The sequence below is a fragment of the Geodermatophilus sp. SYSU D00814 genome, from assembly GCF_054050055.1.
Map to the genome: position 1 here is coordinate 1 of NZ_JBJGYP010000032.1, position 54593 is coordinate 54593.

Consider the following 54593-nt stretch of genomic DNA (forward strand, 5'->3'; position numbering starts at 1 on the left):
GGGGGGGGGGGGGGGGGGGGGGGGGGGGGGGGGGGGGGGGGGGGGGGGGGGGGGGGGGGGGGGGGGGGGGGGGGGGGGGGGGCGGGGCGGGGCCCGCCCCCCCCCCCCGCGGCGGGTCAGCGCGCCGTCCATCACGTCGTCGTGGACCAGCGCGCTGACGTGCACGAACTCCAGGGCGGCGACGGCGCGCAGCACCGCGGCGTCGTCCTCGGCCGGGCCGGTGACGTCCTCGGCCACGCCGCGCCAGCCCCAGTAGGCGAAGGCCGGGCGCAGCCGCTTGCCGCCGTCGGCCAGGGCGCAGACCTCGTCGACGACGGGGGTGAGGGAGCGGTCCATCCCGGCCAGCGTGGCCCGCTGCTCCTCGAGGAACCCGGTGAGCGCGGCGGACACCGCGCCCCGGATCCGGTCGAGGTCGGCGGCCGCCAGGGAGGGCGGCAGCGGCCGGACCACGGACCCTCGCTGCTCCGCAGCGCCGCTGATCACCCGGCTAGTATCGCCCCACCGAGTCGCACGCGTCCTGTTCGGGTCTCGACCCACGGGGACCTCCTGCCCTTCGCTGCCGGTACCGGTGCTCTTCTCCCCGGACGGCACGGGCGGATGCAGGGCGGCGGGCGGGGACGGCCGTACCCTCGGACCCCGTGACCGCCAGCGTCCGCGAGCTGCTCGCGACCTCCCGGCCGACCTGGTCCTTCGAGTTCTTCCCCGCGAAGACGCCCGAGGGCGAGGCCCAGCTGTGGACGGCGCTGCGCCGGCTGGAGTCGCTGCGGCCGTCGTTCGTGTCGGTCACCTACGGGGCCGGCGGCTCGACGCGGGAGGGCACCGTCGCGGTCACCGAGCGGATCGCCGCGGAGACGACGATGACCCCGCTGGCGCACCTGACCGCCGTCGACCACTCGGTCGCCGAGCTGCGGCACGTGGTCAGCCGGCTGGCCGCCGCCGGGGTGCGCAACCTCCTGGCGCTGCGCGGGGACCCGCCGGGTGCCGACCCGCAGGCCGAGTGGGTGCGCCACCCGCAGGGGCTGGAGTACGCCTCGGAGCTGGTGGAGCTCATCCGCTCGATGGGCGACTTCTCCGTCGGCGTGGCGGCCTTCCCCGAGCGGCACCCGCGGTCGCCGGACTTCGACACCGACGTCGAGATGTTCGTGCGCAAGTGCCGCGCCGGGGCGGACTTCGCCATCACGCAGATGTTCTTCCGCGTCGAGGACTACCTGCGGCTGCGCGACCGGGTGGCCGCCCGCGGCTGCGACGTCCCGGTGATCGCCGGGGTGATGCCGGTGACCAACGTCCGGCAGATCACCCGCATCGTGCAGCTGTCGGGCCAGGCGTTCCCCGAGGACCTCGCCGCCCGCTTCGCCGAGCTCGACGGCGACGCACCCGAGGACAAGGCGGCGGTGCGCGCCTTCGGCGTCGAGGTGGCGACGGCGATGTGCCGGCGGCTGCTCGACGAGGGCGTGCCGGGCATCCACTTCATCACCATGAACCGGTCGACGGCGACGCGTGAGGTGCACGCCAACCTCACCGACCCCGGCACCGGCACCGCGGTGCCCTCGACGCTGGCCGCGAGCACCTGAGACCGGTCGGTCAGACCGACACGGGGCGGCCGGGCTCGAGGAGGTCCGCCGTCATCCGCGCCGCGCGCCGCAGGGCCACCCGCTCGGCCGCGTAGCCGCCGACGACGCCGACGACGGGCAGCTGGGCCAGCGCCCGGGCACCGAGGCCGCCCTTCGGGCGGGCGTCGAGCGCCTCGTCGATGCGGGACAGCAGCCGCGACGCCCGCCAGATGGTGCGCACGGCCCCGGACAGCCCCGAGCGCTCCTCGCGGGCGCCGATGGCGGCCTCGGTGTAGGCGCCGCGCACCCGCTCCAGCAGCGGCCGGACCCGGTCGGGCGGCAGGTCGCGGCCGAGCAGCACCTTCGACAGCAGCGACACCCGCTCGGCCGGGTCGGTGACCCCGTGCTCACCGGCGACACCCAGCACCACCAGCGACTGCACCGCCGTCCCGACGGTGTTCTGCAGCGGGAGCAGGTCGGCCAGCCGCCCGGTCAGCCGCGGCAGCCCGCCGGCGGCCGCGGCCACCCGCGACGCCCGGTCGGCCCACCAGTCGTCCCGCTCGGCGGGCGGCAGCTCGGGCGGGCGGCCCAGCCGCTGCACGAGGGGCGCGGTGAGCCGGTCGAGCCGGCGCAGGACGTCGACGACGACGGCGTCGCTGAGGGGAGGGGCCATGCGGGAGGGGTACCCGGTCGGGCGGTCGGCCCATGCGTGGTCCGGCGGCCGCGCACACCGTCGCGCGACGTCGCCGGTTGTGGGCCGCTCGTAGCGTGGCCGGCATGTCGGGGTACGGCCGCGGCCGCCGGTGGGCGGTGCTCGCCGCGCTGGTCGCCGGCCTGTGCGCCCTGCCCGCCGTCGTCGCCGCGCTCCCGGCCGACGACGCCGACGTCTCCGCGCCCGACCTGCGCGACGCCGTGCTGGCCAGCGCCGGCGTCGGGTTCTCCGGCTACGCCGTCTCGGCCGGTGGGCTGAGCCTCCCGGTCAGCGACCAGCTGCCCGCCGTCGCCGACCTGCTCAGCGACCGGGTGCAGCTGCGGGTGTGGTGGCGCGGGGAGGACGAGCACCGGGTCGACGTCGTCACCGCGGCAGGGGAGACCGGCGTGCACGTCGACCCCGCCGGCACCTGGACGTGGGAGTTCGAGTCGGCCACCGCCGAGCGGACCGGCCCCGCACCGCTCGCGCTGCCCGCCCCGCCGGACCTGGTCCCCGCCGCGCTCGGCCGGCGGCTGCTGTCGGAGGCCGACGACGGCGAGCTGTCGCGCACCGGCGCCCGCCGGGTCGCCGGCCGCGACGCGCTCGGCCTGCGGCTGGTGCCCGCCGCGCCGGCGGCGTCGGTGGCGCGGGTCGACGTGTGGGCCGACGCGGCCACCGGCCTGCCGCTCGCGGTGCAGGTGCTGGCCGACGGCGCCTCGGTCCCCGCGCTCGACACCCGCTTCCTCGACCTCGACCTCACCGCGCCCCCGGCCGACGTCGTGGCGTTCAGCCCGCCGGACGGCGCGCGGGTGCGGCCCGGGCGCGACGCCGAGGAGCTGCTCGCCGAGGCCGACCGCCGGCTCGCCGAGGTGCCGCTGCCCGCCGAGCTCGCGGGGCTGCCGCACCGCACGCTCGCGGGCGCGCCGTCGTCGGTCGGGGTGTACGGCCGCGGGGTCACGCTGCTCGCCGTCGCTCCCGTCCCGGCCCGGCTGGCCCGCGGGCTGCAGGCGGCCGTGCGGGCGAGCCCCGACGCCGTCGTCGACCGCCGGGGCGTGCGCGTGGCGGCCGGGCCGCTGGGCCTGATGCTCGTCGAGCGGCCCGGCCGGGGCACCTACGTCCTCACCGGCACGGTGACCCTCGACGCGCTCGCCGAGGCCGCCGGGCAGGTGCCCGGCGGGGCGCCGTGACCGCGGTGATCAGCACCCGGGGGCTGGTCAAGCAGTTCGGCCGGGTGCGCGCCGTCGACGGGATCGACCTCGACGTCCGCGCCGGCGACGTCTACGGCTTCCTCGGCGCCAACGGCTCGGGCAAGACGACGACGGTGCGGATGCTGCTCGGGCTGGTGCTGCCCACCCGCGGCGAGGTCGAGCTGCTCGGCGGGCGCATGCCGCGCGCCGGGCGGCGGGTGCTGCCGCGCGTGGGCGCGCTGATCGAGGGTCCGGCGCACCACCGGCACCTGTCCGGCGCGGCCAACCTGGCGCTGCTCGACGCCGCCGGCCCGGGCGGGCGCCGGCGCGACCGCTGGCGGCGGATCGCCGACGCGCTCGACCAGGTCGGCCTCGGCGGGGTGGGCCGGCGGCCGGTGGGCGCCTACTCCCTCGGCATGCGGCAGCGGCTGGGCCTGGCCGGTGCGCTGCTGCGCCGCCCGGAGCTGCTGGTGCTCGACGAGCCGACCAACGGCCTGGACCCGCAGGGCATCGCCGAGGTGCGCGCGCTGCTGCTGGACCTGCACCGCGGCGGGACGACGGTGTTCCTCTCCAGCCACCTGCTCGCCGAGGTCGAGCAGCTGTGCACCCGGGTCGGCGTGCTCGACCGGGGCAGGCTGGTGCTGCAGGACGAGCTGGCCCGGCTCACCGCGCCCACCGGCGCCACCGTCGTCGACACCCCGGCGCCGGAGCGGGTGCGCGCGGTGCTCGACGGGCGGGTGCTCGCCGCTGACGGCGGCCGCGTCGTGGTGCGCGGGCCGGACCCGGCGGAGGTCAACGCGCTGCTGGTGGGCGCCGGCGTCCCGGTGCGCGGGCTGTCGCTGCAGCGGCCGACGCTGGAGGAGGTCGTGCTCGCCGCGGCGGGCACCAGCGCCGACCGGGTGGCGCGGCCGTGATCGGCCGGGAGCTGGTGTGATCGGCACGGAGCTGCGCAAGACCTTCGGCCGGCCCCGCACCTGGGTCACCATCGCCGTCCTCAACGCGCTGCCGGTGCTGGTGGCCGTGCTGCTGCGGCTGACCGACCTGGCGCCGCGGCCGGGGGAGGGGCCGCCGTTCCTCTCGGCGGTGCTGACCAACGGGGCGCTGTTCCCGCTGGCGGCGCTGGCGATCGTGCTGCCGCTGTTCCTGCCGATCGCCGTCGCGGTGGTGAGCGGGGACGCCGTCGCCGGGGAGGCGCAGGCCGGGACGCTGCGCTACCTGCTCGCCCGCCCGGTCGGCCGCACGCGGCTGCTGGTCGCCAAGCTCGTCGCGGTGATGGCCTTCGTCCTCGTCACCGTCGTCGTCGTGGCGCTCGTCGGGTACGTCGTCGGCTCGGTGCTGTTCGAGGCGCGGCCGGCGGCCGGGACGTCGGTGTCGGGGACGTCGCTGAGCACCGAGGAGCTGGCCGGCCGGACGCTGCTGGCCATCGGGTACGTCGCGGTGTCGATGCTCGGCGTCGCCGCGTTCGGGCTGTTCTTCTCCACGCTCACCGACTCGCCGCTGGCCGCCGCGCTCGGTGCGCTGGCGGTGCTGGTCACCTCGTCGCTGCTGTTCACCCTCGACGCCGCCTCGCCGATCGCGCCCTACCTGCCCACGCGCTACTGGCTGGCCTTCGTCGACCTCTTCCGCGACCCCGTGCTGTGGCGCGACGTCGTCCGCGGGCTGGCGCTGCAGGGGGTCTACGTCGGCGTGCTGCTCACCGCGGCGTGGGCCAACTTCACCACCAAGGACGTCACGAGCTGAGGCCCGCGGCGGCCAGTCCGGCCCGGACCTCGGCGACCTCGGCGTCCCGTGTCGGCGACCAGCCGGGTGGCGGCCGGGACGTCGCCGGTGGCGTCCTTGACCGCCACCACCCGCGGGTGCGCGGCGAGCCGGTGGTAGGAGGAAGGCGTCAGCCGCACGCCGGTGCGGGCCGGCACGTCGTAGAGCAGCACGGGCAGGTCGGTGGCGTCGGCGACGGCGGTGAGGTGCGCGACGACGCCGTCCTGCGAGGGGCGGGAGTAGTACGCCGTGACCGCCAGCAGCCCGGTGGCGCCGGCGTCGGCGGCCCGCCGGGCCGTGGCGACGGCGTGCCGGGTGTCGTTCGAGCCGGCCCCGGCGACGACCGCGGCACGGCCTCCGACCGCGTCGGCGACCACCCGCACGAGGTCGGCCTTCTCGTCGTCGGTGGTGGTCGGGGCCTCGCCGGTGGTGCCGTTGACGACCAGGCCGTCGTGACCGTGGCCGACCAGGTGGACGGCGAGCGCGGCGGCGGCGTCGAGGTCGACCGCGCCGTCGTCGGTCATGGGCGTGACCATCGCGGTCAGGAGGGTCCCGAACGGGCGGTGGGAGTCGGCGGGCGGCACGGTCGGCAACCTGGCGACGGCGACCCGCGGCGCCGTCCTCCCTCGCCGCAGCGCGTCCTCCCGCACGTCCCACCGCGAGGGAGGACGCCGCACGATCAGGTCACCTGATCGTGCGCCGACCCCCCTCAGCCGCCCAGGCGGGCGCAATCGGCGGGACCGAGCGGCACGGGGTCGCCCGGCGCGAGCTCGGCCAGCACCATCGCCTGCACCAGCGGGTCGCGGGGCAGGTCGCCGTGCCCCACCTGCGCGCCGCTGCACACCGACTGCACCGGGAGCCCGAGCGCGCCCTCGAGGCGGGCGGACTCCGGCGGGGTGACCGTCTCGTCCTGCGCCGTCCAGATCGACACCCAGGTGGGCCCGTCCGGCGTCTCGTCGCCGTCGTTGAGCCCGGCCAGCAGCTCGCTGTCGGTGGCCAGCTGCCGGCAGGCGTCGGGGCACTGGCCGGGGGCGAGGGTGAGGGCGAGGTCGGCGAGCGTGGTGCCGTGGTGCGGCGAGCCGAGGGTGACCACCCGCCGGGCGACGTCGGCGCCGCCGTCGGCGGCCCACAGCCGGGCGACCACCCCGCCGGCGGAGTAGCCGACGACGTCGACGCTGCCCGCCCCGGTGCGCGCCAGCGCCGCGTCGACGGCCTGGCCCAGAGCGTCGGCCGCCGCGGCGAGGTCACCGGTGCCGTCGCCGGGCAGCGCGACGACGGTGGCGTCGCGGCCCTCGGCGGTCAGCCGTTCGGCCAGCGACGACAGCGACCCGGTACCGCCCCCGTAGCCCGGCACGAGCAGCACCGGGCCGGGCTCCTCCTGCGACACGGGAGCCGCCGCCGCGCCGTCCTCGCCCCGGCCGGCGACCAGCAGGCCCGTGGCGGCGACGGCAGCCGCGACGACGAGCGCGAGCAGGACGAGCAGCAGGCGGCGGCGGGCGGGGGCGAGGCCGGCGAGCACGGCTCCACTGTCCCCGGTCCGGCCGGCCGGCGGCGGCGCTGGGGGAGACTGCGCCCGTGCTGAGCCGCGACGAGTACCTCGCCGAGTGGTCGCGGTGGCACGGCGGCACCGATCCCGCGGCCAGCCGCCTGGTGCGCGGCTGGCTGGTGCTGGCCTACACGCTCGCCCGCGCGCTGTCCTGGCTGCCGCCGATCGCCGCGACCGCGCTGGGCCTGCTCGTGGCGCTGTCGGCGATCGGCCCGGCGCTGGCCGGCGGCGGGTGGCTGGTGGCAGTGGGCCTGCTGGTCGGGCTGTCCGGCCTGCTCGACTCCCTCGACGGCGCGCTCGCACTGGCCGGCGGGCGGGCCTCGCGCCGCGGCTACGTCCTCGACTCCGCCGTCGACCGGCTGACCGAGGCCGGCTACGCCGTCGCCCTGTGGGTGGCCGGGGCGCCGGGCTGGCTGGCCGCCGCCTTCGGCGCGCTGTGCTGGCTGCCGGACTACCTGCGCGCCCGCGCCGGACAGGCCGGCGTCGCCGAGACCGGGTCCATCTCGGTGTGGGAGCGGCCCACCCGGGTGGCGATGACCGGCTTCACCGTCGGCGGCGCCGGGATCGTCGCCGTGACCGGGCTCGACGCGCTCGCCGGGGTCGACGGCGGGCCCGCCCTCGTGGTGACCGTCGGCACCGCCGTCGGCTGCGGACTGGGACTGGTGGGCACCGCCCAGCTCGGCGTCTCGCTGCGGCGGGCGCTGGCCGACTGACGACGCCGGGGGGCGGGCGGCCCGGCGCGCCTCTTAGGGTTGCGCTGCCCTTTGTCGGCCCGCCCCACCCCAGGAGCCCCCGTGCCCGTCCTCGTCACCGGCTCCATCGCCACCGACCACCTGATGACGTTCCCCGGCCGGTTCACCGAGCAGTTCGTCGAGGGACAGATGGAGAACGTCTCGCTGTCGTTCCTGGTCGACGACCTCATCCAGCACCGCGGCGGCGCCGGCGCCAACATGGCCTACGGCCTCGGCCTGCTCGGTCTCGCGCCGGTGCTGGTGGGCTCGGTGGGCAGCGACTTCGCCGACTACGACGCCTGGCTGACCCGCCACGGCGTGGACACCCGCGACGTGCGGTGGTCCGAGCTGAAGCACACCGCCCGCTTCGTGTGCACCACCGACGCGGTGAACAACCAGATCGCGTCGTTCTACTCGGGCGCGATGAGCGAGGCCGGCGAGATCGAGCTCGGCCCGGTGTGCGGCCGCGTGGGCGCCCCCGACCTCGTCGTCGTCGGGCCCAACGACCCCAAGGCGATGGTCCGCCACACCCAGGAGTGCCGGGACCGCGGCTACGCCTTCGCCGCCGACCCCAGCCAGCAGCTGGCCTGGGCCGACGGCGAGATGATCCGCGAGCTGGTCGACGGCGCGGACCTGCTGTTCACCAACGAGTACGAGTCGGCGCTGCTCATGCAGAAGACCGGCTGGGACGCCCCCGAGGTGCTGCGCCGGGTCGGCACCTGGGTCACCACGCGCGCCGCGCAGGGTGTGCTGGTGCGCCAGCAGGACGCCGACCCGATCGAGGTCATCGCCGTCCCCGAGACCAAGCCCGTCGAGCCCACCGGGGGCGGTGACGCGCTGCGCGCGGGCTTCATCGCCGGACGCATGTGGGGCCTGGGTCTGGAGCGGGCCACCCAGCTCGGCTCGGCGGTGGCCACCGAGGCCGTCGAGGTGGTCGGCACGCAGGAGTACGAGCTGCGCCGAGGGCCCTTCCTCGAGCGGTTCGCCGCGGCCTTCGGCGACGACGCCGCCGCCGAGGTGGCCGAGCACCTGCCGGCCTGAGCCCCGGCATAGGAAGCCATCCGCACGTCCTGGGCGCCAGGACGTGCGGATGGCTTCCTATGCCTCGCCGTTGCGGACGCGCTCGCCGATGGAGGGGTCCTCGGCCCAGGCGGTGTAGGGGATGCGCGGGATCGTGCGGACCTCGCCCACGGTGCACCACTCGTTGCCGCCGAGCCGGGCCAGCGGCCGCAGCGCCTCGATGCGGGGCCGGCCGTCGCGCACGGCCTCGCTGACCACGCTCACCCACTCCACCCGCCCGAAGACGACGGTGCTGTCGCCCAGCCGCAGCGTCGAGTGCAGCGTGCACTCCACGCTCACCGGGGACTGCGCCACCCGCATCGCGCCCACCTTCTCGCTGGGCTCGAGCCGGATGCCGGCGGCGTCGGCCTCGCTCTGGTCGGGCGGGAAGTCGGTGCCGGTGGCGTTGGCCTGCTCGAACAGGTCCTCCGGCACCAGGTTCACGGTGAACTCGCCGGTGGCCTCGACGTTGGTGAGGGAGTCCTTGCGGCCCACCGAGGTGAACTGCACGATCGGCGGCTCCACGCAGGCCACCGTGTAGAAGGAGTGCGGCGCCAGGTTGTGCACCCCCTCGGCCGAGCGGGTCAGCACCCACGCGATCGGCCGCGGCACGACGATCGAGTTCACCACCCGGTAGAAGTCCCTCGGGCGCATCGCCGCCGGGTCGAAGGACGTGCGCGGGCGGCCGGTCTCGGGGGAGGTCACACCCCATCCTCGCCCGGGCTCAGCCGACCGCGCGCCCGCGCCAGGTCAGCGTGCCCCGCCGGTGCCCCGCCACCGACCGCAGCAGCAGCACGTCGAGGGCCAGCAGCGACACCGGGTGGGCCAGCGCGTCGGGCCACACCCGCCCGCCGGTCACCGCGGCGCTCACCGCCCGGCCGGCCACCCCGGCCGCCCAGCCGGCCAGCCCGGCGCGCGAGCCGCGCAGCGCGGCCATCGGCGGGACGACGCCGACGGCGGTGAGCACCGCCGCGGCGGCCAGCGACGCCGCCGGGGAGCCGCCGACCGAGGCCCACAGCGACTTGCCGTAGCCCTCCTGCATCGCCGCCCACCCGTCGTACATGCGGCACGCGGCCAGCGCCGCGCCCGCCGCGGGGACCGCCCGCCCGCCCGAGCGCTTCACCGCGCGGGCCAGTGCGACGTCCTCCACCACCTCCTCGCGCACCGCCGCGTGCCCGCGGGCGCGCAGGTAGCCGCGGACGGGGAGCGCGAGGAACTGGCCGTTGGCCGCGGTCAGCGACGGCCGCCGGGAGCGCTCGGCGACCCGCAGCGGCAGCGTCGTGAGCCACAGCCACGGCGAGAGGGGCTGCACCAGCCGCTCGGCCGGGCTGCCGGTCACCGGCCGCGGCCACGGCGAGACCAGGTCGAGACCGTGCGCGTCGAGCAGCGCCACCGCGGCGGCGACGGCGTCGGGGGCCAGCCGCACGTCGGCGTCGACGAACACGAGGTACCCGCCGTCGCGGGGTGCGGTCTGCGCCCCGACCCAGCAGGCGTGCGGCTTGCCCAGCCAGCCCTCCGGGACGGCGCCCGCGGACACCAGCCGCACCCGCGGGTCGCCGGTGCCCCGGACGACGTCGGCGGTGCCGTCGGTGGAGCCGTCGTCGACGACGACCACCCGCAGGTCGGGCACCCCGCGCGAGGCCAGCACCGCGGCCAGGCAGCCGCCCACCTGGGCCTCCTCGTCGCGCACCGGGACGACGACGGTGACCGGGAGGCGCACCTCGGGCGGGGCGGCCGGCGGGCGGCGCAGCAGGAGCGCGTTGACCCCGGCGTGCACGGCGCCGGCGACGGCCAGGCCCGACAGCACGCGGACGACCGCCCCGCTCACCGCCGCCGGGCCTGCACCGCGAGCACCGCCAGCACCCCCGCCGACAGGGCCGCTCCCCACGCCGCCGAGCCCGGCAGGTCCAGCCACAGCGCGTGCGCCAGCGCCCCGCCGGGGACCATCCACGCGATGACCAGCAGCGGCGCGGCGACCAGCAGCGGCGCGGCGCCCACCGCGGGCTCCCCGGGCACCGCGGTCCGCGCCACGACGACCTCGAGCAGCGCCATCAGCACCAGCCCGGCCAGCAGCCAGCCGGCCAGGTTGGTCAGCGGCACGGTGTCGATGCCCGGCAGCCCCGGGGTGGGGTGCGCCCACGTCCAGTAGCCGGCCTGCACCAGCTGCGGGTCGAGGACGACGTCCCAGCCGGCGAACACCACCGCGGCGACGGCGACCCGCGCGGCCCGCCGCCGCCCCTCCCGCACCCGGCGGGTGAGCAGGCCGGCGAGCACCCGGCTCGGCCAGGCCATCATCAGCCAGGCCAGCGGCACGAGGAACGGGACGCCGAGCAGCGTCGGGCCGAGCACGTCGCTGTAGGTGTACTCGCCGTAGGGGAACCCGGTGGCCAGCCCGACCGACTCGAACACCACCGCGGTGACCGCGACCAGGGCGAGCACCGCCGCGCCGGCACGGGCGCCGTGCGCGGCGGCCGCGGCGGTGACCGACACCCCCGAGCCGAGCAGCACGATCGTCCAGGACACCGTGTCGCGGGCCGCGCCGTCGCTGAGCGGGTAGGCGATGGCGGCCAGCACCAGCAGCACCGCGAGGACCAGCGGCACCCGGGCCGGCGCGGGAGCCCGTCGCAGCGCCGCCAGCCCCGTGTACACCCCGGTGCTCACCGGCCCGCCCGCAGCAGCCGGCCGGCCACGTCCTGCACGCGGGTGCGCGCCCGGGCCAGCGGACGGCGGTCGGCGAGGACCACCCGCGCCGCCGTGCGGCCGGAGTTGCCCGACACCCCGCCGCCGGGGTGGGTGGAGGCGCCGGCCAGGTACAGCCCGTCGAGGCCGGGCACGCGGTAGTCCGCCAGCGCCGGCGTCGGCCGGAAGGCGAACATGCTGGCCAGGCCCATCTCCACGTGCATCACGTTGCCGCGCAGCAGGGACAGTTCACGCTCGAGCAGCAGCGGCGTCTGGACGTGGACGTCCTGCACGGAGCCCGCGAAGCCGGGCGCGAACCGGTCGACGGCGGCCAGCAGCCGCTGCGCCTCGCCCTCGGCGAGGGCGTCCCAGTCGCCGCCGTCGGCGAGGTCGTAGGGGTACCACTGCCCCCACACGGTGACCACGTGCCGCCCGGGCGGGGCCAGGGTGTCGTCGCTCGCGGAGAAGGACATCGCCAGCGGCACCGGCTCGCGCGGCAGCCGGCCGGCCAGCCAGTCACCGTGCGCGGCCGCCAGCTGCGCCCGGTCGGTGCACAGCAGCTGCAGGCCCTGCGCGGAGACCGCGGGGTCGACGCCGGGGTAGACCGGCAGCGCGTCGGTCAGGCAGCGCAGCACCAGGCCGAAGCCGTTGCCCACCGGCGGGGCGGCGTCGGCCAGCGCCGGTGGGGCGGCCGCGCCGGCGAGGTCGCGGGTGGCCAGGACGTGGCAGGCGGCGACGACGACCGGCGCCGCGACCCGCCGTCCGGAGACGGTCTCGACGCCGGTCACCCGGCCGCCGGCCGGGCCGCCGCCGACGAGCAGCCGCGCGGCGCCGTCGCCGAGGGTGACCCGCCCGCCGTCGGACTCCAGCCGGCGGCGCAGCGCCTCGGTGAGGCCGCCGGAGCCGCCCACCGGGTGGCCCGGCGGGGTGTCGTGCAGCAGCGCCACCCACGCGACCATCGCCGCGGTGCCCGGCTCGCTCATCGGCGGCCCGGACTGCGCGCCGAACCAGGCCAGCGCCGCCTTGAGCCGCTCGCTGGTGAACCAGCGGTCGAGCAGCGCGTCGCCGGAGCCGAGGAAGTCGACGGCGAGGTCGCCGCCGGGGGTGCGGGGACCGTCGCCGGTGGGGGCGCCCAGCGGCCAGAACGCGCGGGCCAGGCCCAGCGGGGTGGGCCGGCGGCCGAAGGAGTCGACGACGGCGCGGCTGCGCGGCCCCCAGACGCCGACGAACCGGCGGTAGGCCCGGGCGTCGTCCTCCCCGCAGGCGGCGGCGATCGAGGCGCAGGTGGCGTCGAGGTCGACGGAGAACACCAGCGGGCGGCCGTCGGGGCCGGGGTCGCCGGGCGCCGGGGCCGGCGCGAAGCCCCACGGGTCGCAGTCGAGGTAGCGCAGCCCGTGCGCGGTCAGGTCGAGCTCCTCGACGACGCCGCTGTGCCGGACGATGACGTGCGCGCTCGAGCCACGGTCGACCCGGACCCCCGGCCAGCGCTCGACGGTGGACACCGCCCCGCCGAGCACCTCGTCGCGCTCGACCACCTCGACGCGCAGCCCGGCGCGCGCGAGGTAGCAGGCCGCGACCAGGCCGTTGTGACCGGCGCCGACGACGACGGCGTCGGCGGTGGGGGGACCGGGCACGCTCAGGCGCCGCTGCCCGGCACCGGCTTCAGCGGCAGCCGGGCGCCGAGGATGGCGAAGGGCCGGGTGTCGCCGGGGAAGTGGTGGCCGCGGGCGAGGTCGACGAAGCCGTCGGCGTGGTACAGCCGGAAGGCCTTGGTGTCGGCGTCGGGCGTGGACAGCAGCGCGGCGGGTGCGTCGACGCCCTCGACCAGCGCGTGCAGCAGCCGCCGGCCCAGGCCCCGGCTCTGCGCCTCGGGGTGCACGTGCAGCTCGCACACCTCGAAGGCGCCCGGCAGCCACCGCTTGGCGGTGCGCCGGTCCAGCGCCGCGCGCACCTGGTCGTGCCACCACTGGCCCGGGGCGACGAGGTAGCCGTAGCCGAACCCGGTCAGCTGCTCGCCGTCGGGACCGGGCGCGAAGGCGCCGACGGCGCGGAAGCCGGGGCGCTCGGTGTGCTGGATCGCGTAGCCGTAGCGGCCGGCCACCACCGAGGCGTCGTAGCCCATGGCCGCGCCGTAGATGGCCAGCGCCTCGTGCATGTGGTCGCGCAGCCAGCCGGCGGGCAGCTCGGTCACCCGGGCCGCGGGCGTCGTGCCGGTCACTGTCTCTCCTCGCTCACGGACCCACCGGGGCGGCGGGGGACTGCGCGGTCACCGAGGCGACGTCGGCCGGGCCGTCGCCGACCTCGGCGGGGGTGCCCCCGGTCAGCCGGAGCAGCTCGTCGTAGGTGGTGGGGAAGACGGCCGAGGGGTGGCCGGCGGCGGCCCAGACCTGCTCGTAGCGGGCCAGCTCGACGTCGACCAGGGTGCCGATCGGCGCGGGGTGGCCGACCGGGGCGACCCCGCCGATGGGCTGGCCGGTGTGCTCGCGGACGAAGTCGGCCGGGGCGCGGCGCACCTCCGGGACGCCGAGCAGGACGGCGACCCGCCCGGTGTCGACCCGGTGCGCGCCGCTGGTGAGCACCAGCAGCGGCTGCCCGCCGACGTCGAAGACCAGGCTGTTGGCGATGGCGCCGACCGGGACGCCGAGCCCGGTGGCCGCCTCCGCGGCGGTGCGCGCGCCCGACGGGATATCGCGGACCTCCCCGCGCACGCCGGCCGCGGCGAGCAGCTCGGCGAGGGCGGCCACCCGGGGGTGGTCGGGTCGGCTCATGCGCCGATCCTGCCACCGCTGTCGGTGCCCCGCCGTACCGTCCGCCGCAGGGGACGGGGAGGGCCCGCCGGGCGCCCGGCTTGACGGGACCGGCGCGGTCGGGTCTACTCGACTCGTTCGAACACACGTTCGAACACCGCCGGCCTCCCACCGCACCCGGGTCCTTCCCCACCCGGTGCGGTGGGTCGGGCCGGTCGGTCAGCGGGCACGGGGTGGGGAGACGGGCATGAGCCGGGTGCTGGGTGACGTCGGCGAGCGGGTCGGCGAGGAGGTGCAGGTCGAGCGCGGGCCGCTCGGGCCGGCGCAGTTCTGGCGCGGGCAGTGGCGCTACGTCGTCGGCGAGCTGCTCGACTCGTGGGTCGAGACCGCGCCGTGGTGGCAGCGGCCCGCCGACGTCCCCGGCGGCGCCTCGGCCGACCTGGTCGCCCCCCGCGAGGTCTACCGGGTCGAGGCGGTGCGGGCCGGGCGCTCGCGGATGAGCTTCGCCGGGGTCTACGACCTGTGCTGGGACGCGGCGGACAACCGCTGGTCGCTCGTGCGGGTGCACGACTGATGGGTGCCGCCTCCGCCATGACCCACCACCCGGCCGACCAGCTGCCGCTGCCCCCGCCGCTGCCGGCGGCGGCGACCCAGCTGCTCGACCAGGCCACCCGCGCGCTGGCCGAGGCCCGCCGCGCCCCCGACCCCTGCCGGCGCTACGCCACCGCCCACCTGGGCGCGCTGCGCGCGGCGGCGGCGGTGCTGGCCGCCCGCACCCGGCCGGAGAGCGGCCGCCGCCGGCCGCGCAGCGCCTGGGTGCTGCTCGAGCAGGTCGCCCCGGAGCTGGGGGAGTGGGCCACCTTCTTCGCCGCCGGCGCCGCCAAGCGCGCCGCGGCCGAGGCGGGGCTGTCCCGCGCGGTCACCGAGCGCGAGGCCGACGACCTGGTCCGCGACGTCGGGGCCTTCCTCGCCGTGGTCGACAGCGTGCTCGCCAGCACCCCCGCGCCCGCGCCCCGGCCGCGCGTGGTGGGCGGCACCGCGCACCGTCCCGCCCGCGGGCGGTGAGCGGCGACCCCTTCGTCCACCTGCACGTCGCCTCCGGCTACTCCCTGCGGTACGGGGCCAACCACCCGGCCGACCTGGTGGCCCGCGCCGCCGAGCACGGCATGGGTGCCCTCGCCCTGACCGACCGCGACGGTCTCTACGGCGCGGTCAAGTTCGCGCTGGCCTGCCGGTCGGCGGGGGTCCGTCCGCTGTTCGGGGTCGACCTCGCCGTCGCCCCCGCGGTGGACACCGCCGTGCCCCCCGCGCGGGCGCACGTGCTGGGGGAGGACGACGAGCTCTCGCCGCGGCGCACCGCGGGTGGACACCCCCGGACCGCTCCCGCGCGGCGCAGCCCGGTGCGCGGCGGCGCCGCCGTCGACCCGCGGCTGCCGCGGGTCACCTTCCTCGCCCGCGACGGCGCCGGCTGGCGCGCGCTGTGCCGGCTGACCAGCGCCACCCACCTGCGCGGCACCCGCGGCGAGCCGGTGTCCTCGCTGGCGCTGGCCGCCGAGCACGCCCCGGGGCTGGTCGCGGTGCTGGGGCCGGACTCGCCGGTGGGCCGGGCGCTGGCGGCCGGGCGGGCCGACGTCGCCGCGGCGCGGCTGTCGGCCTGGCGGTCGGTGTTCGGCCCGGGCTCGCTGGTGGTCGAGCTGGTGCACCACCGCGGCCGGGGCGACCGCTCCCGCGCCCAGCGGCTGCTGCGCTTCGCCGACGAGGAGGGCGTGCCGGTGGTGCTCACCAACGCCGTCCGTTACGTCGAGGCCCTCGACGCGCCCACCGCCGACGTCCTCGACGCCTCCCGGCGGCTGGTCGCCCTCGACACCCGGCACGTCGACCGGCGCACCGCCGAGGGGTACCTGAAGTCGGGCAAGGAGATGGCCGAGGTCGCCGCGGAGATCGCCGGCCCCGACCGCGACGCGGCGCTGCGGCTGCTCGAGCGCACAGCCCGGCTGGCCGAGCAGTGCGCCGTCGACGTCCGCGACGACCTCGGCATCGGCACCGTGCGCTACCCGGAGCTCGACGTCGTCACCGCGCCCGGCGAGCAGGGGATGGACCCCTCCGAGGTGCTGCGGGCCCGCTGCGAGGCGGGGCTGGGCCGGCGCGGGATGGCGCGCACGGCGGCGGTGACCCGGCGGCTCGAGGAGGAGCTCGCCGTCATCGACTCCCTCGGCTACCCCTCCTACTTCCTCACCGTCGCCGACGTCGTCGACCTCATCAAGGGGTTGCGGGTCCGCGCCGCGGCGCGCGGGTCGGGGGCGGGCAGCCTGGTCACCTACCTGCTGGGCATCTCCGACGTCGACCCGATCCGCTACGGCCTGCTGATGGAGCGGTTCCTCTCCCCGCTGCGCCACCAGCTGCCCGACATCGACATCGACGTGGAGTCCGCCCGGCGGATGGAGGTCTACGACGCGGTGATCGCCCGCTTCGGCGCCCACCGGGTCAGCTGCATCTCGATGATGGACACCTACCGGGTGCGCCACGCCATCCGCGACGTCGGTGCCGCGCTCGGGCTGCCCCCGGCCGAGATCGACGCCGTCGCCAAGGCCTTCCCGCACATCCGGGCCAACCAGGTGCACGCCGCGCTGCGCGACCTGCCGGAGCTGCAGGCCAGCCGGCTGGGCTCCCGGCGCGGCGGCGGCACCGGCGACCTCGACCTGCTCTTCGACCTCGTCGCCCGGCTCGACGGCCTGCCCCGGCACATCGCGCTGCACCCGTGCGGGGTGCTGCTGTCCGACGCCACGCTGCTCGACCGCACCCCGGTGGAGAACAGCTACCTCGGCTACCCGATGAGCCAGTTCGACAAGGACGACGTCGAGGAGCTCGGGCTGCTCAAGCTCGACCTGCTCGGCATCCGGATGCAGTCGGCGATCGCGCACGCCCTCGACGAGGTGGCCCGGGTCGACGGCGAGCGGGTCGACATCGACGCGGTCCCGCGCGACGACCCGACCACCTTCGAGCTGATCCGCAGCACCCGCACGCTCGGCATGTTCCAGATCGAGTCGCCGGGGCAGCGCGAGCTGGTCGGCAAGTTCGGGCCGGAGTCGTTCGAGGACATCGTCATCGACATCTCGCTGTTCCGGCCCGGCCCGGTGAAGAGCGACATGGTCACCCCGTTCCTGCTGGCCCGGAACGGCTGGCGGGACCCGGTCTACCCGCACGAGGACCTCGCGCCGTACCTGCGGGAGACCGCCGGCGTCGTCGTCTTCCACGAGCAGGTGCTGCAGATCGTGGCGCAGATGACCGGCTGCGACCTCGCCCAGGCCGACGAGGCGCGCCGCGCGCTGGGCGACCGCGAGCTGCACCCGGAGGTGCGGGCGTGGTTCATGCCCGAGGCGCTGCAGCGCTACCCGGTCGAGGTGGTCGAGCGGGTGTGGGAGGTGCTGGTCGCCTTCGGCTCGTTCGGCTTCTGCAAGGCCCACGCCGCGGCGTTCGCGCTGCCCACCTACCAGTCGGCGTGGCTGAAGACCCACCACCCCGCGGCCTTCCTCGCCGGGGTGCTCACCCACGACCCCGGCATGTACCCCAAGCGGCTGATCCTCGACGACGCCCGCAACTTCGGCATCCGGGTGCTGGGCCTCGACGTCAACGCCTCGACCGGCAGCTACCGGGTGGAGCGGCTGGCGCCGGCGGACCGGCGGGCGGACTGGCGGCGGCCGGAGTGGATGCCGGCGGCGATGGCCGACCCGTCGGCCTACGGGATCCGGCTGTCGCTCACCGACGTCAAGGGCATCGGCGAGGACGAGGTCGAGCGGGTCGTCGCCGGGCAGCCCTACCGGTCGCTCACCGACTTCTGGTCGCGGGCGTCGGTGTCGCGGCCGGTGGTCGAGCGGCTGGTGCTGGCCGGCGGGTTCGACTCCCTCTACGGCTTCGGGGTCCGCGACCGCGAGGCCGGCCGGCCCACCCGCTCCCGCCGGTCGGTGACCCGCCGCGACCTGTTGCTGCAGATCGGCGAGCTGGACCGGTGGAGCCGCAGCACCGCCCGCACCGGGTCGGTGGGGCAGCTGAGCCTCGACCTGCTCGGCCTGGAGGTCGCGGGGGAGGAGCCCGGCGCCGGGGAGGACGGCGCCGGGGAGGACGGCGCCGCGCCCGGTCCCGGGTGGGCGGCCGGCTCGGGACTGCCCGAGTTCACCGACGCCGAGCTGGTGCGCGCCGAGCTGGAGGTGCTGGGGCTCGACGCCAGCCGGCACGTCGTCGACTTCTACCGGCCGTTCCTCTCCGCGGTCGGCGCGGTGCCGGCCGGGGAGCTGCTCGGCTGCCGCAGCGGCGCCGAGGTGCTGGTGGCCGGGGTCAAGGTGGCCACCCAGACGCCGCCGATCCGGTCGGGGCGCCGGGTGGTGTTCGTGACCCTCGACGACGGCACCGGCTGCACCGACTCGACCTTCTTCGAGGACGTGCAGGGTCCCTACGCGGCGACGGTGTTCCACTCGTGGCTGCTGGTCATCCGCGGGGTGCTGCGCCGCACGGGCCCGCGCGGGGTGTCGATCCGGGCCACCGGGGCGTGGGAGCTGCCGGCGCTGTACGAGGCGTGGGAGACCGGCGGGCCGGCCGCGGTGGCCGAGCACATGGCCGCGCCAGGGGAGTTCACCGAGCAGGCCATCGCCGGCGCGGCCGCCTCGCACGGCGCCCGGCCGGTGGTGGTCAGGCCGGTGCTGGTGCACCCGACCGGCTTCCGGATGTCGCCCTACGCCGACATCAAGCCGGCCGGGGACGACGCCGGCACCGCCGCCCGCCGCGCCGCCGCACAGCGCGGCCCCGCCGCGTCGGCCCCGCGCAAGCTGTGGCACTCCAGCCCCGGCAGCTCCGGCCACTGAGGAGAGCCCGCACGCCCCGCACGCTCGGCGCGGGGCCCTGCGGCGGGGCGGCCGCTGCCGCCCTCGCCCCAGGTGATGTGCGCCCGTGGCGCACGTGGCCCGCAGAACACGCCCCTCGCGCACATCGCACATCGCACATCGCACATCGCACCGCCGCACCGCCGCACCGCCGCACCGCCGCACCGCCGCACCGCCCCGCGCCGGGTGCAGACGGGGCGCCAGCTCCCCCGATGAGTTCGCGGCGCGGGGGCGGTCGGAACCGGCGAGCGCCGGTGCCCCGCCGGCCGATCCGGAGGAGGACGCCGTGCCGAAGCAGATCCCGTGCCTGTGGTTCGACACCGAGGCGGAGGAGGCCGCGCGGTTCTACACGTCGATCTGGCCGGACGCCGAGATCCTCGGCACGGTCCGCTACGGCGCCGAGGACCCCGAGCGGGAGGGGCAGGTCCTCACCGTCAGCTGGCGGCTCGGTGACACCGAGTACGTCGGCCTCAACGGCGGCCCGCAGGACTGGCACTTCAGCGAGGCCATCTCCTTCCAGGTCCTGTGCGCCGACCAGGCCGAGGTCGACCACTACTGGGACCGGCTCAGCGACGGCGGCCAGGAGGCACCGTGCGGGTGGCTCAAGGACCGCTTCGGCGTCTCCTGGCAGGTCGTGCCCACCCGCCTGCTGGAGCTGCAGGCCGACCCCGACCCCGCCCGCCGGCAGCGCGCCGTGCAGGCGATGTTCACGATGCGCAGGCTCGTCATCGCCGACCTGGAGCGGGCCGCCGACCCGGTCTCCGCCTGACCGCGGCCGGGCGGCGCGGGACCGGGCCGCGCGGGGCCGGGCCGGGGCGACGCCACTAGGGTCGGACGGGTGCCGCCGACCCCGCCCGACCCGTCCTCCGGCGAGCAGCTGCCCGTCCGGACCGCCGCGGTGTGGGCCGCGCTGGACCCCCTCGTGGGCGCCGGCACCCCGCTGCGGGTGCTCGACGTCGGCGGCGGCAGCGGCGGGTTCGCCGTCCCGCTCGCCCGCCTCGGCCACGAGGTGACCGTGGTCGACCCCAGCGCCGACGCCCTGGCCACCCTCGAGCGGCGGGCCCGCACGGCCGGCGTCGGCGGCCGGGTCCGCGGCCTGCAGGGCGACGGCGACCAGCTGCACGAGCTGCCCCTCGACGAGGGCCACGACGAGGGCTACGACCTCGGCCTGTGCCACGCCGTCCTCGAGGTCGTCGACGACCCGGCCACCACCCTCGGCGAGGTCACCCGCGCCCTGCGCCCCGGCGGCCGGGTGAGCGTGGTGACCGCCAACCGGGCCGGCGCCGTCCTCACCCGCGCCCTCGGCGGCCACCCGAAAGAGGCCCTCGCGCTGATCGAGGACCGCGACCCGGTGCCCGCCCGCACCCGCCCCGCCCGCCGCCGCTTCACCCCGGCCGACCTGCTCGCGCTCGTCGAGGGCGCCGGGCTGACCGCGGGGGAGTGGCGCGGCGTCGCCGTCGTCGCCGACCTGCTCGACACCGCCTCCGGCGCCGACCCGGCCGCGGTCCGCCGGCTCGAGCTCGCCCTGGCCGGCACCTCGCCCTACCGCGACGTCGCCGCCGGGCTGCACGTCCTGGCCACCCGCCCGTGACGCTGCCCGAGGGACTGGTCCTGCCCGCCTACGGCCGGACCACCCTCGCCGACGTCCTGCCCGGCGTGGCCACCGCGCTGGGCGTCGACGTCGACCGCGCGGGCCTGCCCGCCGACCCGCTCGGGCTCACCACCGCGCTGGCCGGGGCGCGGCGGGTCGCCGTCCTGCTCGTCGACGGCCTGGGCGCCCGGCTGCTGCGCGCGCACGCCTCCCTCGCACCCACCCTCGCCGGGCTGGCCTCGCCGGTCGGCGACCTCGACGCCCCCTGCCCGAGCACCACCCCGGTCAGCCTCGCCACCCTCGGCACCGGCGTTCCCCCGGGCGGGCACGGCGTCCTCGGCTTCGTCACCGCCGTCCCGGGCGAGGACCGGCTGCTCAACCACGTCCAGTGGGCCGACGACCCCGACCCCCGCGACTGGCAGCCCCGCCCGACCGTCTTCGAGCAGGCCGCCGCGGCCGGGCTGCCGGTCACCGCGGTCGCCCCCTACGCCTACCGGGGCTCGGGACTGTCCACCGCCGCCTACCGCGGCGCCGGCTACGCCGGGACGGTGAGCGCCGGCGACCTCGCCGCGGTGCTGCTGCAGTCCCTCGCCGCGACCCCCACCGGCCTGGTCTACGGCTACACCCCCGAGCTCGACCTCACCGGCCACGTCCGCGGCGTCGACTCCGACAGCTGGCGGCTGCAGCTGGCCCTGGTCGACCGCGTCGTCGAGCAGGTGGTCACCGGCCTGCCCGACGACGCCGCGCTCCTGGTCACCGCCGACCACGGCATGCTCGACGTCCCCGCCACCACCCGCGTCGACGTCGACGACGAGCCCGCCCTCCTCGACGGCGTCGCGCTGCTCGCCGGCGAGCCGCGGGCCCGCTACGCGCACGCCGTGCCCGGCGCCGCCGGCGACGTCCTCGACGCCTGGCGCGGCGTCCTCGGCAAGCGCGCCTGGGTCGTCAGCCGCGACGAGGCGGTCGCCAGCGGCGTCTTCGGCGACGTCGACGGCGCGCTCGCCGCCCGCATCGGCGACGTCGTCGCGCTGGCCCGCGGCCCGTGGGCGATCACCGCGTCGGCCACCGAGCCCGGCCCGAGCCGGCTGGCCGCCTACCACGGCTCGCTCACCGGCGCCGAGGTCGCCATCCCGCTGCTGCTGGCCCGCGGGCGCGCGCTCCAGCAGACCGGGAGCTAGGAGATCGACAGCACCGTCCACCCGCGGGGGTGGGCGGGGTGCACCGCCCGGCAGGTCAGCTGGGCCGCCTCCGCCGTCGGCCGGCTCTCCACCCGCACGGCGACGTCGCCGTCCGGGCCGGCGAGCACCACGTCGAACCGCTCGACGCCGGCCGCGGCCTCCGCGTCGGTGCCCGGCAGCCGGTGCGTGCCGCGCAGCGGCAGGTCGTCGACGCCGAGCAGTCCCAACCGCTCGCGGACGGCCTGCTGGGCGGCCTGCGCCGGCATGGGCAGCCCGGTCCGCCCGCGCAGCCACGGCAGCGCCACCTCGCCGCGGGCGTGCGCGGCGACGAGGTCGGCGCCGTCGCCGGGCACCTGGGCGTAGGCGAAGCCGTGCGGCAGCACGAGCACGTTGGTGGCGAACCGGCAGCCGCCGAGGTGGCTGCACTCCCACACGTCGGGCGCGGGCAGCGCGCGGGCCAGCGGCCGGCCGCGCAACGCGCAGCAGGCGTCGTGCTGGCCGTGGGTGCACACCAGGTACACCGGGTCGTCGGCGCGCTCGCCCACCGAGCCGTCCCACGGCACGTCGAGCAGGTCGGCGTCGGTGTCGCGGGTCGACCACCACAGGCCCTCGCGGCCCGGCCGGCCGTCGGCGTAGGCCCAGCGGTGCCCGGACTCGGCCAGCCGCTCCCCCGGGCGGCGCACCAGCAGCACGCGGGTGCCCTCGGCGCGGGCGCGGGCGGCCAGGCGCGGGGCGACGGCGGCGTCGAAGCGGGACTGCAGCAGCGCGTCGGGGCCCCACGGCCCCGGCTGCTCGACCAGCAGCCAGCGCTGCGCCGGCCCGGCCGTGGCGACGGGGGAGTCGCCGCGGACCAGGGCGGTGACCGAGCAGCGCGTCGGGTCCAGCCGGCCGACGCGGACCGGCCGGGACGGCGGGGAGGGATCGGGCCGCGCCGGTGCGGCACTCACCCGGGGGAGGGCGGCGGGCTCACGACCCGGTCCCGAGGGCGTCGGCACGCTCCCCATCGTCCCCGCCCGCGTCCGGGGCCGGGGCACCCGGTCCGGCCGGGCCCGGCTCGGGGGCGGTCCCACCGTCGGGGGACCCGTCGACGTGCGCGTCGGCGACCACGGCGATCGACTCGGTCACCAGCCGCCGGGCCAGGGTGAGCCGGTCGGCCGGCTCCAGGCCGGCCAGGTCGGCCACCTCCAGCTCCCCGGCGGCGAGCAGCGCGGCCAGCGCCGGGCGGGTGGCGGCGGGGAACTCGTGCGTGCGGCGCCCGCCGATCAGGGTGACGCGGTCGCCCCCGGCGTCCCGCAGGGAGACCCGCAGCCGGCGGCGCAGCCGCAGCACGGTGTCGGGGGTGAGCGCCGCGGCGGCGGTCGCCTGCGCCAGCGGCGCCACCGGCTCCGGCCGCACCTGCGCCCACGTGCGGCCGCGCACCCGGTCGGCGACCCGGTCGGGGTCGACCCGGCCCAGCCAGCCCTGCAGCGCACCCACCACGGCGGCGACGTCGTCGCGCAGGGCCGCGGGGTCGGCGAGGTCCACGCCCAGCGGCAGCGCCCGGCGCAGCTCGGGGTCGTCGGCGGCGAGCACCCGCACCAGGTCCAGCGCCGCCTCGACGGCCGACCAGCGGGTGACCGGGTGGACGCCGACGGTCAGGTGGGCGCTGGTCTGCCCCAGGGCGACCGCCGAGTGCAGGTAGCCGCGCGGCAGGTAGAGCGCGTCGCCGGGGCGCAGCACCGCGTCGATGACCGGCTCGCGCTCCGCGGCCGCGGCGACCTCGGCGGCGCGGTCGTTCCACGGCTGGCTGCGCAGCGGCTCGGGGAGCACCGGTTCGTGGATCGTCCAGTGCTTCTCGCCGGCCACCTGCAGCACGAAGACGTCGTGCACGTCGTAGTGCGGGCTGAAGCCGCGCGAGGACGGCGGGGTGACGTAGGCGTTGACCTGCGTGGGGTGCCCGAGGTCGGCGGCGAGCTGGTCGGCGAACTCGATCAGCGGCGGCCAGAGCCGGTGCAGCCCCTGCAGGACGACGGTGCTGCCGTCGGCGAACAGCCGCAGCACGGCGTCGGAGGAGACCTGGTCGGCGATCTCGGCGCCGGCGCCGCCGGAGGTGGTGAACCGCGCCGCGTCGACGACGGCGCCGTCCTTGGCGATGCGCAGGAACGGGGTGCGCAGCCCGCGGCGCGAGAGCAGCTCGTCGACGTCGGCCAGCGTCAGCAGGTCGGCGAAGGACTCCCCGGTGTCCTCGGCGCGGGTGAGCAGCGGGCGGCGCGACCAGTGCCGCTCGGCGAAGACCGCGGGGTCGAGGTGCGTGCACCGGCGCAGGGCCGGGCGGGGGTCAGCCCCGCCCGGCCCCGCGACGGCCGGGTCCTGGCTCAGGCCGAACCGTCCGCGCCGCCGTCGGCGCCACCGTCGGCACCGCCGTCGGAGCCGCCACCGGCCGCACCGCCGTCGGCCGGGCCGTGCCCGGCGCCGCCGTCGGCACCGCCGTCCGCGCCCCCGTCGTGGCCGGCACCGCCGTCGGCCGTGCCGTCCGCGCCGCCGTCGTGGCCCGCGCCGCCGTCGGCGCCGCCGTCGGCACCGCCGTCGTGCTGGCCGGGCGTGCCCTCGCCGGCACCGCTGTCGGCCGGACCCTCCACGCTGGTCATGTCGTCGTCGTCGAGCGCCATCGAGCTCCTCCGGTGCGGATCGGCGCCGGCCGCCGGATGGCGGTCGGTCGCGTCCCACCTACCTCGTTCACGGGGCGGTCACACATGCGGTCACCTGCGAGTTCGCGCCGTTCCGGGACACGCCGGGGAGCCCGCCCGCACCGCGCGCCACGGACCCGGCCGGACCGTTACCCTCCCCAGGTCGGTCCGAACAGGTGTTCGAGGGAGGGGTCGTGGCAGCGGGGCGGGCGGAGGGGTGCACGGTGCTGCACGTCGACATGGACGCCTTCTTCGCCAGCGTCGAGGTGCGCCGGCGCCCCGAGCTCGCCGGCACGCCGGTCGTCGTCGGCGGCGCGGGCAACCGCGGGGTGGTCACCTCGGCCACCTACGAGGCGCGCGCGTACGGCGTGCACGCCGCCATGCCCACGGCCCGGGCGCTGCGGCTGTGCCCGACGGCGACCGTGCTGCCCGGCGACATGGCGCTCTACGCCGAGGTCTCCCGCTCGGTCATGGCGCTGTTCCGGTCGGTCACCCCGCTGGTGGAGCCGCTGAGCCTCGACGAGGCGTTCCTCGACGTGTCGGGGGCCGGCCGCCGGCTGGGCGACGCGGCGCAGATCGGCGAGTACCTGCGCGCCCGCGTCTACGACGAGCAGGGCATCACCTGCTCGGTCGGCGTCGCCGGTACCAAGTTCGTGGCCAAGCTCGCCTCCACCCGCGCCAAGCCCGACGGGCTGCTCGTCGTCCGCCCGGCCGAGGTCATCGACTTCCTGCACCCGCTGCCGGTGGGCGCGCTGTGGGGCGTCGGCGCGAAGACCGAGGAGCTGCTGCTGCGGCTGGGGCTGCGCACCGTCGGCGACCTGGCGCACGTGCCGGTCCGCACGCTGCAGCGGGCGGTGGGCCCGGCGGCCGGCGCGCACCTGCACGAGCTGTCCTGGGGCCGCGACCCGCGCCGGGTGGTGCCCGACGAGCCGGAGCGGTCCACCGGGCACGAGGAGACCTTCGCCACCGACGTCGACGACCCCGCCGTGGTCCACCGGGAGCTGCTGCGGCTGGCCGAGCGGACGGCGGGCCGGCTGCGGGCGGGCGGCTGGCTGGCGCGCACGGTGAGCATCAAGGTCCGCTTCGCCGACTTCACCACGATCACCCGCAGCCGCACCCTCGACGTCCCCACCGACGTCGGGCAGGACCTCTACGAGACCGCCCGCGCGCTCTTCGACGCCCTCGGCCTGGACCGGGCGCGGCTGCGGCTGGTGGGGGTGCGGGCCGAGCGGCTGGTGCCGGCCGGGTCGGCGCCCCGGCAGCTGCAGCTCGGCGAGCGCGAGCACGGCCGCCGGGACGCCGAGCTGGCCGCCGACCGGGCCGCCCGCCGGTTCGGCGCGGGGGCCGTCCGGCCGGCCACGCTGCTGCACCGCGACCGCGACCGGCGGGTGCGCGACCGCCCGGGAGGGTGACCGGAGACGATCACCGGCGGGTCGCCGCGCGCTCGCCTTTCGCACCCCGCGAACGGCTCGTATCCTCGGTGGCACCGCCGGGGTGACCCCGGCGGTATTGGCTTGGCCCATCTGGAGGTCTCGGTGCCGCTCTCCGAGCACGAGCAGCGACTGCTGGAGCAGATCGAGCGCGCCCTCGTCGACGACGATCCCAAGTTCGCCTCCTCCGTCCGCACGGGTGACCGCAGGCTCAAGGCCCGGCGGAAGCTGCAACTCGGTGCGCTGCTGGTGGTCGTGGGCCTGGCCGTCCTCGTCGGTGGCGCGGTCGTCCCGTCCGTGCCCCTCGGGGTCCTCGGGTTCCTGGTGATGTTCGGCGGCGCCGCGCTCGGCGTGCTGAACTACCGCAGCGCTACCGGCGCGGTGGAGACCGGCCCGGTCGGCGCCCGCGGCGGGAGCACCGCCGCTCGCGGCCGCGGCGGCAGGCCCCGCCGGCAGCCGCTGAAGAACCGCCTCGAGGAGCGCTTCCGCCGCCGCTACGACCAGTAGCCCGCACGCTCGGCCGACGGCCGCCGTCCCTCCCGGGGACGGCGGCCGTCGGCGTTCGGCGGGCCCGTTCCCCCGGACGGTGTGCGCCGGCGCGGCGTCCCCGGCCCGGACGTGCGGCGTCGGCGCACACCGTCCGGCGGCCGGGTGACGTGCTGGAACGGGCCCCGGGAAGGGGGTCCTCCCTCAGGCGGTGCGGCGGGGGAGCCGGCCCAGCAACGCCCGGGCCGCGGCGCCCAGCCCCTCGACCAGCGAGGCCGGCCACAGCCGCGCCAGCAGCCGGGTGCGGGCGGGGACGGCCGCGACCAGCCCCTGCCGCGCCGTCCGCAGCGCGGCTGCCGCGGCCGGGTCGCCGGAGCCGGCGCCGGGAGGGCCGTAGCGGGCGGCCTCCTCCGCGCGGGCCAGCCGCTCGACCGCGTCCGCCGCGCCCTGCGTGCCCACCCGGGAGGACCCGCCGCTCCCGGGCCCGAGCGTGCGGGCCAGGGCCGCCGCCTGCCGGCGCGGGGTCAGGGCGGGGTCCCAGGGCAGGCCGAGGTCGCGGGCGGTCGCGGCGAGCTCGTCCCACAGCGCGCCCGGGCTGCCGTCGGCCACCCGGCGGCGGCGCTGCAGCGCCCGCGCGCCGGCCGGGGCGCCCACGAGCGCGGCCAGGCCGAGCAGCACGCCGGCGCCGACGAGCACCGGCCGCGCCGACGACGTCTGCCCGGCGGACGCCGACCCCTGCTGCGCGCCGTCGTCGAGCCGGTCCTGCCGCGGCGCGGGGGTGGGCTGGACCGGGGTCGGCGCGGTCGGGACGTCGGTCGGCCGCTCGAGGACCTCCTGGTCGGCCGGGCGCGGCGCCCACGGCAGGTCGACGGCGCGGTCGCTGTCGATCGGCGTCGGGTCGAACGGGATCCAGCCGAGGTCGTCGAAGTAGACCTCCACCCAGGCGTGCGCGTCGTCGCTGGTGACCAGCCGGCTCCCGCCGGGCTGCAGCCGGCCGGGGGTGTAGCCCAGCGCCACCCGCGCGGGGATGCCGGCGGCGCGGACCATGGCCGCCATCGCCCCGGCGTACTGCTCGCAGTAGCCCTGCTTGAGCCGGAGGAAGCGGGCGAGGTCGTCGCCGGTGGTGCCCGGCGCGGTCGCCAGGCTGTAGACGAAGCCGTTCGCCCGGGAGAAGTGGTCGTGGATGGCGCGGACCGCCTCGTACGGGGTCGCCGCGCCGGCGGTCAGCCGGGCCACCAGGTCGGTGACCTCGGGGTCCAGCGGCGGCAGCGCGGTGTCGCGCTCGAGCACCGGGTTGCCGGGGGCCAGCGGCCCGGCCTCGAGCAGCTCCTGCTCGCTGGGCTGGGCCTGCACCGCGCCGACCCGGTAGCTGGTGCCCGCGGTGGTCACGTCGCGGCCGAAGACGGTGCCGGTGGCGGGGTCGAACCGCCAGGCGTCGGGGTCGGCGATCTGCACCCGCAGCGGGGAGGGGAGCACCGGCAGAAACCGGTCGTCGTGCCCGACGGCGGTGACGGTCGCCTCGACCCGCCGTCCGTCGCGCCGGCCGGGCAGCGGCGCGAGGTCCTGCGACTGCGCCACCGAGCTCTCGCCGTCGAGGTTGCCGAGGGTCCAGCCCTGCTCGGCGTCGTAGACGTCGAGGGTCACCACGCGCAGGTAGCCGGGGTTGGGGACGGAGGCGTCGACGCGCAGCAGGTCGATCGGCTCGGGCAGGGTCAGCTGCCCCTGCAGCGCCGCGGCCGGGTCGAGGGCGGTACCGGTGGCCCCGCCCCCTCCGCCGGGACCGAAGCCGGCGGCCAGCCGGCCCTCCGGGAGGGTGGGCACGAGGCTGCCGACGACGAGGGCGGCCGCCAGCGCGGCCAGCGCGGTGCCGGCGGCCGCCGCCGCGCCCGCGCCGGAGCCGCGGCCGGCCCGGCGGGCGCGGCGGGTCAGCCGCCGCGCCTGGTCCGACCACAGCAGCAGCGCGAGCCCGGCCGCCGGGGCGGCCAGCGCGACCAGCCCGACGCCGCCGGTGACCGTGCTGACCGGCACGCAGAAGAGGACCAGCAGGCCGAGCCCCGCCAGCGCCGGCTGCCGCCCGCCGACGGCGATCAGGTCGACGGTGACCGCGACCATCCCGACCAGCAGCACGGTCAGCGCGAGCAGGCCGGTCAGCGGCAGCGCCGGCGTCGCCTGCTCGCGCAGCTCCGCCGACCCGTCGGTGAGGACCGCGGCGAGGTCGCCGAGGCTGCGGGGGGTGGGCAGCCACCCGGCGAGGGCGCGGTCGGGGGCGAACAGCGCCGTCATGAGGGAGGTGAGGGCGGCGAGCTGGGCCAGCGGGACCAGGGGCACGCCGGCGGCCGCGACGCGGGCGGGTGCCGGCCGGCCGCCCGACGCCCACTCCCACAGCGCCGGACCGGCGGCGCGCAGCGCGAGCCCGGTGAGCGCGACCACGACGATCGCCGCCAGCGCCGGGGGCAGCCACGCCGGGCGGGTGAAGACCGGCACCAGCGCGCACGCGCCGAGCGCGGTCGCCACCGCGGCGGCCAGCGTGGTGGGGCCGTCGTGCTGCCCGGTCGCGGCCGGCCGCGCCGGGGCCGGGCGGCCGGCGGGAGCGGGCGGCCGGGGCGGTGGGAGCGGGGCCGACGGCGCCGGTGGCGGGGCGAGCGTCGTCATGCCGGCACCCCCGCGGGACGGGCGGCGGAACCGCGCTGCGCGGCGAGCTCGGCCCACACCGCCTCGACCGAGGAGCCGGCGCCGGCGACGGTGACCTGCCAGCCCGCCCCGCGCAGCAGCGACGCGGACTCCTCGACCTGCGCGGCCAGGTGCGCGCGGGCGGTGGCCGACAGGCCCCGCCGGGTGCGGCCGCCGGCCTCGGCCCAGCTGGCCACGTCGAGGAGGACGGCGACGTCGTTGTGCGGGCCGGAGCGGGCGGCGAGCAGCTCGGCGAGGTCGTCGGGGGCGACGGCGCCGAGCACCGCGACCACCGGCGCGTCGCCGGCGACCCGGCGCAGCTGCTCGACGGCCGGCCGCAGCGAGGACCCGCGGGTGGGGGAGAGCACGGCCAGCCGGTCGAGCAGCTCGGTGGGGCCCAGCCCGCCCGAGCCCTCGACCGGGCGCAGCTCGCCCTCGGCGGTCACCACGCGCAGCGCCGAGCCGCGGCGGGCCAGCGCGCTGCCGATGCTGGCCGCGGCCTCGACCAGCCACTCGAGGCTGTCCGGCGGCGGCGCGGGGTCACCCGGCGGCCCGGGGACGACGGTCGTGGCGGCCGGCCCCGGACCCGCGGCCCGGACGAGCAGGTGGGCGCGCACCCGGGTGTCGAGCAGCAGCGCGGCCTGCGCCCGCCACGGCCGCTCCTCCATCCGCACCATGAGCTCGCCGGTGCGCGCCGTCGCCCGCCAGTGCACCTTGCGCAGGTCGTCGCCGTGCCGGTACGCGCGGGTGCTGACGTCGTCCTCGCCGTGCACCGCGATGGAGCGGCGGGCGCCCTCGCCCCCGCCGCCGTGCCCGCCGGCCGGGCCGCCGGGTCCCAGCGGCCGCACCCGGGGGACGACGAGCAGCGGCGTGCCGTCGCTGCCGCTGGTGGTGCGCTGCACCAGGCCGAAGGGGTCGACCAGCCGCAGCTGCAGCGGGCCGAGGCGGAACCGGCCCCGGCGGCCGCCGTGCACCCGGTAGGGCAGCGCGGCGGCCCGCCCGCCGGGGAGCCGCTCGACGACGAAGCCGGGGGAGCGGCCCAGCTCGGCCGGCAGCTGCTCCGACAGCAGCCACAGCCGGCCGGTGCGCCGGTCGGCGTTGGTGACCTCGAGCAGCACGTCGGCGCTCTCCCCGCGGGGGACGCGCGCCGGGGTGACCGTGCGCCGGACGCCGACCCGGAACCGCTGGCGGGCGACGGCGACCGCCGACAGCAGCGGCAGCGCGAGCAGGAAGACGGCGATCTGCACCAGGGGCCGCTCGCCGAGCAGCGCGCCCAGCGCCAGCAGCGTGAGCCCCGCGGCGACCAGGCAGCGGCCGCGCAGCGTCAGTGACGTCAGCGCCGTCCGGAGCGGGCCGGCCACGGCTCAGCGCCCGCGGAGGACGGGCACGCTGCCCAGCAGCCCGTGCACCACCTGCTCGGGTGTGCGCCGGGCGGCGGCGGCGTCGGCGGTGAGCAGCAGGCGGTGGGCGAGCACCGGCAGCGCCATCTCCTGCACGTCGTCGGGCAGGACGTGGTCGCGGCCGGCCAGCGCCGCCGAGGCGCGGGCGGTGCGCAGCAGCTGCAGGCCCGCGCGGGGGGAGGCGCCCAGGCGCAGGTCGGGGGAGCGGCGGGTGGCCTCGACCAGCGCGACGACGTACCGGCGCAGCGCGTCGGAGACGTGCAGCATGCCGACGGCGGCGACGAGGGCGCGCACCGTGCCGGCGTCGGCGACCGGGGTGAGCGTGGCCAGCGGGTCGCCGGTGCCCCGGTCGTCGAGCATCGCGACCTCGGCCTCGCGGTCGGGGTAGCCCATCGACACCCGCGCGGTGAACCGGTCGCGCTGGGCCTCGGGGAGGGGGTAGGTGCCCTCCATCTCCACCGGGTTCTGCGTGGCCATCACCAGGAACGGCCGGGCCAGCTCGTAGCTGACGCCGTCGACGGTGACCTGCCGCTCCTCCATACACTCCAGCAGCGCCGACTGCGTCTTGGGCGAGGCCCGGTTGATCTCGTCGGCGACGACGACGTTGGCGAAGACCGCGCCCGGCCGGAACTCGAAGGCGCGGGTCTCCTGGTCGTAGATGGACACGCCGGTGACGTCGCTGGGCAGCAGGTCGGGCGTGAACTGGATGCGGCGGACGCTGGCGTCGATGGACGCGGCCAGCGCCTTGGCCAGCGTCGTCTTGCCGGTGCCGGGCACGTCCTCGACGAGCAGGTGGCCCTCGGCGAGGAGCACGACCAGGGCCAGGCGGACGACGTCGGGCTTGCCCTGGACGACCCGCGAGACGTTGGCCGCGATGCGCGCGCCCTCCGCGGCGACGTCGACCGGCGGCCCCGCCGTCCCGTCCGCCGCACGCATGGTGTCGGTCACCCGGCCCACGGTACGTGCCCACCGCCGTTCCGGAGCAGGTCCGCGCACCGCGGTCGGAGACCGTCCGCGGACCCCACCGGGACGGTCCGGAGGGGCTCCCGGGCCGGTCCCGCGGTGCTCGTGCGCCCCACCCGGCCCCACCCGCGCCCCCCTGCCGGCGGGGAGCCCGGGGAACCGGCGCTGACCTGCACGGGGAGCGGTGGGGAGAACCGGTCACGACATGGTGTCGAGTGGTGTTCGGTGGGGCGTAGTGGGTTAGTGTGTGGCGCGGTGGGGAGCCAGGGCCCGTCCCGGGTCCGCGGTGGACGCGAGGAGGGCGCATGGGGGAGGTGATCCGGTGTTCGTCGGCAGCTACTCGTTGCGGCTCGACGAGAAGGGCCGGCTCGCGCTCCCCGTGCGCTTCCGAGACCAGGTGGCCGACGGCATGGTGATCAAGAAGGGCCAGGAGCGCTGTGTCTACGGCCTCACGATGGCCCGCGTCGCCGAGCAGAGCCGCGCCGCCGCCAGCATGGCCCCCGCCGACACCGCCGAGGCCCGCATGCGCGCCCGCCTGAGCTTCGGCTCGATGGTCGAGGTCGAGCCGGACAAGGCCGGCCGAATCACCATCCCGGCGGCCCTGCGCCAGTACGCCGGCCTCGACCGCGACGTCGTGGTGGTCGGCGTCGACACCCGCTTCGAGATCTGGGACCAGGCCACGTGGGACTCCTACGAGGCCGAGCAGGAGGCGGCGTTCGCCGCCATGGAGAGCGAGGGGATGCCCACGCTGTCCTGACCCCGTCCAGCCGGTCGCCCCGGCCGCCGCGCACCCGACCGCGAGCCGACTTCCCCGCGGCTCGACCGGGTCCGGCCCGAACCGCCTTCCCCGCGGCTCGGTCCCCGCGCGGACCCCGGCGTCCCCACGCCACCGGCCTCGCCGGTGACCGGCACAGGCGGCCTCCGCCCCCCGTGGGCTCCTCCTGACGCACTTCCCCGGCGCCAGGCGGCCCCGCGGGGGGTGGGGGTCCCCACTCCCGCTCCACCCCGCCCCCCGGTCCCCACACCGCCCCACCCGCGCGTCCCGCCCGGGTGGCCTCCGGCCTGCCCGCACCCCGCCGCACGGCGCCCCTCGTGTCCCGCCCGTCCCGCGGCACGCCGCCGAGCTCCCCCAGCCGACCCGCTGCCCGCGCCACCATGGGCGCACCCGACCGGCGACGACACCGTCCCGCGCGGGAGCGCGACCCGAGGAGACCGACGATGAGCACGCCCGAGCCCACCCGGCCCGCGGTGCACGTGCCCGTCCTCCTCGACCGGGTCGCCGAGCTGCTCGGTCCCGCCTGCGCCCGCGACGGCGCCGTCCTCGTCGACGCCACGCTCGGCCTGGCCGGGCACGCGCTGGCCCTGCTCGGCGCCCACCCCGGCCTGCGGCTGGTCGGGCTCGACCGCGACCCGCACGCCCGCGCCGAGGCCGCCGCCCGCATCGCCGCCGCCGGCCACGCCGACCGCGCCACGCTGGTGCCGGCCGTCTTCGACGAGCTGCCCGACGTCCTCGACCGGCTCGGCCTGGGCGAGGTGCAGGCGGTGCTGTTCGACCTCGGCGTGTCCTCCCTGCAGCTCGACCGCGCCGACCGCGGCTTCAGCTACGCCGCCGACGGCCCCCTGGACATGCGGATGGACCCCGACGCCCCGCGGTCGGCCGCCGACGTCGTCAACACCTACTCCGCCGCCGAGCTGACCCGGGTGCTGCGGGTCTACGGCGAGGAGCGCTTCGCCGCCCGCATCGCCGGGGCGATCGTGCGCGAGCGCGCCCGCGAGCCGTTCAGCGGCACCGAGCGGCTGGCCCACCTGGTGCGCGAGTCGATCCCGGCGGCCACCCGGCGCACCGGCGGCCACCCCGCCAAGCGGACCTTCCAGGCGCTGCGGATCGAGGTCAACGACGAGCTGGGGGTGCTGCAGCGGGCGCTTCCGGCGGCGCTGGACGCGCTCGCGGTGGGCGGCCGCATCGCGGTCATCACCTTCCACTCGCTGGAGGACCGGATCGTCAAGCAGACCCTCGCCGCGGGCGCCGCCGACCGGACGCCGCTGGAGCTGCCGGTCCGGCTGCCCGAGTACGGCCCGGTGCTGCGGCTGCTCACCCGCGGCGGCGAGGCGCCCTCCGAGGAGGAGCTCGCCGCCAACCCGCGGGCGGCCTCGGCCCGCGTCCGGGCCGCCGAGCGCATCCGGCGGGCAGCGTGAGCGCCGCCGCCCGCGCGCCCCGCGACGGCGCCACCCGCACGACCCCGGAGGCGACCGCCCGGCGCACCACGCCGCCGACGCCGCACGTCGTCCCGTCCCGGCCGCTGCGCGCGCTGCCCTCCCGGCCGGTGCGGACCCTGCCCTCGCGGCCCGTGCGCGGCGTGCCGGTCCGGCCCGCGCGCGGCACGGGGCCGGCGCCGGTCGTGCCGTCGGCGGCCGAGGCGCGGCCGGCGACCGGCGTCGCCGGCCGGGCCCGCGCCGCGGCCGCCGGCCGCCGCGCGCCGTTCGTCCTGTTCGTCCTCGTGCTCCTGGTGGCCACCACGATCGGCCTGCTGGTCCTCAACACCGCCATCGCGGTCAACTCGCTCAAGGCGACCGAGCTGCGCGCCGCCAACGCCGAGAAGGCCGAGGAGGTCCAGCAGCTTGAGCAGCAGGTGGTCGCCGGCGGCGCCCCGGCCCAGCTCGCCGCCGCCGCGGCCGCCGCCGGGCTGGTCCCCGCCGGTGCCGCCGCGTACCTGGTCATCGGTCCCGACGGCAGCGCCACGCTGCGCGGCACGCCCAAGCCGGCGCCCGGCGCCGAGCCGCCGGCCGGGGCGGGTGGCTGACGTGGCGCCCCGCGACCTGCCCCGCGAGACCGGCCGGCCCGGCGACCCCGGGCGGCGCAGCCCCGGCCGCGGTGCCGCCGAGCGCCGCGTGCCAGAGCGCCGGGTGCCGGAGCGTCGCAGTCCCGAGCGTCGCAGTCCCGAACGACGCGGTGCCGAGCCCCGCGGCGCCGAGCGCCGCGCCCCCGAGCGCCGGGGTGCCGTCCCCCGCGGTGCCGCTCTGCGCGGCGGGGGAGCGACCCGTGCCGGCGCGTTCGTCCCGCGGCGCGCCCAGGGGCGCCGGCACAGCGGCCGCCCGCTGACCGCCGCACCGTCGCGCCTGTGGTGGGGACTGGTGCTCGTCGTCGTCCCGCTGCTGGTGGTCACCGGCAAGCTGGTGTTCCTGCAGGGCGTCGACAGCGCCGACCTCGCCTACCGCGCCGAGCAGGACCGGCTCGCCGACGTCCCCCTCGCGGCGCTGCGCGGGGCCGTCCTCGACCGGGACGGCAACCCGCTCGCCTACACTGTCGACGCCTCGCGGGTCACCGCCGACCCCTCCCTCGTCGAGGACCCCGAGCGCACCGCGCTGGCGCTGACCGCGCTGCTCGACGTCCCGGTCGACGAGCTCACCGAGCAGCTCTCCTCCGACGGGCGCTACGTCAGCCTCGCCCGGCAGGTCCCGCCGGAGACCGTGGAGGCCATCGAGGAGCTCGGCCTGCCCGGGGTGTACTTCGAGGACGACCCGGTGCGGCTCTACCCGGCCGGCGCCGTCGGCGGGCAGGTGGTCGGCTGGACCGGCCGCGACGGGACCGGCCTCGGCGGGGTCGAGCTGCGCTTCGAGGACACCCTCGCCGGCACCGACGGCCGCCGCCGGGTCGAGGTCGGCAGCGGCGGCAACCCGATCCCGGCGGGCATCGACGAGTCGACGCCGGCCACCGACGGCAGCACCGTCGAGCTCACCCTCGACCAGGACGTGCAGTACGTCGTGGAGCAGCGGCTGGCGGCCGCCTGCGCCGACGGCGCGACCACCCGCGCCTCGGCCGTCGTGCTCGACGTGCACACCGGCGAGGTCGTCGCCATGGGGTCCTGCCCCGGCTACGACCCCGCGCAGGCCGGCCGCACCGACCCCGAGCTGCTCGGCAACCCCGTCGTCAGCGACGTCTTCGAGCCCGGCTCGGTCATGAAGGCGGTGACCACGGCCGCCGCGCTCGAGGAGGGCGTGACCACCCCCGACACCGTGCTCACCGTCGACGGCCACATCCGGGCCGGGGACACGGTGGTCACCGACGCCCACGACCACGAGCCGATCGACTGGACGGTGACCGGCATCCTCGCCAAGTCCAGCAACGTCGGCACGATCATGCTGGCCCGCGAGGTCGGCGACGCGACGCTGGAGCGGTACCTGCGCGCGTTCGGCGTCGGCGCGAAGACCGGCGTGGAGCTGCCCGGCGAGAGCGCCGGCATCCTGCAGGGCGCCGACGAGTGGGAGGACAGCCGCGCGGCCAACATCGCGATCGGGCAGGGCGTGTCGGTGACGACGCTGCAGATGGCCTCGGTCTACCAGGCCATCGCCAACGACGGCGTCCGCGTCGCCCCCCGCGTGGTCTCCTCGATCACCGCCCCCGACGGGACGACGACCACGCCGGACGCGCCCGAGCCGACCCGCGTCGTCAGCGAGGACACCGCGGCCGACCTCGCGCACATGCTCGAGGCCGTCGTCGGCCCCGGCGGCACCGCGCCGCTCGCGCAGGTCGAGGGCTACCGGGTGGCCGGCAAGACCGGCACCGCCCAGCGCGCCAACCCCGAGTGCAACTGCTACGACGGCGGCGGCTACGTGACGACGTTCGTCGGGTTCGCGCCCGCCGACGACCCGCAGTACGTCGTCGCCGTCGACCTCGAGCGGCCCACCAGCTCCGCGGAGGGCGGGCAGGTCGCCGCCCCGGTGTTCGCCGACGTCATGCGGTACGTGCTCACCTCCTCCGGCGTGGTGCCCTCCGGCACGCCGCGCCCGGACTTCGCGTTCACCCGCGAGGACCAGGCCGAGGCCGCCGCCGGCCCTCCCGCCGGCGACTAGCCGGGCACTTCCGCGGAAGTGCCCGTGCCTCCGGCGTGCACTTCCGCGGACGTGCACGGCGTCGGACACCGCCGAGCCGCCGCGGGTGCGCGGGGCCGGGGCGGCGCGCCGGTAGATTGGCCCGACGTGAGCCCGACCGGACCCGGGTCGGCGCCCCGGCCCGCGGGGAACCGCCCGCTCGCCCTCAGTGCGCTCGCCGACCTCGTCGGCGACCCCGTGCAGGGCGACCCCGCCACCGCCGTCCGCGGTGTCACCCTCGCCTCCACCGAGGTGGCCCCCGGCGACCTCTACGCCGCCCTGCCCGGGGCCCGCACCCACGGCGCCCGCTACGCCGCCGACGCCGCCGCGCGCGGCGCGGTCGCCGTCCTCACCGACCCCGCCGGCCGCGAGCAGTCCGCCGCCACCGGCCTGCCGGTGTGCGTCGTCGACGACCCCCGCGCCCGCCTCGGCGACGTCGCCGCGCGCGTCTACGGCGAGCCCGCCCGCCGGCTGCCGGTCATCGGCATCACCGGCACCAACGGCAAGACGACGACGAGCTACCTGGTGGAGGCGGGGCTCGCCGCCGCGGGCCGCGGCACCGGGCTGATCGGCACCGTGCAGTCGCGCACCCGCGGCCGCGACGGCGGCGAGCGGGCCTTCCCCAGCGTCCGCACCACGCCCGAGGCGCCGGTGCTGCACGCGCTGCTGGCGACCATGGCCGAGTCCGGCGTCGACGCCGTCGTCATGGAGGTCTCCAGCCACGCCCTGGTGCAGGGCAGGGTCGGCGGGGTGCCCTTCGCCGCGGCCGGCTTCACCAACCTCAGCCAGGACCACCTCGACTTCCACGGCGACCTGGAGAGCTACTTCCAGGCCAAGGCGCTGCTCTTCGACGGCCGCGCGGCCACCGAGGTGGTCGTGGTCGACGACGACGCCGGCCGCCGCCTGGCCGGGATGCTGGGGGAGCGGGCGGTCACCGTCTCCGCCGACGGCGCCCCCGCCACCTGGACCGCCACCGACGTCGCGACCGCGCCCGACGGCGGCTCCACCTTCACCCTCACCGGCCCCGGCCGCTCCTGGCCGGCGAGCGTGCGGCTGCCCGGCCGGTTCAACGTCACCAACGCCGTCCTCGCCGTCGCCCTGCTCGACGCCGTCGGCGTCCCGGTGCCGCAGGCGCTCGCGGGCGTGGCGGCCACCGTCGTCCCCGGCCGCATGGAGCCCGTCGACGCCGGCCAGCCGTTCACCGCCGTCGTCGACTACGCCCACACCCCCGACGCCGTGGCCACCGCGCTCGCCGCGCTGCGCGCCGCCACCCGGGGCAGGCTGATCACCGTGCTCGGCTGTGGCGGCGACCGCGACCAGGGCAAGCGCCCGGCGATGGGCGCGGCGGCGGCGCTGGGCAGCGACCTGGTCGTGGTCACCGACGACAACCCGCGCTCGGAGGACCCCGCCGCCATCCGCGCCGCCGTGCTGGCCGGGGTGCCGGCCGGGCGCCGCGCCGCCGTCGAGGAGGTCGGCGACCGGCGGGCGGCCATCGCCCGCGCCGTCGCCCTGGCCCGTCCCGGGGACACGGTGCTGGTCGCCGGCAAGGGACACGAGTCGGGACAGGAGGTCGCCGGCACCGTGACGCCGTTCGACGACCGCGCCGTGCTGCGCGAGGTGCTCGCCACCCGGCAGCCGGGAGCGTCGGCCCCCGCCGGGGCGGCTTCCCGGTGATCGCCCTCTCCCTCGCCGAGGTCGCGCGGGCCGTCGGCGCGGCCGTGCCGCCCGGCGCCGGTGACGTCACCGTCACCGGCGTGACGCTCGACTCCCGCAGCGTCTCCGCCGGCGACCTGTTCGTCGCCGTCGCCGGCGAGCGCGTCGACGGGCACGACTTCCTCGACGCCGCCGCGGCCGCCGGCGCCGTCGCCGCGCTGACCACCCGCCCCGGCGGCCCGCTGCCGGCCCTCGTCGTCGACGACACCGTGGTCGCGCTCGGCCGGCTCGCCGCGCTGGTGCACACCCGGCTCGCCGCCGGCGGCCTGCTGACCGTCGGCATCACCGGCTCCTCGGGCAAGACCTCCACCAAGGACCTGCTCGGCCAGGTGCTGGCCGCCGCCGGTCCCACCGTCAGCCCGCCCGGCTCCTACAACAACGACATCGGCATGCCCCTCACCGTGCTCTCGGCCGGCGAGGACACCCGCTACCTGGTGCTGGAGATGGGCGCCCGCGGGATCGGCCACATCGCGCGGCTGTGCACGCTCGCCCGACCCGACGTCGGGGTGGTGCTCAACGTCGGCTCGGCCCACCTCGGCGAGTTCGGGTCCGCCGACGCCATCGCGGTGGCCAAGGGCGAGCTGGTGGAGGCGCTGCCGGAGACCGGCACCGCCGTCCTCAACGCCGACGACGCCCGCGTGCTCGGGATGGCGCCGCGCACCCGCGCCCGGGTGGTCACCACCGGGCGCGCCGCCGGCGCCGACGTCCGCGCCACCGACGTCGTCCTCGACGACACCGCCCGCGCCCGCTTCACCCTCGTCGCCGGCGGCGAGGCGCACCCGGTGGCGCTGCAGGTGGTCGGCGAGCACCAGGTGGCCAACGCGCTGTCGGCCGCGGCCGCCGCGCTCGCCGCCGGGATGACCCCCGCCGCCGTCGCCACCGCGCTGTCGCAGGCGCAGCCGCGCAGTCGCTGGCGCATGGAGGTCACCCGCCGCGCCGACGGCGTGACCGTGGTCAACGACGCCTACAACGCCAACCCCGAGTCGATGCGCGCGGCGCTGGCCGCCCTCGCCGGGCTGCCGGCAGGCCGGCGGGTCGCCGTCCTCGGCGGGATGGCCGAGCTCGGCGACGACGCCGTCGCCGAGCACGAGCGGCTCGGCCGCGACGCGGTCGCCGCGGGGGTCGACCTGCTCGTCGCCGTCGGACCCGGTGCGGTAGGGATGGTGACGGGTGCCACGGCCGCCGGTGCCCGCTCGGCGGAGGGCAGCGGGACCGGTGCCGGGACGCGCGCCGTGTCCGTGCCCGACCGGGCGGCCGCCCTCGACCTGCTCTCGGAGGTGCTCGTGCCCGGTGACGTCGTGCTGGTGAAGGCCAGCCGGTCCAACGGGCTCGAGGTCCTGGCCGAGGGCCTGCTGAGCGCCGGGGCAGGCGCGTGAAGTCCGTCCTCATCGCCGCGGCGTTCGGGCTGGTCGTCTCCATCCTCGCCACGCCGCTGGCCGTGCGCGCCTTCCGGCGGCGCGGCTTCGGGCAGGAGATCCGCGACGACGGCCCCGAGTCGCACCTGTCGAAGAAGGGCACGCCCACCATGGGCGGCACCGTCATCGTCGGGGCCACCGTCGGCGGCTACCTGATCGCCCACCTCTTCCTCATCGGCCAGCCCGGCCGCGGGGTCACCGCCACCGGCCTGCTGCTGCTGTTCCTCATGGTGGGGCTCGGCACCGTCGGCTTCCTCGACGACTACCTCAAGATCCGCCACCGGCGCAGCCTGGGTCTCAACAAGACCGCCAAGCTGGTCGGGCAGCTCGTCGTGGGGCTCACCTTCGCCGTCCTGGCGCTGAACTTCCCCGACGAGGCCGGGGTGACGCCGGCGTCGGAGTTCGTCTCCTACGTCCGCGACATCGAGCCGCTGTACGTCAGCGCCCTCGGCTTCGTGGTGCTGGCCTACCTGTTCATCGCCGGGTTCTCCAACGCGGTCAACCTCACCGACGGCCTCGACGGGCTGGCGGCCGGGTGCTCGGCCATGGTGTTCGGCGCTTACGTCGTCATGAGCTTCTGGCAGTTCACCCACGACTGCGCCACCGCCGCCGTCGACGGCTGCTACCAGGTGCGCGACCCGCTCGACGTCACGCTGGTGGCCGCCGCGGCGCTGGGCGCCTGCCTGGGCTTCCTGTGGTGGAACACCAGCCCGGCGCGGATCTTCATGGGCGACACCGGCTCGCTGGCCCTCGGCGGGCTCATGTCCGGCATCGCCATCGTCACCCGCACCGAGCTGCTGCTCATCGTCCTCGGCGGGCTGTTCGTCGCGGTGACGCTGTCGGTGGTCATCCAGGTCGCCTTCTTCCGCGCCACCCGCCGGCGGGTGTTCCGGATGGCCCCGCTGCACCACCACTTCGAGCTCGCCGGGTGGGCGGAGAACACCGTCATCGTGCGGTTCTGGCTGGTCACCGGGATGGCCGTGGCCTTCGGCCTGGGGCTGTTCTACGCCGACTGGCTGTCGCTCACCGGGTTGTGATGGAGGACCCCCTCGCCCCCGGCACCTCGGCCCTCGTGCAGGGGCCCGCCGCGAGCCTGCGAGCGGTGGGGGGCACGGGGGTCCTTCGTCTGCGAGGGGGCCGTTCCAGCACCTCACCGCGCCGACCGTCACGACACGCCCGGCCCCTGCCGGGGCCGCGCGCGCGGCTCGGCGACGATGACCGGATGGACGGCCGCAGCGAGTCCACCCGCGCCCGGCGCACGCCCCGCCGGACGTCCCCGGCGGCGCCCCTGCGGCGGCTGCGCGGCCCGGCCTGGCTCGAGGGGCCGATGGTCAGCTGCCACCTCGTCATCGGCGCCGCCGGGCTGCTGCTGGCCATCGGGCTGGTCATGGTCTTCTCCGCCTCCGCCATCGAGGCCGCGCTCGACGACCAGCCCGCCTGGCGCCCCGGCGTCGACCAGCTCGTCTTCGCCGCCCTGGGCCTGGCCGCGCTCGGCGTCGCGGTGCGGCTGCCCGCCGGGCTGGTCCGCCGCTGGTCGCCGGTCGCGCTGGTCGCCGTCGCCGTGCTGCTGGTCGCGGTGCTCGTCCCGGGCGTGGGGGTCGAGTACAACGGCTCGCGCGCCTGGATCAGCCTCGGCTTCACCGACTTCCAGCCCTCGGAGCTGTCCAAGCTCGTCGTCGCCCTGTGGGGTGCGCACGTGCTCGCCCTGCGCGGCCGCCACCTGACGGTCCGCACGCTGCTGGTGCCCCTGCTGCCGGTCTTCGTCCTGCTCTGCGGCCTGCTCATGCTCGAGCCCGACTTCGGCGCGGTGGTCAGCCTGCTGCTCGTGGTGGGCGGGCTGCTGTGGGCCGGCGGCCTGCCCGGGCGGCTGTGGGGGATCGGCATCGCCGCCGGCGCCACCCTCGGTTACGCCATGATCGCGACCTCGGAGTACCGCCTGGAGCGGGTCACCTCCTTCCTGCACCCCTTCGACGACCCCAGCGACACCGGCTTCCAGGCCGTCCGCGGGTTCTACGCGCTGGCCAACGGCGGGCTGTGGGGGGTGGGCCTGGGCAACAGCGCGATGAAGTGGAACCTGCTGCCGGAGGCCGAGTCGGACTACATCTTCGCGATCATCGGCGAGGAGCTCGGCTTCCTCGGCTGCCTGGTCGTCGTCACGCTCTACGCGGTGCTGGCCTACGCCGGCTTCCGCATCGCCCGCCGGACCGCCGACCGCTTCGTGTCGCTGGCCAGCGTGGCGATCACCGTCTGGCTGGTCGGCCAGGCGGCCATGAACATGGGCTACGTGGTGGGCGTCCTCCCGGTCACCGGGGTCACCCTGCCGCTGGTCTCCGCCGGTGGCACCTCGCTGGTGCTCACCCTGTTCATCGTGGGGATCCTCATCCGCTTCGCCCGATCCGAGCCCGCGGCCATCGAGTACGCCCGCAGCCGCGACCGCGGCCGGCTGGCCCGCTGGTTGCTGCCGGTGCCCGAGCTCGCCGTCGACCCGGTCCGCCAGCGCCGCCCCCGGCCCGAGCCGGAGCCGGCCCGCCCGGCCCCGCGCCGGCCGGTCGGTGCCCACCCCCTGCGGCGGCCCGCCGAGGACCGCGGCACCGCCCGCCGCGTGCCGCCGCCGGCCGCCCGCCGCCCCGACCGCGACCGGCGGGGCCTGGCCGACCGCCCGGGACGGTCCCGGTGACCGGCCCGGCCGCCCGCCCGGGAGGCCGCCCGGGGAGCGTCGTCCTCGCCGGCGGCGGCACCGGCGGCCACATCGAGCCGATGCTGGCGCTGGCCGACGCGCTGCGGCGTCGCGACCCCGCGCTGCGGATCACCTGCCTGGGCACCGCCCGCGGCATGGAGACCCGGCTGGTCCCCGCCCGCGGCTACGACCTGCGGCTGATCCCGCCGGTCCCGCTGCCGCGCAGGCCCACCCTCGACCTGCTGCGGGTGCCCGGCCGGGTGCGCCGCGCCGTCGCCGAGACCCGCGGCCTGCTCACCGAGCTCGCCGCCGACGTCGTCGTCGGGTTCGGCGGGTACGTCGCGCTGCCGGCCTACCTCGCCGCGAGGCGCGCCGGCGTGCCGGTGGTCGTGCACGAGCAGAACGCGCTGCCGGGCCTGGCCAACCGGGTCGGCGCCCGGGTGGCCGCCCGGGTCGCGGTCACCGTGCCCGGGACGCCGCTGCACCGCGGCGAGCACGTCGGCATGCCGCTGCGCTCGGCGATCACCAGCCTCGACCGCGCCGCCACCCGGCCCGAGGCGCGCGCGCAGTTCGGTCTCGACGCCGACCGCCCGACGCTGCTGGTCTTCGGCGGGTCGCAGGGCGCGGCCTCGCTCAACCGCGCCGCGGTCGCGGCGGCCGACGCGCTCACCGCCGCCGGCATCCAGGTGCTGCACGCCCGCGGGCCCAAGAACACCGACGTCACGGTGCCGCCGCGGCCGGCCGGGTCGGCGCCCTACGTCGTCGTCGACTACCTGGAGCGGATGGACCTCGCCTACGCCGCCGCCGACCTCGCGCTCTGCCGCTCGGGGGCGGTCACCGTCGCCGAGCTCTCGGCGGTGGGGCTGCCGGCGGCGTTCGTGCCGCTGCCCATCGGCAACGGCGAGCAGCGGCGCAACGCGCTGCCGGTCGTCGAGGCCGGCGGCGGGCTGCTCGTCGACGACGCCGACCTCTCACCCGCCTGGATCGAGGCCACCGTGGTGCCGCTGCTCACCGACCCCGCGGCGCTGGCCGGGTACGCCGCCCACGCCGCCGCGGCCGGGGTCCCCGACGCCGACGAGCGGCTGGCCGACATCGTGCTGGAGGTGGCGACCGGTGACCGCTGACGCGACCACCGCCTGGACCGGCCCGGTGCCCTCACCGGCCGACCTCGGCGCGGTGCACTTCATCGGCATCGGGGGCGCCGGCATGAGCGGCATCGCGCGGATCCTGCTCGCCCGCGGGGTGCGCGTCTCCGGCAGCGACCGCCGCGAGACCCCGACGCTGCTCGCGCTGCGGGCCCTCGGCGCCCGGGTCGAGACCGGCCACGACGCCGCCCACCTCGGCGACGCCGACTCCGTCGTCGTCTCCTCGGCCATCCGCGAGGACAACCCGGAGCTGGCCGCCGCCCGCGCGCGCGGGCTGACCGTGCTGCCCCGCGCCGTCGCGCTGGCCGCGGTGATGTCCGGGCGGCGCAGCGTCGCCGTCGCCGGCACGCACGGCAAGACCTCGACCACCTCGATGCTCACCGTCGCGGTGCAGGCCTGCGGCGTCGACGCCTCCTTCGCCATCGGCGGCACCCTCAACGAGTCCGGCAGCAACGCGCACGCGGGGGAGGGCGACGTCTTCGTCGCCGAGGCCGACGAGAGCGACCGCTCCTTCCTGCTGCTCGCGCCGTACGGGGCGATCGTCACCAACGTCGAGGCCGACCACCTGGACAACTACGGCGACCTCGCCGCCGTCGAGGCCGCCTTCGACCGTTTCCTCGGCACCGTCCACCCCGACGGCTTCGTCGTCGTCTGCGCCGACGACCCGGGCTCGGCCCGGCTGCGCGGCGTGCCCACCCCGGCGCGGCTGCGCACCTACGGCACCGCCGAGGACGCCGACCTGCGGATCGTGGACCTCGACGTCGGCCCCGACGCCACCGCCTGGACCGCCGTGCTCGACGGCGCCGTGCTCGGCCGGGTGCGCATCCGGGTGCCCGGGGAGCACATGGCCCGCAACAGCGCCGCGGCGCTGCTGGCCGGCCTGGAGCTGGGGCTGCCCGCCGACGGGCTGGTCGCCGGGCTCGAGCGCTTCGGCGGGGTGCACCGCCGCTTCGAGCTCAAGGGCACCGCCGCCGGCGTCCGGGTCTACGACGACTACGCCCACCACCCGACCGAGGTCACCGCGCAGCTGCGGGCCGCGCGCGCGGTGGCGGGGGAGGGCCGGGTGGTGGTGGCCTTCCAGCCACACCTCTACAGCCGGACCCGCGAGTTCGCGGCGGCCTTCGGCGAGGCGCTGGGGCTGGCCGACGAGGTCGTGGTCATGGACGTCTACGGCGCCCGCGAGGACCCGGTGCCCGGCGTCACCGGCGCGATGGTCGCCGACGCCGTCCCGCTGCCGCCCGAGCGGGTGCACTTCGAGCCCTCGTGGTCGGCTGCCGCCCCGGCCCTGGCCGCCCGGGCCCGGCCCGGGGACCTGGTCATCACCATGGGGGCCGGCAACGTCTCCATGGTCGGCCCGGAGGTGCTGGCCGCGCTGGCCGGCCCGGGCGGCGGGGACGCCGTCCGGTGAGCCGCGCCGGCCTCACCACCGCCGACCGCGAGCGCGGGACGCCGGTCGAGGTCGCCCGGCCCGCCCGCCGGCGGCGCCGGGACACCCCGCGCGACCGGCGCCGGCGCCGCCTGGTCGGCGCCGCGGCGACCCTGCTGGTCCTGGCGCTGGCCTGGTGGGCGCTGTGGGTCAGCCCGCTGCTGGCGGTGCGCGGGGTCCGCGTCGACGGCGCCACCACGCTGACCGCCGAGCAGGTGCGCACCGCCGCCGGGGTGGCCGAGGGGACGCCGCTGCTGCGGGTCGACGTCGAGGCGGCCGAGGCGCGGGTCGCCCGCCTGCCGCAGGTCGCCTCGGTGCAGGTCGCCCGCGGCTGGCCGGGCAGCGTCGTGGTCACCGTGGCCGAGCGGCGGCCGGTCGCCGTCGTCGAGGACGGCGGCACCCGCTCGCTGGTCGACGCCTCCGGCGTGCTGTTCGACACCGTCACCGGCGAGGCGCCGGCCGGGGTGGTGCCGCTCGACGTCGCCGACCCCGGGCCCGACGACGCCGCCACCCGAGCCGGCCTCGACGCGCTCGGCGCGCTGCCCACCGCGGTCCGGCAGCAGGTCGCCCGGGCGACGGCCCCCTCCGCCGACGACGTGACGCTCACGCTCACCGACGGCACCACCGTCGTGTGGGGCGGCACCGGTGACGACGCCGACGACGACCGGCGCGCCGCCGCGCTGGTGGCCCTGCTCGACCAGCTCGCCGCCGGCGCCCTCGAGCCGGCCACGACCATCGACGTCAGCGCGCCGGACGCCGTCGTCCTCCGATGACGAAGGACCCTCCTGCCCCCCCCACCCCTCGCTCCGCTCGAGGCGGGACCCTGCAGGAGGGCCGTTCCATCCCGTTGCCGTGCGTGCGTGGCCGCGTGCGGACCGCTGATCGACCGGCGCGCCGCCGACACGCCCGCTCCTGCGACACGCCCGACACGACATCGGGACCGAATCCGTCCACCGGTGCTGGTGCTCACGGTCTCGACCCCGGGATGAGGGATCGCCGGCCGCGGGTCGTCACGGTCGGTGGTGCAGATGTGACCAGCGGGTCGCCGGAGAACCGTGAGATGCGGGTGTCGCGACACGCCGGTCCGAGGAGGGTGCTTGATGGTGCCGACAGGGCCCACCTAACTTCGTCCGCGTCGACCCAGTTGACATAACGCTAAGTCTCCACTTGAGGATGAGGGTCGAGGTCGGGAGCCCCACATGACACCTCCGCACAACTACCTCGCGGTCATCAAGGTCGTCGGCATCGGCGGCGGCGGCGTGAACGCAGTGAACCGGATGATCGAGGTCGGTCTGAAGGGGGTGGAGTTCATCGCCATCAACACCGACGCCCAGGCGCTGTTGATGAGCGACGCCGACGTCAAGCTCGACGTCGGCCGGGAGCTCACCCGCGGCCTCGGCGCCGGCGCGCAGCCCGACGTCGGCCGCCAGGCGGCCGAGGACCACCGCGAGGAGATCGAGGAGGTGCTCAAGGGCGCCGACATGGTCTTCGTGACCGCCGGCGAGGGCGGTGGCACCGGCACCGGCGGCGCGCCGGTCGTGGCCTCGATCGCCCGCAAGCTCGGCGCGCTCACCATCGGCGTGGTCACCCGCCCGTTCTCCTTCGAGGGCAAGCGGCGCGCCGTGCAGGCCGAGTCGGGGATCGAGGAGCTGCGCAACGAGTGCGACACGCTCATCGTCATCCCCAACGACCGGCTGCTGCAGCTCGGTGACCGCAACGTCAGCGTGATGGACGCCTTCCGCACCGCCGACCAGGTGCTGCTCTCCGGTGTCCAGGGCATCACCGACCTGATCACCACCCCCGGCCTGATCAACCTCGACTTCGCCGACGTCAAGTCGGTCATGTCCGGCGCCGGCTCCGCCCTCATGGGCATCGGCAGCGCCCGCGGGGACAACCGCGCGCTGCTCGCCGCCGAGCAGGCGATCGCCAGCCCGCTGCTGGAGGCCTCGATGGAGGGCGCCCACGGCGTCCTGCTGTCGATCTCCGGCGGCTCGGACCTGGGGCTGTTCGAGATCAACGAGGCCGCCTCGCTGGTGTCCGACGCGGCCCACGCCGACGCCAACATCATCTTCGGTGCGGTCATCGACGACGCCCTGGGCGACGAGGTCCGCGTGACCGTCATCGCCGCCGGGTTCGACGGTGGGCGCCCGTCCTCGCGCAAGGACGGCGCGGTCGCCGCCGTCCCGTCCGCCGGGCCCACGACCGCCCCGGGGCGGCTGCCGTCCCCGCCGGTCGCCCCGGCGCCGCCGGCGGGCCTGCCGCGGGCCACGGGAGAGCGGCTGGTCGGGTCGGTGCCGCCGGCCCCGGTCGCCCCGGCGCCGTCACCGGTGTCCCGCGCGACCCCGCCCGGCGGCGGCATCACCGTCCCGCCGCTGCCGCCGGTCAACGGGGCCGCGTCCGGCGCCGCCGGCCGCCGGCCGCTGGGCAACGAGGACTTCGAGGAGGAGCTCGACATCCCGGACTTCCTCCGCCAATGACGGAGACCCCTCGCTCTCCGGCCCCCTCGCAGGGGCCCGCCGCGAGCGTGCGAGCGGTGGGGGGCGAGGGGGTCCTTCGTCCGTCGGCGGTGCGCCCTCGACGGGTGGTCACCGACCGGCGGGGCGGGCGCTCGCGCCCGCCCTACGACGCGTTCAACCTCGGGGCCCACGTCGGTGACGACCCGGTCGACGTCGCGGCCAACCGCGAGCGCCTCGCCCGCGAGCTCGGTGTGGCCGGGGAGCGGCTGGTGTGGATGGACCAGGTCCACGGCACCGGCGTCGCCGTCGTCGACGGACCGGTCGAGGCCCCGCTGCCGGCCACCGACGCGCTGGTCACCCGCACGCCCGGTCTCGTGCTGTGCGTGCTCGTCGCCGACTGCGTCCCCGTGCTCCTGGCCGACCCGGTCGCCGGGGTGGTCGCCGCCGTCCACGCCGGCCGCGAGGGCGTGCGGCAGGGGGTGGTCCCCTCGACGCTGGCCGCCATGGTCCGGCTCGGCAGCCGCCCGGCCGACACCACCGCGCTGCTCGGCCCGGCCGTCTGCGGCGCCTGCTACGAGGTGCCGCGGGCGATGCAGGCCGAGGTGGCCCGGGTCGCGCCGGCGGCCGTCGTCCGGACCCGGCGGGGCACCCCGGGACTGGACCTGCGCGCCGGGCTCGACGAGCTGATGACCCGCGCCGGTGTGGCCCAGGTGGTGCACGACCCGCGCTGCACCGTCGAGGACCGGCGGCTGTTCAGCCACCGCCGCGACGGCGTCACCGGACGGCAGGCCGGCGTCACCTGGCTGTCCTGACGCAGGACCCCTCGCGTGCACTTCCGGGGAAGTGCACGGGCCCGATCCGGGAGGATCGGCGCATGACCTCCCCGGCCGACCGCCTGGCCGCCGTCCGCCGGCGCATCGCCGACGCCGCCCGCGCCGCCGGCCGCGACTCCTCCTCGGTGGCGCTGCTGGCGGTCAGCAAGACCTTCCCGGCCGACGACGTCCGCGCCCTGGCGGCCCTGGGCCAGACGGCGTTCGGCGAGAACCGCGCCCAGGAGCTCACCGCCAAGGCCGCCGAGCTCGCCGACCTGCCGCTGCAGTGGCACTTCGTCGGCCAGCTGCAGCGCAACAAGGCCGCCGCGGTGGCCCGCACCGGCGCCGTCGTCCACTCCCTCGACCGGCTGCCGCTGGCCAGGGCGCTGGCGCGGGCGGGGGAGGAGGCCGGCCGGCCGGTCGAGGCGTTCGTGCAGGTCGACCTCGGCGGGGCCGCCGGTGAGCTCGCCGAGCGCGGCGGCGCGGCGCCCGACGACGTCCCGGCGCTGGCCGACGCCGTCGCGGGGCTGCCCGGACTGCGGCTGCGCGGACTGATGGCCGTCGCCCCGCGCGACGAGGAGCCCGGGCCGGCCTTCGCCCGGCTGGCCGCGCTGGCCGCCCGCGTGCGGGCCGACCACCCCGACGCCGCCGAGCTGTCCGCCGGCATGAGCGCCGACCTCGAGGAGGCCGTCGCGGCGGGCGCCACGCTGGTGCGTGTCGGAACCGCGCTCTTCGGCTCCCGGCCCCTACCCTCGCCCCGAGTCACACGAGTCACAGGGGTCCCACCCGGGTCCCCGGAGGAGGTCTGATGGCCGGGGCCATGCGGAAGATGGGCATCTACCTCGGACTCGTCGAGGACGACGACGCCCGCGCCTACGGGCGCTACGACGCCCGCCAGGCCGATCACCACGACCGGTACGACGACGGCCGCTACGACGAGCGCTACGACGACGGGCGCTACGACGAGCGCCGCGCCGGCCGCTTCGAGGGCCGTTTCGACGAGCGCGCCGACGACCGCTACGCCTCCGAGGGGCGCGCCGGGGCCGGCTACGGCGGCTACGACTCGCTGACCGGCGACCCCGGCTACGACGAGCGCTACGACCGCCGCTACGACGACGAGCGCTTCGACGAGCGCGCCGAGCCGCGCGGCCCCGAGCCCCGTGGCCTCGACCCGCGCGGCCTCGACCCGCGCGGCCTCGACGCGCGCGACGACGACGCCGACCCGGAGCCGGCGCTGCCGCGCCGCGGCGCGACCCGGCTGGGCCTGGCCACCCCGGTGGCGTCCTCGGGGCCGGTGCCGGCGCAGGGGTCCGCCGGTGAGTCCCGGGTGCCGGCGTCGGCCGGCACCCCCGCCCCGCGCCTGGGCAGCGTCGGCGCGGGCGCCGGCACCGCCGGGGGAGCGGGCGGCGCCGCCGCGGCCGCCGGGCTGGCCGCCCGCGAGCCGGTCGCGGCCGCCGAGCCGGCCCCCGCCCCGCAGCCCTACCGGATCACCACGCTGAGCCCCAAGACCTACAACGAGGCGCGGGCCATCGGGGAGGCCTTCCGCGAGGGCAGCCCGGTCATCATGAACCTCACCGACCTCGACCACGCCGACGCGCGCAGGCTCGTGGACTTCGCAGCGGGACTGATCTTCGGCCTGCGCGGTAGCATCGAGCCCGTCACGGCCAAGGTGTTCCTGCTCAGCCCCAGGGACGTCGACGTGACGGCCGAGGACAAGGCCCGGATCCGCGAGGGCGGGTTCTTCGCCCAGTCCTGAGGTCGTCGGCCGGGGCGCTGGCAGACACACGGCACCGCGCGTGCCCCGGGACGAGCGAGGACAGTGGCTCTCTTCTGGCAGATCGTCTCGTCGATCCTGCTCGTCTTCCTGATCCTGCTGTTCGCGCGCTTCGTCGTGGACTGGGTGATGGTCCTGGCGCGCAGCTGGCGCCCGTCGGGCTTCGTGGCCGCGGGTCTCGAGGTCGTCTACGCGACCACCGACCCGCCGCTCAAGGCCATCCGGAAGGTGATCCCACCGCTGAACCTGGGGTCCATCCGCCTCGACCTCGCGTTCATGGTCTTATTGATCGCCGTGTACATCCTGCGGAACATCACGACCGGTCTCGCCCTCACCGCCTGACCACCGCTCACGCGGCCCGCGCGTGATCGACCGTCCCCGTCCCCGCCGTCCGACCCGAGGTGAGCCCCTTGCCACTCACGCCAGCCGACGTGCACAACGTCGTCTTCAAGAAGCCGCCGATCGGGAAGCGTGGCTACGACGAGGACGAGGTGGACGCGTTCCTCGACGTGGTGGAGGCCGAGCTCGCCCGGCTGATCGAGGAGAACAACGAGCTGCGCTCGGGGTCGAGCACCGGCCGGGTCGCCGCCCAGGCCGCCGCACCCGAGCCGCCGCCGGCGCCCGCGCCGCCGCCCCAGCCGGTCGCGCGCGAGGACGACACCGCGCGGGCCTCCCGGATGCTGGCGCTGGCCTCGGAGACGGCTGACCGCTACGTCAACGAGGCCAAGGCGCAGGCCGACCAGATGGTCTCCAGCGCCAAGGCCACCAGCGACCGGCTGCTGTCCGACGCCCGGTCCAAGAGCGAGCAGATGGTCAACGACGCCCGCGCCCGCGCGGAGTCGATGGTCAACGACGCCCGCACCCGCGCCGACACGATGGAGCGCGAGGCCCGCGCCAAGGCCGCGGCCCTCGACCAGGACGCCGAGCGCCGGCACCGCGAGGTCATGGGCGGCCTGGAGGAGAAGCGCACCAACCTCGAGCGCAAGATCGAGGAGCTGCGCACCTTCGAGCGCGAGTACCGCACGCGGTTCCGCTCCTACCTGGAGTCGCACCTGCGCGACCTCGACAGTCGCGGCTCGGCCGAGCCGTCGTCGGCCAGCCGGCAGACGCAGCACGCGCCCGCCTGAGGGGCGCGCACACCGCCCGAGACGACGAGAGAGGCCCCCGGACCAGGTCCGGGGGCCTCTCTCGTGTGTGCGCCCTGTGCCGGGCCGGCGCTCAGCCCTTGACGCTGCCGGCCAGCAGACCGCGGACGAAGTAGCGCTGCAGGCCCAGGAAGACGATGAGCGGCAGCACCATGGACACGAAGGCACCCGCGGCCAGCAGGAACCAGTCCGACCCGCGGGTGCCGGCGAGCTCGGCCACCCGGACGGTGAGCGGGACGACGTCGGGGGCGCCGCCGGCGAAGGTGAGCGCGACCAGCAGGTCGTTCCACACCCACAGGAACTGGAAGACGCTGAACGCCGCGATCGCCGGCGTGAGCAGCGGCAGCAGCACCTGGAAGAAGATCTTCACGTGACCGGCGCCGTCCATGCGGGCGGCCTCCACCAGCGACGCGGGGATCTCCTTCATGAAGTTGTGCAGGAGGAAGATCGCCAGCGGCAGCGCGAAGATCGAGTGCGACAGCCAGATGGTCCAGAAGGACCCGGCCAGCCCGGTGTCGACGTACAGGCTCAGCAGCGGGATGAGCGTCACCTGGATCGGGACCACCTGCAGCGCGAACACCGCGACGAACAGGATGTTGCGGCCGGGGAACTTGATCCAGGCGAACGCGTACGCGGCCAGCAGTGCCAGCGAGATCGGGATGACCACCGCCGGCAGGGTGATGACCAGCGAGTTGACGAACAGTGCCGCGAAGTTCGTCGCGCCGCCGTAGAGCACCTCGTTGTAGTTGTCGAGGGTGAACTGCGGGTCGCTGAAGACCGTCCACCAGCCCGAGCGGCGGATGTCGAGCTCGGGCCGGAAGGAGGTGATGAGCAGGCCGAGCGTCGGCACCGTCCAGAGCACCGCGATGACCAGCGCGATGATGGACGCGGCCGGGGAGCTGAGCTTGTTCTTGGCCGCCACCGCCCGGCGCTCGGTCCGGGTCAGCCGGCGCTCGTCCGGGGGGACGGGCGCCATGACCGGCGTGGTCGTGGTCATCGGATCTCCTCGGCGAGACGCAGCTGGCGGACGTTGTAGGCGATGATCGGGATGACCAGGACGAACAGCAGCACCGCGAGCGCCGCACCGAGACCGAAGTTGAACTGCCGGAAGGCCTGCGTGTAGAACTCGTTCGCCACCACGCTGGTGCCGAACTGGCCACCGGTCATGGTGCGGACGACGTCGAACACCTTCAGCGTGGTGATGGCCACCGTGGTCAGGACGACGACCAGCGCCGGGCGGATGCTCGGCACCGTCACGTAGCGGAACATCTGCACGCCGCCCACGCCGTCGAGCCGGGCGGCCTCCACGACGTCGTCGGGGATGGCCTTGATGGCCGCCGACAGCACGGTCATGGCGAAGCCGGCCTGGATCCAGATCATGACGACGATCAGGTAGAAGGTGTTCGACGGCCAGTTCAGCAGGAACTGCTGCGGCTCGATGCCGATGAGCACCAGCAGCTGGTTGAGCAGGCCGATCTGGCGCACGCCCGGCTGGTCGGGGCGGTACTCGTAGACGAACTTCCAGATCACGCTCGCGCCGACCATCGAGATCGCCAGTGGGAGGAAGACCAGCGCCTTGGCCAGCTTCTCGAAGCGCGTGCGGTCGACGAGGTAGGCGTAGACCAGGCCGAGGCCGGTGGTCAGCAGCGGGACCAGGACCACCCACAGGAACGTGTTCAGCAGGACCCGCTGGAAGTTGTCCTCGGAGAACACCGTGGCGTAGTTGTCCAGGCCGACGAACTGCGAGCCGTCCCGGTTGTAGAACGAGCCCCGGACGGTCTCGACGGCGGGGTAGACCAGGCCGACGCCCAGCAGGAGCAGCGTCGGGCCGACGAAGCCGGCCGCCACGACCCAGGTGGGGACCCGCTTGGGCCGGTCGACCGCGAACAGGATCAGACCCATCACGGCCGCGAACAGGAGGATGGCGAACACCATCAGGGCGAACTTGTGCCCCGTGGTGCTCGCGTCGAGGAACCACTGCACCGCTGACGACCTTCTCTCGGCAACGGAACGCCGGGAGGACCGCGGCGCCGCCGCAGGTGCGGTGGCGCCACGCTCCCCCCGGCCTCCAGGGTGGTGGGACGGACGGTCCCGGTCAGCCGGGGTGGCTGACCGGGACCGCGGTGATCAGGACGTCGGCCAGGCGTTCTCGACGTCGGTGAGGACCTGCTGGGTCGGCTTGTCGTTCGCGATCCAGTTGGTCAGCTCGGTCCACAGCGCACCGGCGCCGACCTCACCCGGCATCAGGTCCGAACCGTCGAACCGGAAGACCGCGTTCGGGTCCTGGAACTGCTCGGCGGCCAGCTGGTCGATCGGCGAGGTCAGGTTCTCGACGTCGAGGCCGGTGTTGGCGCTGACCCAGCCCGGGCCGGAGACCTGGGCCTTGATGTTGGCCCATTCCGGCGAGGAGAGGTAGGTCTGGAACGCCTGGGTGGCCGGCTCGTCGTTGAAGGCCGCGGTGAACTCACCGCCGCCGAGGACCGGCGCCGTGTCGCCCTCGATGGGCGGCAGCGGGAAGGCGAAGATGTCGCCGTCCTCGGAGATGTCGGTGCCCTCCGGCCAGTTGGCCTGGTAGAAGGACGCCTGGCGGTGCATGAAGCAGCTGCCGTCGAGGATGGGCAGGCCCGCGTCGGTGAACTCGGTGGTCGCGATGGACTGCACCTCGCCCAGGCCGCCGTTGACGTAGTCGGGGTTCTTCAGGACGCCGCCGACCGTGTCGAGCGCCTCGGCGATCTGCGGGTCGTTGAACGGGATCTGGTGGTTGACCCACTGGTCGTAGACGTCGGGGCCGGCCGAGCGCAGGACGACGTCCTCGAGCCAGTCGGTGGCCGGCCAGCCGGTGGCGTCACCGGAGCCGATGCCCGCACACCACGGCTTGGCGCCGGACTCGGCGATCTGGTCGGACAGGGCGATCATCTCGTCCCAGGTCTGCGGCACCTCGTAGCCGGCCTCCTCGAAGGCCGACGGCGAGTACCAGACGAAGGACTTGGCGTTGGCGCCGAGCGGGGCGGCGTAGAACTCGCCGTCCACCGAGCCGTAGTTCTTCCAGCTCTCGTCCCAGTACTCGTCGACGTTGGCCTCGGTCTGGGCCGGCGCGGGGACGACGGCGCCCTGGGCGACCAGGTTGGCCAGCAGGCCCGGCTGCGGCACGAAGGCGATGTCGGGGGCGTTGCCGCTCTGGACGCGGACGACCAGCTGGGCCTCGAACTCGCGCGAGCCCTCGTACTGGACGTCGACGCCGGTGCACTCCTCGAACGGCACGTAGGAGTCGATGTGCGGCTGGTCCTCGGGGTCGACGATCGAGGTGTAGACGCTGACCGTCTCGCCCTCCAGGTCGCCGAACTCCTCGTAGGGGGCGCAGTCGATGCTCAGCTCGGAGGCGTCGGTGGTCCCCCCCTCGCCGCTGCTGGTCTCGCTGGCACCGCAGCCGGCGAGCACCAGCGCCACACCCAGGCCACCGGCCAGCGCCGTGGAGCGCCGGCCTCTCGCGCGCATCGTCATGTGTTTCCCTTCGGTTGCTGCGGCGTCCTCGCCGCCCTGCTTCCTCGCACGCGGACGGACCGGCATCCCGTGCCGGTCGCCGTGTTCGCCCGGGGACGATAAGCGGCCGAGCGGTCGGTTTCGCGCAACAGTGTTGAAACCGTTATGCAACGGCACCACTGGCTCATCCGGACGGGTCGTTCCGGAATCGGTGCAGGTCGGGAGACGGTGACGGTGCCCGCGTGCCCCGGACGGGTTGCCACGCCGGTGCCCCGTGGTCCCGGCGGCGGCCGACGTGTCACAGTGGGGCGATCTGCACCGGCGCAGAAGGGACGATCAGAGGAACCTCATGGCCGCCATCACCTACGACCACGCCACCTTGACCTATCCGGGGGCGTCCGCGCCGTCGGTCAGCGGGCTGGACCTCGACGTCGCCGACGGGGAGTTCCTGGTGCTGGTCGGCCCCTCGGGCAGT

50 protein-coding genes are annotated in these 54593 nt (G+C 77.1%); 31 read left to right on the forward strand and 19 right to left on the reverse strand.

Annotation, left to right across the window (positions count from 1 at the left end; all coding sequences use genetic code 11):
• Positions 1-336 (reverse strand): polyprenyl synthetase family protein (locus tag ACI780_RS20250; RefSeq protein ID WP_457005358.1); only part of this gene is annotated, 336 nt, incomplete at its 3' end.
• Between the two features lie 302 nt (positions 337-638).
• Here ACI780_RS20250 and metF point away from each other — a divergent pair.
• Positions 639-1571: a methylenetetrahydrofolate reductase [NAD(P)H] gene (gene metF / locus ACI780_RS20255; RefSeq protein ID WP_457005283.1), complete on the forward strand. Its 933-nt coding sequence runs from the start codon at positions 639-641 to the stop codon at positions 1569-1571.
• A 10-nt stretch (positions 1572-1581) separates the two neighbouring features.
• On the opposite strand, the gene ACI780_RS20260 is transcribed toward metF, so the two are convergent.
• A complete protein-coding gene (locus ACI780_RS20260; protein ID WP_456870098.1) occupies positions 1582-2223 on the reverse strand; it encodes a hypothetical protein in 642 nt (213 codons plus the stop codon).
• Positions 2224-2327: 104 nt separating this feature from the next.
• Between ACI780_RS20260 and ACI780_RS20265 the strand changes: the two genes are divergently transcribed.
• The 3 genes from ACI780_RS20265 to ACI780_RS20275 are packed head-to-tail and all read left to right on the forward strand — an operon-like array spanning position 2328 to position 5168.
• Positions 2328-3428, forward strand: coding sequence for a transcriptional regulator (locus ACI780_RS20265; RefSeq protein WP_457005285.1), 1101 nt, complete (start codon positions 2328-2330; stop codon positions 3426-3428).
• On the forward strand, positions 3425-4342 hold the full coding sequence (locus tag ACI780_RS20270; RefSeq protein ID WP_457005287.1) for an ATP-binding cassette domain-containing protein: 918 nt from the start codon (positions 3425-3427) through the stop codon (positions 4340-4342). The genes ACI780_RS20265 and ACI780_RS20270 overlap by 4 nt, the downstream gene beginning before the upstream one ends.
• Positions 4343-4358: 16 nt before the next feature.
• Positions 4359-5168, forward strand: coding sequence for an ABC transporter permease (locus tag ACI780_RS20275; RefSeq protein WP_456870101.1), 810 nt, complete (start codon positions 4359-4361; stop codon positions 5166-5168).
• Here the strand turns inward: ACI780_RS20275 and ACI780_RS20280 are convergent.
• Complete coding sequence (locus ACI780_RS20280; protein WP_457005290.1) at positions 5105-5770, reverse strand: dihydrodipicolinate synthase family protein; 666 nt, start codon at positions 5768-5770, stop codon at positions 5105-5107. The genes ACI780_RS20275 and ACI780_RS20280 overlap by 64 nt on opposite strands.
• A 125-nt stretch (positions 5771-5895) precedes the next feature.
• The gene (locus ACI780_RS20285) at positions 5896-6705 is read right to left on the reverse strand and encodes a lipase family alpha/beta hydrolase (RefSeq protein ID WP_457005292.1); all 810 of its coding nucleotides are present in this window, start codon (positions 6703-6705) and stop codon (positions 5896-5898) included.
• Positions 6706-6761: 56 nt separating this feature from the next.
• On the opposite strand from ACI780_RS20285, the gene ACI780_RS20290 reads away from it, so the two are divergent.
• Both ACI780_RS20290 and ACI780_RS20295 read left to right on the forward strand, forming a co-directional pair.
• Positions 6762-7445, forward strand: coding sequence for a CDP-alcohol phosphatidyltransferase family protein (locus tag ACI780_RS20290; protein ID WP_456870104.1), 684 nt, complete (start codon positions 6762-6764; stop codon positions 7443-7445).
• Positions 7446-7526: 81 nt separating this feature from the next.
• A complete protein-coding gene (locus ACI780_RS20295) occupies positions 7527-8504 on the forward strand; it encodes a carbohydrate kinase family protein (RefSeq protein ID WP_456870105.1) in 978 nt (325 codons plus the stop codon).
• Between the two features lie 57 nt (positions 8505-8561).
• On the opposite strand, the gene ACI780_RS20300 is transcribed toward ACI780_RS20295, so the two are convergent.
• The 6 genes from ACI780_RS20300 to ACI780_RS20325 are packed head-to-tail and all read right to left on the reverse strand — an operon-like array spanning position 8562 to position 13969.
• Complete coding sequence (locus ACI780_RS20300) at positions 8562-9227, reverse strand: flavin reductase family protein (RefSeq protein WP_457005294.1); 666 nt, start codon at positions 9225-9227, stop codon at positions 8562-8564.
• 19 nt (positions 9228-9246) lie between these two features.
• Entirely contained in the window at positions 9247-10350 is a 1104-nt protein-coding gene (locus tag ACI780_RS20305; RefSeq protein ID WP_457005296.1) for a glycosyltransferase family 2 protein, read from the reverse strand.
• The gene (locus ACI780_RS20310) at positions 10347-11183 is read right to left on the reverse strand and encodes a carotenoid biosynthesis protein (protein ID WP_457005298.1); all 837 of its coding nucleotides are present in this window, start codon (positions 11181-11183) and stop codon (positions 10347-10349) included. The genes ACI780_RS20305 and ACI780_RS20310 overlap by 4 nt, the downstream gene beginning before the upstream one ends.
• Positions 11180-12835: a phytoene desaturase family protein gene (locus tag ACI780_RS20315; protein WP_456870109.1), complete on the reverse strand. Its 1656-nt coding sequence runs from the start codon at positions 12833-12835 to the stop codon at positions 11180-11182. Before ACI780_RS20315 ends, ACI780_RS20310 begins: the two co-directional genes overlap by 4 nt.
• 2 nt (positions 12836-12837) lie before the next feature.
• Positions 12838-13419 carry a GNAT family N-acetyltransferase gene (locus ACI780_RS20320; RefSeq protein ID WP_456870110.1) on the reverse strand — a complete coding sequence of 194 codons (582 nt, stop codon included), beginning with the start codon at positions 13417-13419 and terminating at the stop codon, positions 12838-12840.
• A 13-nt stretch (positions 13420-13432) separates the two neighbouring features.
• Entirely contained in the window at positions 13433-13969 is a 537-nt protein-coding gene (locus tag ACI780_RS20325) for a YbaK/EbsC family protein (protein ID WP_457005301.1), read from the reverse strand.
• Between the two features lie 226 nt (positions 13970-14195).
• Here ACI780_RS20325 and ACI780_RS20330 point away from each other — a divergent pair, with 226 nt between their 5' ends.
• From ACI780_RS20330 to ACI780_RS20355, 6 genes are all read left to right on the forward strand, one after another.
• Entirely contained in the window at positions 14196-14522 is a 327-nt protein-coding gene (locus ACI780_RS20330; protein ID WP_089402939.1) for a DUF6504 family protein, read from the forward strand.
• Complete coding sequence (locus tag ACI780_RS20335) at positions 14522-15013, forward strand: SAV_6107 family HEPN domain-containing protein (RefSeq protein WP_456870112.1); 492 nt, start codon at positions 14522-14524, stop codon at positions 15011-15013. Before ACI780_RS20330 ends, ACI780_RS20335 begins: the two co-directional genes overlap by 1 nt.
• Positions 15010-18804, forward strand: a complete 3795-nt coding sequence (locus tag ACI780_RS20340) for a DNA polymerase III subunit alpha (protein ID WP_457005304.1) — start codon at positions 15010-15012, stop codon at positions 18802-18804. Before ACI780_RS20335 ends, ACI780_RS20340 begins: the two co-directional genes overlap by 4 nt.
• Positions 18805-19108: 304 nt before the next feature.
• Positions 19109-19591, forward strand: a complete 483-nt coding sequence (locus ACI780_RS20345) for a VOC family protein (RefSeq protein ID WP_457005306.1) — start codon at positions 19109-19111, stop codon at positions 19589-19591.
• Between the two features lie 69 nt (positions 19592-19660).
• Positions 19661-20413 (forward strand): class I SAM-dependent methyltransferase, encoded by a 753-nt coding sequence (locus ACI780_RS20350; RefSeq protein WP_457005308.1) that lies wholly within the window; start codon positions 19661-19663, stop codon positions 20411-20413.
• Positions 20410-21591, forward strand: coding sequence for an alkaline phosphatase family protein (locus ACI780_RS20355; RefSeq protein ID WP_457005310.1), 1182 nt, complete (start codon positions 20410-20412; stop codon positions 21589-21591). Before ACI780_RS20350 ends, ACI780_RS20355 begins: the two co-directional genes overlap by 4 nt.
• Here the strand turns inward: ACI780_RS20355 and ACI780_RS20360 are convergent.
• The 3 genes from ACI780_RS20360 to ACI780_RS20370 all read right to left on the reverse strand — a co-directional run bounded on the left by ACI780_RS20360 (position 21588) and on the right by ACI780_RS20370 (position 24239).
• Entirely contained in the window at positions 21588-22538 is a 951-nt protein-coding gene (locus ACI780_RS20360; RefSeq protein ID WP_457005312.1) for a sucrase ferredoxin, read from the reverse strand. The genes ACI780_RS20355 and ACI780_RS20360 overlap by 4 nt on opposite strands.
• 19 nt (positions 22539-22557) lie before the next feature.
• On the reverse strand, positions 22558-23631 hold the full coding sequence (locus ACI780_RS20365) for a cupin domain-containing protein (protein ID WP_457005314.1): 1074 nt from the start codon (positions 23629-23631) through the stop codon (positions 22558-22560).
• 314 nt (positions 23632-23945) lie between these two features.
• Positions 23946-24239, reverse strand: a complete 294-nt coding sequence (locus tag ACI780_RS20370; protein ID WP_089403354.1) for a BatC protein — start codon at positions 24237-24239, stop codon at positions 23946-23948.
• Positions 24240-24451: 212 nt separating this feature from the next.
• Here ACI780_RS20370 and dinB point away from each other — a divergent pair, with 212 nt between their 5' ends.
• Together dinB and ACI780_RS20380 are read left to right on the forward strand one after the other, a co-directional pair.
• On the forward strand, positions 24452-25669 hold the full coding sequence (gene dinB / locus ACI780_RS20375; RefSeq protein ID WP_457005317.1) for a DNA polymerase IV: 1218 nt from the start codon (positions 24452-24454) through the stop codon (positions 25667-25669).
• 123 nt (positions 25670-25792) lie between these two features.
• On the forward strand, positions 25793-26194 hold the full coding sequence (locus ACI780_RS20380; RefSeq protein WP_089402932.1) for a DUF3040 domain-containing protein: 402 nt from the start codon (positions 25793-25795) through the stop codon (positions 26192-26194).
• Positions 26195-26377: 183 nt separating this feature from the next.
• On the opposite strand, the gene ACI780_RS20385 is transcribed toward ACI780_RS20380, so the two are convergent.
• The 3 genes from ACI780_RS20385 to ACI780_RS20395 are packed head-to-tail and all read right to left on the reverse strand — an operon-like array spanning position 26378 to position 31191.
• The gene (locus ACI780_RS20385) at positions 26378-28825 is read right to left on the reverse strand and encodes a transglutaminase family protein (RefSeq protein ID WP_457005319.1); all 2448 of its coding nucleotides are present in this window, start codon (positions 28823-28825) and stop codon (positions 26378-26380) included.
• Complete coding sequence (locus tag ACI780_RS20390; protein WP_457005321.1) at positions 28822-30204, reverse strand: DUF58 domain-containing protein; 1383 nt, start codon at positions 30202-30204, stop codon at positions 28822-28824. Before ACI780_RS20390 ends, ACI780_RS20385 begins: the two co-directional genes overlap by 4 nt.
• 3 nt (positions 30205-30207) lie before the next feature.
• Complete coding sequence (locus ACI780_RS20395; protein WP_457005323.1) at positions 30208-31191, reverse strand: AAA family ATPase; 984 nt, start codon at positions 31189-31191, stop codon at positions 30208-30210.
• Positions 31192-31528: 337 nt separating this feature from the next.
• Between ACI780_RS20395 and mraZ the strand changes: the two genes are divergently transcribed.
• The 17 genes from mraZ (at position 31529) to ACI780_RS20480 (ending at position 50620) form a co-directional block, all read left to right on the forward strand.
• Positions 31529-31963 (forward strand): division/cell wall cluster transcriptional repressor MraZ, encoded by a 435-nt coding sequence (gene mraZ, locus ACI780_RS20400; RefSeq protein ID WP_456870123.1) that lies wholly within the window; start codon positions 31529-31531, stop codon positions 31961-31963.
• Positions 31964-32424: 461 nt separating this feature from the next.
• Positions 32425-33402 (forward strand): 16S rRNA (cytosine(1402)-N(4))-methyltransferase RsmH, encoded by a 978-nt coding sequence (gene rsmH, locus ACI780_RS20405; RefSeq protein ID WP_457005326.1) that lies wholly within the window; start codon positions 32425-32427, stop codon positions 33400-33402.
• Complete coding sequence (locus ACI780_RS20410) at positions 33399-34007, forward strand: hypothetical protein (protein ID WP_457005328.1); 609 nt, start codon at positions 33399-33401, stop codon at positions 34005-34007. The genes rsmH and ACI780_RS20410 overlap by 4 nt, the downstream gene beginning before the upstream one ends.
• A gap of 1 nt (position 34008) precedes the next feature.
• The gene (locus tag ACI780_RS20415) at positions 34009-36057 is read left to right on the forward strand and encodes a peptidoglycan D,D-transpeptidase FtsI family protein (protein WP_457005330.1); all 2049 of its coding nucleotides are present in this window, start codon (positions 34009-34011) and stop codon (positions 36055-36057) included.
• A gap of 126 nt (positions 36058-36183) precedes the next feature.
• Positions 36184-37749 carry a UDP-N-acetylmuramoyl-L-alanyl-D-glutamate--2,6-diaminopimelate ligase gene (locus ACI780_RS20420; RefSeq protein WP_457005332.1) on the forward strand — a complete coding sequence of 522 codons (1566 nt, stop codon included), beginning with the start codon at positions 36184-36186 and terminating at the stop codon, positions 37747-37749.
• Positions 37746-39164 (forward strand): UDP-N-acetylmuramoyl-tripeptide--D-alanyl-D-alanine ligase, encoded by a 1419-nt coding sequence (locus ACI780_RS20425; protein WP_457005334.1) that lies wholly within the window; start codon positions 37746-37748, stop codon positions 39162-39164. Before ACI780_RS20420 ends, ACI780_RS20425 begins: the two co-directional genes overlap by 4 nt.
• Positions 39161-40240 (forward strand): phospho-N-acetylmuramoyl-pentapeptide-transferase, encoded by a 1080-nt coding sequence (mraY, locus tag ACI780_RS20430; RefSeq protein WP_456870129.1) that lies wholly within the window; start codon positions 39161-39163, stop codon positions 40238-40240. The genes ACI780_RS20425 and mraY overlap by 4 nt, the downstream gene beginning before the upstream one ends.
• Positions 40241-40425: 185 nt before the next feature.
• On the forward strand, positions 40426-41880 hold the full coding sequence (ftsW, locus tag ACI780_RS20435) for a putative lipid II flippase FtsW (RefSeq protein WP_457005336.1): 1455 nt from the start codon (positions 40426-40428) through the stop codon (positions 41878-41880).
• Complete coding sequence (gene murG, locus ACI780_RS20440) at positions 41877-43004, forward strand: undecaprenyldiphospho-muramoylpentapeptide beta-N-acetylglucosaminyltransferase (RefSeq protein ID WP_457005338.1); 1128 nt, start codon at positions 41877-41879, stop codon at positions 43002-43004. The genes ftsW and murG overlap by 4 nt, the downstream gene beginning before the upstream one ends.
• Complete coding sequence (murC, locus tag ACI780_RS20445) at positions 42994-44433, forward strand: UDP-N-acetylmuramate--L-alanine ligase (protein ID WP_456870132.1); 1440 nt, start codon at positions 42994-42996, stop codon at positions 44431-44433. The genes murG and murC overlap by 11 nt, the downstream gene beginning before the upstream one ends.
• Positions 44430-45224 carry a cell division protein FtsQ/DivIB gene (locus tag ACI780_RS20450; protein WP_457005340.1) on the forward strand — a complete coding sequence of 265 codons (795 nt, stop codon included), beginning with the start codon at positions 44430-44432 and terminating at the stop codon, positions 45222-45224. Before murC ends, ACI780_RS20450 begins: the two co-directional genes overlap by 4 nt.
• Positions 45225-45650: 426 nt before the next feature.
• Positions 45651-46928 carry a cell division protein FtsZ gene (gene ftsZ, locus ACI780_RS20455; protein WP_457005342.1) on the forward strand — a complete coding sequence of 426 codons (1278 nt, stop codon included), beginning with the start codon at positions 45651-45653 and terminating at the stop codon, positions 46926-46928.
• 104 nt (positions 46929-47032) lie between these two features.
• Positions 47033-47719 (forward strand): peptidoglycan editing factor PgeF, encoded by a 687-nt coding sequence (pgeF, locus tag ACI780_RS20460; protein WP_457005344.1) that lies wholly within the window; start codon positions 47033-47035, stop codon positions 47717-47719.
• Positions 47720-47781: 62 nt separating this feature from the next.
• Complete coding sequence (locus tag ACI780_RS20465) at positions 47782-48528, forward strand: YggS family pyridoxal phosphate-dependent enzyme (RefSeq protein WP_457005346.1); 747 nt, start codon at positions 47782-47784, stop codon at positions 48526-48528.
• A complete protein-coding gene (gene sepF / locus ACI780_RS20470) occupies positions 48528-49475 on the forward strand; it encodes a cell division protein SepF (RefSeq protein ID WP_457005349.1) in 948 nt (315 codons plus the stop codon). The genes ACI780_RS20465 and sepF overlap by 1 nt, the downstream gene beginning before the upstream one ends.
• Positions 49476-49538: 63 nt before the next feature.
• A complete protein-coding gene (locus ACI780_RS20475; protein WP_089402918.1) occupies positions 49539-49835 on the forward strand; it encodes a YggT family protein in 297 nt (98 codons plus the stop codon).
• Positions 49836-49894: 59 nt separating this feature from the next.
• Positions 49895-50620, forward strand: coding sequence for a DivIVA domain-containing protein (locus ACI780_RS20480; RefSeq protein WP_457005351.1), 726 nt, complete (start codon positions 49895-49897; stop codon positions 50618-50620).
• Between the two features lie 91 nt (positions 50621-50711).
• On the opposite strand, the gene ACI780_RS20485 is transcribed toward ACI780_RS20480, so the two are convergent.
• The 3 genes from ACI780_RS20485 to ACI780_RS20495 all read right to left on the reverse strand — a co-directional run bounded on the left by ACI780_RS20485 (position 50712) and on the right by ACI780_RS20495 (position 54133).
• Positions 50712-51635, reverse strand: a complete 924-nt coding sequence (locus ACI780_RS20485) for a carbohydrate ABC transporter permease (protein ID WP_457005353.1) — start codon at positions 51633-51635, stop codon at positions 50712-50714.
• Positions 51632-52621 (reverse strand): carbohydrate ABC transporter permease, encoded by a 990-nt coding sequence (locus tag ACI780_RS20490; protein ID WP_457005355.1) that lies wholly within the window; start codon positions 52619-52621, stop codon positions 51632-51634. Before ACI780_RS20490 ends, ACI780_RS20485 begins: the two co-directional genes overlap by 4 nt.
• Before the next feature lie 144 nt (positions 52622-52765).
• Positions 52766-54133, reverse strand: a complete 1368-nt coding sequence (locus ACI780_RS20495; protein WP_456870141.1) for an ABC transporter substrate-binding protein — start codon at positions 54131-54133, stop codon at positions 52766-52768.
• Positions 54134-54593: the final 460 nt, after the last annotated feature.

What these genes read in the sequence shown, in the direction of transcription:
- ACI780_RS20260 (WP_456870098.1), bottom strand. Translation starts at nt 2,223, where the DNA reads ATGGCCCCTCCCCTCAGCGACGCCGTCGTCGTCGACGTCCTGCGCCGG.
- ACI780_RS20265 (WP_457005285.1), top strand. Translation starts at nt 2,328, where the DNA reads ATGTCGGGGTACGGCCGCGGCCGCCGGTGGGCGGTGCTCGCCGCGCTG.
- ACI780_RS20325 (WP_457005301.1), bottom strand. Translation starts at nt 13,969, where the DNA reads ATGAGCCGACCCGACCACCCCCGGGTGGCCGCCCTCGCCGAGCTGCTC.
- ACI780_RS20330 (WP_089402939.1), top strand. Translation starts at nt 14,196, where the DNA reads ATGAGCCGGGTGCTGGGTGACGTCGGCGAGCGGGTCGGCGAGGAGGTG.
- ACI780_RS20335 (WP_456870112.1), top strand. Translation starts at nt 14,522, where the DNA reads ATGGGTGCCGCCTCCGCCATGACCCACCACCCGGCCGACCAGCTGCCG.
- ACI780_RS20370 (WP_089403354.1), bottom strand. Translation starts at nt 24,239, where the DNA reads ATGGCGCTCGACGACGACGACATGACCAGCGTGGAGGGTCCGGCCGAC.
- ACI780_RS20385 (WP_457005319.1), bottom strand. Translation starts at nt 28,825, where the DNA reads ATGACGACGCTCGCCCCGCCACCGGCGCCGTCGGCCCCGCTCCCACCG.
- rsmH (WP_457005326.1), top strand. Translation starts at nt 32,425, where the DNA reads ATGAGCACGCCCGAGCCCACCCGGCCCGCGGTGCACGTGCCCGTCCTC.
- ftsW (WP_457005336.1), top strand. Translation starts at nt 40,426, where the DNA reads ATGGACGGCCGCAGCGAGTCCACCCGCGCCCGGCGCACGCCCCGCCGG.
- ftsZ (WP_457005342.1), top strand. Translation starts at nt 45,651, where the DNA reads ATGACACCTCCGCACAACTACCTCGCGGTCATCAAGGTCGTCGGCATC.
- ACI780_RS20465 (WP_457005346.1), top strand. Translation starts at nt 47,782, where the DNA reads ATGACCTCCCCGGCCGACCGCCTGGCCGCCGTCCGCCGGCGCATCGCC.
- sepF (WP_457005349.1), top strand. Translation starts at nt 48,528, where the DNA reads ATGGCCGGGGCCATGCGGAAGATGGGCATCTACCTCGGACTCGTCGAG.
- ACI780_RS20485 (WP_457005353.1), bottom strand. Translation starts at nt 51,635, where the DNA reads ATGACCACGACCACGCCGGTCATGGCGCCCGTCCCCCCGGACGAGCGC.
- ACI780_RS20495 (WP_456870141.1), bottom strand. Translation starts at nt 54,133, where the DNA reads ATGCGCGCGAGAGGCCGGCGCTCCACGGCGCTGGCCGGTGGCCTGGGT.